Genomic DNA, 43,390 nt, shown 5'->3' with positions numbered 1-43,390 from the left:
GGGGGGACGCCCGGCTCGTGACCGCGACCGCCGCCGCGACAGCGGCCCGGCGGACGGCACCGGGCCGGGCCGCCGCGGCGGACGACCGCCGAGGTGGCTCTCGCGCCCGCCACGTCCGCCGCGGCTTCGTGTCGAACGGTGGGTGAACACGCGTCCGGGTGGTCAGGATGGAGACATGGGATTCCATGTCGACTCCGAGGCCGGGCGGCTGCGCCGCGTCATCCTGCACCGGCCGGATCTTGAGCTCAAAAGGCTCACCCCCAGCAACAAGGACGCCCTCCTCTTCGACGACGTCCTGTGGGTGCGCCGGGCGCGCGCGGAACACGACGGATTCGCGGACGTGCTGCGCGACCGCGGGGTCACCGTCCACCTCTTCGGCGACCTGCTGGCCGAGGCCCTGGCGGTCCCGGCGGCGAGGAACCTCGTACTGGACCGGGTCTTCGACGAGAAGGAGTACGGGCCGCTCGCCACGGACCACCTCCGGGACGCCTTCGAGGCCATGGCGGCGGGGGAGCTGGCCGAGGCCCTGGTCGGCGGGATGACCAAGCGGGAGTTCCTGGACGAACACCCGGAGCCGATGTCCGTGCGCTTCCACGTCATGGACCTCGACGACTTCCTCCTCCGGCCGCTGCCCAATCACCTCTTCACCCGGGACACCTCCGCCTGGATCTACGACGGGGTCTCCATCAACGCCATGCGCTGGCCGGCGCGGCAGCGCGAGACCGTGCATTTCGAGGCCATCTACCGGCACCACCCGCTGTTCCGGGACGAGGACTTCCATGTCTGGTCCGAGGGGCAGGCGGACTACCCCTCCACCATCGAGGGCGGCGACGTCCTCGTCATCGGCAACGGCGCGGTACTGATCGGCATGAGCGAGCGCACCACCCCGCAGGCCGTGGAGATGCTCGCCCACAAGCTGTTCGCCGCCGGTTCGGCGACGACGATCGTGGCGCTCGACATGCCCAAGCGGCGGGCCCTGATGCACCTCGACACGGTGATGACGATGGTCGACGGCGACATCTTCACGCAGTACGCCGGACTCGGCATGCTCCGCTCGTACACCATCGAACCGGGCGTGGGCGACAAGGAACTGAAGGTCACCGACCATCCGCCGGAGCATATGCACAGAGCGATCGCCGCGGCGCTCGGGCTGAGCGAGATCCGTGTGCTGACCGCCACGCAGGACGTGCACGCGGCCGAGCGCGAGCAGTGGGACGACGGCTGCAACGTCCTCGCGGTCGAGCCGGGCGTCGTCGTCGCGTACGAGCGGAACGCGACCACGAACACGCACCTGCGCAAGCAGGGCATCGAAGTGATCGAGATCCCGGGCAGCGAACTGGGGCGGGGCCGGGGCGGGCCGCGCTGTATGAGCTGTCCGGTCCAGCGGGATCCGGTCCGCTGAACTGAGGCTGTATAGAAATGTGGACGATCGTATAGAGTTCCAAGCGTCCCCTGTTTACGCAACCCTGGAGCGCCCCCATGGCGACAGTCGCGAACGCCCTCGCAGGCCGTCACTTCCTGAAGGAGCTGGACTTCACGGAAGGCGAGTTCCGCGGCCTGATCGAGCTCGCCGCCGAGCTGAAGGCGGCGAAGAAGGCCGGGACGGAGACCCCCCGTCTGCGAGGGCGGAACATCGCGCTGATCTTCGAGAAGACCTCGACGCGCACGCGCTGCGCGTTCGAGGTGGCGGCCGCGGACCAGGGCGCGTCGACCACGTATCTCGACCCGAGCGGCTCACAGATAGGCCACAAGGAGTCCGTGAAGGACACCGCGCGTGTGCTCGGCCGGATGTACGACGCGATCCAGTACCGGGGAGACAGTCAGGCGGGCGTCGAGGAACTGGCCGCCCACGCGGGCGTGCCCGTCTACAACGGTCTGACCGACGACTGGCACCCCACACAGATGCTCGCCGACGTGCTCACGATGACCGAGTACACCGCCAAGCCGCTGGGCGGGGTCACCTTCTCCTACCTGGGCGACGCCCGCTTCAACATGGGCAACTCCTACCTGGTCACCGGCGCGCTGCTCGGCATGGACGTACGTGTCGTCGCGCCGAAGGCGTACTGGCCCGCCGAGGAGATCGTGACGCGGGCGCGCGAGCTCGCCGTGCGCAGCGGGGCGCGCGTCACGCTCACCGAAGACGTCGCCGAAGGGGTCGCGGGTGCCGACTTCGTCGCCACCGATGTCTGGGTCTCCATGGGTGAGCCCAAGGAGGTGTGGGACGAGCGCATCGCCGCCCTCGGCCCGTACGCGGTGACGATGGACGTACTGCGCGCCACCGGCAACGCGGACGTCAAGTTCCTGCACTGTCTGCCCGCCTTCCATGACCTGGGCACCAAGGTGGGCCGCGAGATCCATGAGCGGCATGGCCTGGACTCGCTGGAGGTCACGGACGAGGTCTTCGAGTCGGCGCACTCGGTCGTCTTCGACGAGGCGGAGAACCGGCTGCACACGATCAAGGCGGTCCTCGTGGCGACACTCGCCCGCCCCTGACCTCGCCCGATCCCTACGACCCTCGCCCGACCTCTACGATCCTCGCCCGACCCCTACGTCGGTTCCATCGGTCTGCGCTGCTGCGGCACCACCGGCAGTCTGAACCAGACCGCCTTGCCGGACTTCGTGCGGTGATGGCCGCAGGACGAGCTGAGGGCGCGGATCAGCAGCAGGCCGCGCCCGTGCTCCTGCCAGGGGTCCGGGTCGTCCGGGACGGGGCGGGTGAGATTGCCGGGTGGCGTCGGGTCCGGGTCGTGGACCTCGACCTTGCAGCCGCTCGGCAGCAGCTCCACGACGAGCTCTATGGGCGCGTCGCTCCTGGTGTGCTCCACGGCGTTGGCCACCAGCTCGGCGGTGAGCAGCTCCGCCGTGTCGCTGTCGGCGGCATGGCCGATCTCGGCCAGTGCGGTACGGACCAGTGCGCGGGCGACGGGCACGGCCGCGGCGGAGTGCGGCAGGGCGATGCGCCAGGAGGCTGGGGCAGGGGGCTCGTGCAAGGCGGGTCCGTTCATGGAGCAGGTTGTCCTGCTTTCAACAATAGGGATCGTACGGCGCTACCGGGCAGGGTCGTGCACCGGGTGTTTTTTCGGGACTTCGAACTACCGGACTGCGTATGTACCCAGGTGAACGACCCGACCCGACCCCGGCCTCCCACTGTTACGGCTCTATCGCGGACCCGTGACTCCGTGACCGCGGGGTCCGTTCACGGTCACGGATCCGCGCGGCTGTATCGCGCACTCATGACGACAGTCACAGATGAGTGATAACTTCATGGGACAGCGCAGCCCGCCGCCCCCGCCCGAGGAGGCCGCACCTCATGAGTCCCTTCACCGGCTCCACGACCCGCACGCCCGACTGGCAGCATCTGCGCTGCGAAGTCGCCGACGGAGTCGCCACGGTCACCCTGGCCCGCCCCGAGAAACTGAACGCGCTCACCTTCGGCGCCTACGCCGACCTGCGCGACCTGCTCGCCGAGCTGTCCCGCGAGAAGTCCGTACGCGCCCTGGTGCTGGCCGGCGAGGGGCGCGGCTTCTGCTCCGGTGGTGACGTCGACGAGATCATCGGGGCCACGCTGTCGATGGACACGTCCCAGTTGCTCGACTTCAACCGGATGACCGGGCAGGTCGTACGGGCCGTACGCGAATGCCCCTTCCCGGTGGTCGCGGCGGTGCACGGGGTGGCGGCCGGGGCGGGCGCGGTCCTCGCTCTCGCGGCCGACTTCCGGGTGGCCGACCCGAGCGCCCGCTTCTCCTTCCTCTTCACCCGCGTCGGACTCTCCGGCGGCGACATGGGCGCCGCCTATCTGCTGCCCCGCGTCGTCGGGCTCGGCCACGCGACCCGGCTGCTGATGCTCGGCGAGCCGGTGCGGGCACCCGAGGCCGAGCGGATCGGGCTGATCAGCGAGCTCACCGACGAGGGCCGCGTGGACGAGGCCGCCCAGGCGCTGGCCCGCCGCCTGGCCGAGGGTCCGGCACTCGCGTACGCGCAGACGAAAGCCCTGCTCACCGCCGAGCTGGACATGCCGCTCGCCGCCTCGGTGGAGCTGGACGCCTCGACCCAGGCCCTGCTCATGAACGGTGAGGACTACGCGGAGTTCCACGCGGCGTTCACGGAGAAGCGGCCGCCGAAATGGCGGGGGCGGTGACCATGCGAGCGACGCGGGTCGCGGTGATCGGCGGCGGCCCCGGCGGCCTCTACGCCGCCGCCCTCCTCAAGCGCCTCGACCCCGCCCGCGAGATCACGGTCTGGGAGCGCAACGCACCCGACGACACCTTCGGCTTCGGCGTCGTCCTCTCCGACGAGACACTCGGCGGCATCGAGCACGCCGACCCGGTCGTGTACGCGGCGCTGCGCGACGAGTTCGTGCGCTGGGACGACATCGACATCGTGCACCGGGGCGTCCGCCACACCTCCGGCGGCCATGGCTTCGCCGCCCTCGGCCGGCGCAGGCTCCTGGAGATCCTGCACGAGCGGTGCCGCTCGCTCGGCGTCGAGCTGCGCTTCCGCACGCGGGCGCCGGACGTGGACCGCCTTTCGCGGGCGTACGACCTCGTCATCGCGGCGGACGGGGTGCACAGCACCACCCGTGAGGCGTACGCCCAGGTGTTCAAGCCGCAGGTGGCCGGCCACCGGTGCCGCTACATCTGGCTCGCCGCCGACTTCGCCTTCGACGCCTTCCGCTTCGAGATCGCGCGCACCGAGCACGGGGTGATGCAGCTCCACGGATACCCGTACGCGGCCGACTCCTCCACCGTCATCGTCGAGATGCGCGAGGACGTGTGGGAGGCGGCGGGCTTCGCGGAGCTCGATGAGCAGGAGTCCGTCGAGCGGTGCGCCAAGCTCTTCGCCGACGCGCTCGGCGGACGGGCGCTCAGGTCCAACCGGTCCGCGTCCAACAAGTCCGCGTGGACCACCTTCCGCACCGTCGTCAACGAACGCTGGTCGCACGGGAACGTGGTGCTGCTCGGCGACGCCGCGCACACCGCGCACTTCTCCATCGGCTCCGGGACGAAGCTCGCCGTCGAGGACGCCCTGGCGCTCGCCGCCTGCCTTCAGGAGCAGCCGGGTCTCGGCGAAGCCCTCGCCGCGTACGAGGAGGAGCGGCGCCCCGTCGTCGCGTCCACGCAGCGGGCGGCGCGCGCCAGCCTGGAGTGGTTCGAGAACCTGGGCCTCTATCTCGACCAGCCCGCCCGCCAGTTCGCCTTCAACCTGCTCACCCGCAGCCGCCGGGTCACCCACGACAACCTCCGGCTGCGCGACCCGCACTTCACCGAGAGCGTGGAGCGCGAGTTCGGCTGCCCGCCCGGGACGCCTCCGATGTTCACGCCCTTCCGGCTGCGCGACCTGACCCTGCGCAACCGGGTCGTGGTCTCGCCGATGGACATGTACTCGGCCGTGGACGGCGTACCCGGCGACTTCCATCTCGTCCACCTGGGCGCGCGGGCGCTCGGCGGCGCCGGTCTGGTGATGACCGAGATGGTGTGCGTGAGCGCGGCGGGCCGGATCACACCGGGCTGCGCCGGGCTCTACACCGCCGAACAGGCCGATGCCTGGCGGCGCGTCACCGACTTCGTGCACACACGTTCACCCGGCACCGCCCTGGGCGTGCAGCTCGGCCACTCCGGCCGAAAGGGCTCCACCAAGCTGATGTGGGAGGGCATCGACGAGCCGCTGGAGGAGGGCAACTGGCCGCTGGTGGCCGCGTCCCCCGTCCCGTACAGGCCGGAGAACCAGACGCCGCACGAACTCACCCGAACCCAACTGGCCGAGATCCGGGACCAGTTCACGGCAGCCGCCCGGCGGGCCGCCCACTGCGGCTTCGATCTGCTCGAACTGCACTGCGCGCACGGTTACCTGCTCTCCGGCTTCCTCTCACCCCTGACCAACCGCCGTACGGACGCCTACGGCGGGCCCCTGGAGAACCGGCTCCGCTTCCCGCTCGAAGTCTTCGACGCCGTACGCGCCGTATGGCCCGAGAACCGGCCGATGACCGTACGGATCTCCGCCACCGACTGGGCCGAGGGCGGCACCACGGCCGACGACGCCGTCTTCGCCGCCCGGGCCTTCGCCGCGCACGGTGCCGACGCGATCGATGTGTCGACGGGGCAGGTGGTGGCGGACGAGCGGCCGGAGTACGGGCGCTCGTACCAGACGCCGTACGCCGACCGGATCCGCAACGAGACCGGCATCCCGGTGATCGCGGTCGGCGCGATCTCCTCCTGGGACGACGTCAACTCACTCATCCTGGCGGGCCGTACGGACCTGTGCGCCCTCGCCCGCCCTCACCTGTACGACCCCCATTGGACGCTGCACGCGGCGGCCGAGCAGGGGTACACGGGTCCGGGCGTCGACTGGCCCGCGCCCTATCGGGCGGGCAGCCGGCCCCCGCGGACGGGACGCACGGACGCTCCGAAGCCCCGGCTCACACTGGGGAGTTGAGGTCAGCGCAGTGCGTGATCCACACCGGAGAACACCGCTCCGGCGTCCCGCAGGCGCTCGTGCAGCGCCCGGAAGACGGCCGCCGAACGGGCCCCCGGCCAGTCCCGCGGCAGCAGTGCGGGAGGCAGCCCGGGATCGGCGTACGGGAGGTGGCGCCAGGAGTCCAGGGCGAGCAGGTAGTCGCGGTACGCCTCCTCCGGAGGAGTGTCCGTCCGTGCCTCCCAGTCGTGCAGCACGCGCGCGTGGCGGTCCAGGAACGCCTCGTGCTGCTTGGCGATCGCGGCCAGGTCCCACCAGCGGGCGACCGCCTCGGCCGTCGCCGTGAAGCCCAGGTGCTCGCCGCGGAACAGCTCCACATACGCGTCGAGACGCAGCCGTTCCAACGTATGGCGGGTCTCTTCGTAGAGACGGGCCGGGGCGAGCCACACTCCGGGGGCGGCGCTTCCGAAACCGAGGCCCGCCAGACGGGAGCGCAGCACATGCCGCTTCTGCCGTTCGGACTCCGGCACGGAGAACACGGCGAGCACCCAGCTGTCGTCCTCCGGGGGAGCCGTCGAGTAGACCCGGCGGTCGCCGTCGTCGAGCAGCTGCCGCGCGTCCGGCGACAGTACGTAGCCGGCCGCGCCCGTCGCCGTACGCGCCGGCAGGAGCAGCCCGCGGCGTTTGAGCCGGGACACCGACGAGCGCACGGAGGGCGCGTCCACGCCGACCGCGGCCAGCAGCCGGATCAGCTCGGCGACCGGCACGGGGCCGGCCGCGAAGCGGCCGTACGCGCCGTAGAAGGTGACGATGAGGGACCGGGGAGTGTGCTGCTCGGACACGTTGATCATTCTAGTTCGTCGGCATCACGCGGGATCACCTCGGCCGACGCCCGCACGCAGCCTGAAGCGCTGCAGCTTCCCCGTCGCCGTACGCGGCAGCGCGTCCAGGAAGACGACCTCGCGCGGGCACTTGTACGGCGCCAGCTCGGACTTGACGAAGGCACGCAGCGCCTCGGGGTCCCGGTGCGCTCCGGGCCGCAGCACGGCGTACGCCACCACGACCTGGCCACGCGCCTCGTCGGGCAGGCCGACGACCGCCGTCTCGACCACGTCCGGGTGACGCAGGAGCGCGTCCTCGACTTCCGGGCCCGCGACGTTGTACCCGGCGGAAATGATCATGTCGTCCGCGCGTGCGACATAGCGGAAGTAGCCGTCGGCGTCGCGCACATACGTGTCACCGGTGATGTTCCAGCCGCCGCGTACGTACTCCGACTGGCGCGGGTCGGCGAGATAGCGGCAGCCGACCGGGCCGCGCACGGCGAGCAGTCCGGGTTCGCCGTCGGGCACCGGGAGGCCGTTCTCGTCCTGCACGCGCGCGTGCCACCCGGGTACGGGAACTCCCGTCGTCCCCGGGCGGATGTTCTCGTCGGCCGCGGAGATGAAGATGTGCAGCAGTTCGGTGGCACCGATGCCGTTGATGATGCGCAGGCCGGTGCGCTCGTGCCAGGCCTGCCAGGTGGCGGCGGGCAGGTTCTCGCCCGCGGACACGCAACGCCGCAGTGAGGAGGTGTCGTACGTGTCCAGCTCGTCCAGCATCGCGCGGTACGCGGTCGGCGCGGTGAACAGCACCGACACACGGTGATCGGCGATCGCGGGCAGCAGTTGCCTGGGGCCGGCCTGTTCGAGCAGCAGCGCGCTGGCTCCCGCGCGCATCGGGAAGACCACCAGACCGCCGAGTCCGAAGGTGAAGCCCAACGGGGGACTGCCCGCGAAGACGTCGTCGGCGTGGGGCCGCAGGACATGGGCCGAGAAGGTGTCCGCGATCGCCAGCACATCGCGATGGAAGTGCAGACACCCCTTGGGGCGCCCGGTCGTTCCCGACGTGAACGCGATCAGCGCCACCTCGTCGGCCGCGGTGTCCACGGCGGTGTACGGCTCGTCGGGGGCGTCGCGGCGCATCCGGTTCAGCAGGTCGTCGGGGGCGTCCCCGCCGTACGTCGTGATCCGCAGCCCGGGGATCTCCGCCTTCGCGAGGTCGTCCACGGCCCGGATGTCGCACAGCGCGTGCCCGGCCCGCGCGATCTCGCACATAGTGGCCAGCTCGTGGGGGCGCTGCTGGGCGAGGACGGTGACGGCGACCGCGCCCGCCTTCAGGACGGCCAGCCAGCACGCGGCGAGCCATGGCGTCGTGGGCCCGCGCAGCAGGACGCGGTTGCCGGGCACCACACCGAGGCCGGAGGTCAGGACATGCGCGATCCCGTCGACGCGGGCGCGCAGTTCGCCGTACGTCCAGACGTCACCGGAGGCCGTACGGAAGACCGGGCGTTCCGGGGCGGCGTGGTCGAGGAGCTCGACGGCGCAGTTCAGCCGTTCGGGGTAGCGCAGCTCGGGGAGCTCGAAGCGGAGCTCGGGCCACTGGTCGGGAGGTGGGAGGTGGTCGCGCGCGAAGGTGTCCACGTGGGCGCCGGGGGTGCGGGCGGCCTCTGTCGTGTCCCTGGGGTCCGTGTGGTCCATGGCGGGTCGCCCCCTCGTCGTGGTGGGCTCGCGCATCGAGCGTATCGTGTTGGTGACGACAGTCAATGGTTCGCGATAGCCTCGCGGTGTGGCCCGGCCCGACAGGGGAGAGGGGATCGAAAATGCCCGCATTCTCACTGGATCCGGCACACACCGCCTGGTGCACGGAGCTCCGGGCGCTCGCCGCCGACCGTCTGCGCCCCCTGGCCGAGAAGGGCGAGCCGGGCCACGTCAATCGCCCGCTCGTCGCCGAACTGGGCCAACTGGGGCTTCTGAAGCGCCTGTTCACGTCCGGAGCGCTCGAACTGTGCCTGATGCGAGAGTCCCTTGCCTACGCCTGCACGGAGGCGGAAACCGCCCTCGCCCTCCAGGGTCTGGGCGCCCACCCGGTCCACGCCCACGGAACCGCCGCCCAACGCGACCGCTGGCTGCCGCGCGTGACCGAGGGCACGGCAGTGGCGGCCTTCGCCCTGAGCGAGCCGGGCGCGGGCTCGGACGCGGCGGCGCTGGCCCTCCGGGCGGTTACGGATGCCCCCGTGGGCGCCGAGCCGGACGGCACCCACCGCTGGCGGCTCACCGGCGAGAAGTGCTGGATCTCCAACGCCCCCGAAGCCGACTTCTACACCGTCTTCGCCCGCACCACACCCGACGCGGGCGCCCGCGGGGTGACCGCCTTCCTCGTGTCGGCCGACCGCCCGGGGGTCACCGGAACCCCCCTCGACATGCTCTCCCCGCACCCCATCGGCGCCCTGGTCTTCGACGCGGTGCCGGTGAGCGCGGACGACGTGCTGGGTGAACCCGACCGCGGCTTCCGTGTCGCGATGAACACGCTCAACCTCTTCCGGCCGAGCGTGGGCGCCTTCGCCGTCGGCATGGCGCAGGCCGCGCTGGACGCCACCCTCCGGCACACGGCTGGGCGGGAGGCGTTCGGCGGCACGTTGAGCGACCTGCAGACCGTGGCACACCAGGTCGCCGAGATGGCTCTGCGGGCGGAGGCGGCTCGCCTGATGGTCTACGCGGCAGCGGCGGCGTACGACGAGGGCGCCCCGGACGTGCCGAAACGGGCCGCGATGGCGAAGCTGCTCGCCACCGAGACCGCCCAGTACGTCGTCGACATGGCCGTCCAATTGCACGGCGCCCGCGCACTGCGCCGCGGCCACCTGCTCGAACACCTCTACCGCGAGGTGCGCGCACCCCGGATCTACGAGGGCGCGAGCGAGGTCCAACGAGCCGTCATCGCCAAGGAGTTGTACCGCGAGGAGCGGCGCGCCGAAGGCGGCGCGGAAGGGGAGCACGCATGACCGCCGAGCGCGTCAATCCACCCGACCTCTCCCCGCCCACCGGCTTCTCGCACGCCGTCGTCACCACCGGCTCCCGCGTGGCCTACCTCGCGGGCCAGACCGCACTCGACACCGAGGGAAAGATCGTCGGCACCACGCTCCCCGAGCAGTTCGAGCGCGCGCTGACCAACCTCCTCACCGCCCTGCGCGCGGCCGGAGGCAACCCCGGCGACCTCGCCCGCGTCACCGTCTACACCACCGACGTCGACGACTACCGCGCCCACGCCCCCGAACTCGGCCGTATCTGGCGGACGTCGGCGGGACGCGAGTACCCGGCGATGGCGGTGATCGGAGTCGTACGACTGTGGGACACACAGGCCCTGGTAGAGCTTGACGGGGTCGCCGTCCTCCCCTGACGTTCCGCGTGTCTTGGGCCGACGAGGGGCCGAGGGGGTTGGGGGTGCGGCTGGGTGCGGCTTGCGCACCATAGACCTGAGGGAGCTTCGAGCATGCCGGACATCGCACTCACCGCGGGGACCATCGAGTACGAGGACACGGGCGGCCCCGGCCCCGTCGTGGTCCTCCTGCACGGCCTGGTCCACGATGCCACCGTCTGGCGCAAGGTGATCGCGGACCTGCGCGCGGACCACCGGGTCATCGCCCCGACGCTGCCGTACGGCGCTCACCGCCGGCCCATGGACCGTCCGATCTCGCCGGACGTCGTCAACGACATGGTCGTGGAGTTCCTGGACCATTTGGATCTGCGGGACGTCACGCTCGTGGAGAGCGACTGCGGCCGCGCCCAGACCGTGGCCGCGCGCCACCCGGAGCGCCTGGCGCGGCTCGTACTCATCTCCTGCGAGGCCTTCGACAACTACCCGCCGGGCCTGCCCGGAAAGATGATCGCGCTCGCCTGCAAGGTGCCGGGCGGCATCCCGCTCATGATCCGCACCCTGGGACTGAAGCCGTTGCGCCGGCTGCCCGTCGGGATCGGCGCGCTCACCAAGCGGCCCGTGCCGGACGAGATCGTCGACGGCTGGCTGCGACCGCTGCGGACGGACAAGGCGATCCGCCGGGACTTCCGCCGCTACGGCACGACCATCCGCAAGAACGAACTCCTCGAAGCCGCCGAAGGATTGCGGAAGTTCGACAAGCCCGCGCTCGTCGTCTGGGCGACCGAGGATCTGATGATGCCGCGCGAGCACGGTCGGCGCCTGGCCGAACTCCTGCCGCGGGGGCGTCTGCTGGAGATCGAGGACTCACGGACACTGATCGCCGAGGATCAGCCGGAGCAACTCGCCTCCGCGCTGCGGGAGTTCATCGGCGAGAATCGCTGACCGCAGCCAAATCGTCGACCTCAGTCAGGTGGTCGACCGGCCAGGTCAATCCTCAGGCAGCCATGCCCAGTTGCTCGACGGGCACGCGATGCGGGGCGACGACACGGCCGTCGGGCAGCAGCGCGCCGGTGTCGTCGAAGACGATCGCGCCGTCGCACAGCAGGTACCAGCCCTGCTCGGGGTGGGCGGCGACGATGTGCGCGGTGTCGCGGCCGGAGAGGTCGAGGCTGTCGGGCGACGGACAAGAAGGCCGGCGAGAACACATGGCGCACCTCCACGTGCGACGGGTTCGGCGGCGTTGTCACCGCCTCTCATAGGTAGACGATGCTCCTGCCGCGGACTCATCGGAACCGCTGTCCGTGAAGCGTGACAACACGCGGACAACTCCCGGACGTCGCCGAGACGGACGACGCGGACACGCCACCAATCAGGTGACGGTCACGGCCGTGACGACCCCTGCCCGGTTGAGTGGAGCCCCCGCTCAAGGAGGTACTCCGATGTCCCTGCGTCACATCGCCGGCGTGGCCGCCGGGTCCGCGCTGCTGATGCTCCCCGCCCCGTCCGCCGAGGCTCTCGCCGCCCCCGACGAATCGGTGACCGTCGACCGGGTCGGCACCCTCACGCGCCACGGCACCGTCACGCTCACCGGCACCTACCGCTGCACGGACAGTCAGGGCCCCGTCTTCGTGACCACCGCCCTGCGCCAGGGCGAGGACGGTGTACGGCGAGGAATCGGCGGCACCCGCGCGGTCTGCGACGGTGAGGAACACCGCTGGACGAACACCGCCCGCACGGGGCGTGGCCGCTTCCAGCCGGGCTCGGCCCGCGTCGATGCCGCCGTGCTGGAACTGGGCGTCGGGGGCTGGCCCTTCCCGGTGCCGTACGTCCACGCCACCCGAACGCAGATCATCGTGCTCAGCCAGAGCTGAGGGCCGTCAGAGTCGAGGTCACGTCCGGCCGAAGCCACCTCCGGCTGAGGCCACCTCCGGCCGAGGTCACGTCCGGCCGAGGCCGCATACGGGAGCCGCCGCCCCTCACCCATGAGGGGCGGCGGCTCCCAGGCGTTTCGGCACGCGCACGGCTCCCGCACTACCGTGGACCCATGAGGCCATCGCCAGATGTGCTGGTGGTGGGCGCGGGGCCCACGGGCCTCGCTCTCGCCGCGCAACTGCGTGCCCACGGGACCGGGTTCCGGATCGTCGACCGCTCGCTCGACCGCGTGCACGAGTCGCGGGCACTGGCCGTCCAGCCCCGCACGCTGGAGGCGCTGGCCGGGTTCGGGGTGACGGACGAACTGGTCGCCCGGGGGAATCCGGCGATGCGGGTGCGGATGCATCTGCCGGGGCGCGAGGTGCGGCTGCCCCTGTTCGACATCGGCTGCAAGGACACTCCGTACCCGTTCCTGCTGTTCCTCTCGCAGGCCGAGACCGAGCGCGTCCTGGTGGAGCATCTGGCCGCGCACGACGTGCCGGTCGAGCGCGGTACGGAGCTGGTGCGCCTGGAGCGCGAGAACGGGGGCGTCCACTGCCGGCTGCGGGGCCGGGACGGTGCGGAGGAGACCGTGCGCGCCCGCTATGTCGTCGGCTGCGACGGTGCCCACAGCACCGTGCGAGATCAGGCGGGCATCGGCTTCGAGGGATACGCCTATCCGCAGACGTTCCTGCTCGCCGATCTGGAGGTCGACGGACTGGAGCCGGGGTCCGTGCATACGTACATGACGGTGGCCGGGATGCTGCTCTTCTTCCCGCTCGGTACGCCGGCAGGCTGGCGCATGCTCGCGATGCGGCCTCCCGGCACGCCGGATGCCGAGGTGAGGCTGGAGCTCCTGCAGGACATCGTCGACCGGTACACAGCTGGAAACGCTCGCAAGGCGGCCCGTACTGCCCGGTCCGCCCGGACTGCTGGGACCGCCCGGACTGCTGGGACCGCCGGGACTGCCGGAACTGACCGGCTGGTGTTGCGCGATCCCGTCTGGATGACCGACTTCCGGCTGCACAACCGCGGTGCCGCCCACTACCGGGCGGGGCCGTGCTTCGTGGCCGGGGACGCGGCCCACATCCACAGCCCGGCCGGCGGCCAGGGCATGAACACCGGTATCCAGGACGCACTCAACCTGGGCTGGAAGCTCGCCCTCGTCTGCCGGGGCGTCGCGCCCGAGGAACTGCTGGACACGTATGAGGCCGAGCGCGCCCCGGTCGGCCGCAACGTCCGGCGCTTCACCGACCGGGCCTTCACCATCGGCACCAGCGGCAACCCCGTCATCCGCCTGGCCCGCATCCGACTCGCCCCGCGCCTGGCTCCGTTGGCGCTGCGCGCGACCGCTCTGCGCGGGCGCGTGTTCCGTACGGTCTCCGAGCTGGGCATCCACTACCGGCGCAGCCCGGCTTCCCGCGCGGGTTCGCGTTCGCCCGCCAGGGGCCCGAGGGCGGGGGACCGGCTGCCCGACCTGCCGCGCGGGCTCCAGGCCAAGGTCGCCGGGCCGGGCTGGCACCTGCTGCTGGCCGGGCCCGCCGGCTTCTGGCCCGAGCAGCGGCTGGCCCCACTCTTGCGCGGCCGCGACAGCCTGGTCACCGTGCACCGGCTCGGCACACAGAGCCCGTGGCCAGGCGTCGCCCACGGCCTCGTACGCCCTGACGGCTACCTCGGCCTGGTGGCACGCGGAGCCGAACTGGAGGATCTGCGCGCCTATCTCGACCACTGGCTCCCGGTCTGAGACGCCGCCGAGTTCAGCAATGCTCAGGCTCACGGACGGCCGGGCGGTCACCTGCCCACGGTGCTCAGCTCACAGGCGCCGGGCGGGTGTCTGCCCCAGGAACTCCGCGGTGGTTGCCACGAAGCGGTCGGCGTGGTCGAGCCACGGGAAGTGTCCGGCTCCGGACTGCACGACGAGCTCGGCGTTCGGGAACAGCCCGGCGAACTCGGCCACCGCGCGAGGCGGGGCTCCCGGATCGACCTCCCCGGCGAGCAGCAGCACGGGCGGTGCGAACCGGGCGAGCGCCGTGCGCGTGGCGTCCGGATCGAAAGCGCCTTCGGCGCCGAAGGCGGCCACGACCTCGCTGTTCATCTGCTCGTCCTCGGCGGCGTGATGGGCCTGCGCCGCCTCGTCCCAGCGGCCGTAGGAGAACGCCGCGACGGCCTGCCAGGCGTCGTCAGTGGCCCGGCCCGCCACGATCGCCTCCAGGGCCGCGAACGCCGCCGGGAACCACGGCTCGCCCTGGCGGAGCCGCGCGGCCTCCAGCCGGAGCTCTCCGGTGATCGCGATCCCGACGGCCCTGACGCTCGGCGCGATCAGCGCGAGCTTCCCGACGCGTCCGGGATGGCGGCCGACGTAGAGCGCGGCCAGATTCGCGCCGCCGGAATGCGCGAGCACGTCCATCCGGTCCAGGCCCAGGTGCTCGCGCAGCGCCTCCACGTCCTCGACGAGCCGGTCGCAGCGGCAGGAGGCGAGGTCCGCCGGCATCGCGGACCCGCCCGTGCCCCGCAGATCCAGCATGACCAACTGCCGGTGCGCGGACAGGCCGCCGAGGTCACCGAGGTATACGGAGTCCTGCGGTCCTCCGGGCAGACAGACCACCGGAGGGACCCCCGGAGGGCCTTCTCCGAATACGTGGTACGCGATCTTGGTTCCGTCATACGCGGAGAAGGTGGGCATGGCCGAAGAGCCTGTCAGCGGTGTCCGGAGGGAGCAACTGGTTTCACCCCCTCCGCACGAAAGTGGAGCCAACGAAGATGGCGCTACGGTGCTACGGCTTGATCCCCACCCCGGTCCACAGACTGACCTGGGCGTCCGTCGGCTGGTCCGTCACCGTCGCGGTGCCGTCCGGGGTGGTGCCATCCGGGGTGTCGGGGCGCCAGCGGTGGCCGACGGTGATGCCGGGCTCCAGCAGTTGCAGGCCGGCGAAGAAGCGGCCAACGTCGTGCTGGGAGCGGAACTGCACGGGCGTTCCGGCGTTCGTGTATATCTCGGTGACTTTCTCCCAGGTCGACGGGTCGAAGTCGGGCGTGCAGTGGCTCAGGGCGAGGGCGCTTCCCGAGGGGAGGGCGCTCAGCAGCCGGTCGACGATTCCGTACGGGTCCTGGGCGTCGGTGACGAAGTGCATGAGGGCGTTCAGGGACAGCGCCACCGGCTGGCTCAGGTCCAGGACCTCGGCCAGCTCGGGGGCGTCCAGGAGCCCCTCGGGCTGGTTGACGTCCGCCTCGATGTAGGTGGTGCGCCCCTGGGGAGTGCTGCGCATCAGGCGCTCGGCGTACTTGAGGACGAGGGGATCGTTGTCGGCGTAGACCACCTTGGCCTCGGGGACCACGGATTGGGCCACCTGGTGCAGATTCGGCTCGGTGGGGATGCCGGTGCCGATGTCCAGCCACTGCCGGATGCCGTGCTCCTGCGCGAGGACCCGGGTGGCCCGGTGCATGAACGCCCGGTTCTCCCGTGCGCACACGAAGATGCCGGGATACGCCGCCGCGACGGTCTCGGCCGCCTCCTTGTCGACCTCGAAGTGGTCCTTGCCCCCGAGGTAGTAGTCGTACATGCGCGCGGAGTGCGGCCTGCTGGTGTCGATGTCACGAGCGGCGTGGGGGGTGCTCATGGTGTCCCTTTCCTGGTGTGCGTAGGCGTGCCGGGCAGGTCGTGGCCAGGGTCGGCCCGCCTCCCACCCGTTGGTGGCCGGCCTGGTTCAGCCGGCCGTCAGATGATCGGCGAGGCCCTTCTTGATCCCGGCGACGAACGCGGTGATCTCCTCCGGCGTGTAGATCAGCGCAGGGCCTGCGGGATCCTTCGACTGCCGCAGGGCCACGCGGCCGTCGGCGAGCTGCTTCGTCTCCACGCACTGGCCCCCGTTGGGACCGCTCCACGGGCACTCCCAGCCCTGCTCACCGAGGTCCGATGCGGGCATCCCGTTGTAGACACGGCGGTCGGTGATCGTCATGAGTACTCCTTGCGCATGCGGTTCAACAGGGCCTTGCTGTCCGCGGACGAGGTCTGCAAGGACAACCGGCTGTGCGCCTCGAGATGGGCTGCGACGTCGGAGCGCTGGTCGAGGTACATGGAGGCGGAGAGGATCTCGCTGTAGACGATGTCGGGCAGCTCCGGTTCCTCGAACCGGAAGTAGGTGAAGGGAGCGCACGCACCGACGTGGGCACCCGCGGAGAACGGCACGATGTCGACGCTGACGTGGTCCAGCTCCGAGACCTCCAGGAGCCGGTCGATCTGTCCCCGCATCACCTCGGCGCCGCCCACCTCGCGGTGCAGGACGGCCTCCTCCATCACCACCCACAGCGTTGGCGCGTCGGATCTCTCCAACAGGCTCTGGCGCCGCAGCCGCAGATCGACTCGCCGCTCCAGGTCCGCCGCACTGTCGCGGGGGAAGCCCGCACGCAGGAGGGCATGCGCGTATCCGTGCGTCTGCAGCAGCCCCGTGACGTAGTGGGGTTCATAGGTGCGCAGGGTCTTGGCGCCGGTCTCCAGGCTCACGTAGGCGGTGAACCAGCTGGGCAGCACATCGCGGTACGTGTGCCACCAGCCCGGCTTGTTGGCCCGCTCGGCCAGGACGACGAACTCGTCGATCTCCTGCTGACCGGCCCCGTAGGTCTGCAGCAACTTCTCGACGTAGAGAGGCTTCAGGGCGACCTCCGCCTTCTCCAGGCGGCGGATGGTCAGAGGCTTCACCCGCAGGGCCTTCGCGGCGGCGTCCAGAGACACACCCGCGTCCTGCCGCATTTCCTGCAGCCGCTTGCCGAGGATCATGCGGAGAACGGTGGGTGCGCTGGTGCCTGTGCTGCCCGAACGCGCCTCGCTCACGGTGTACCTCCTGACGAGCTGTCACCCATGCTGACTGTGACAGGGACTTGCTGATGGCACCAGACAGATATCGGCTTCCTGAAATTATCAGGAGAGAGGTTGCACCTTGAACGGAACAGCAAGCATAGTGACAGCGTGATCGATCTCACCGACCGCGACGGCAGTCTCCGCCAACACCCGGAGCCACTCCGGGATTTGGCACGTGTCACCGTGGTCGGCAACGGCACCAGCTGCCGCGCCCACCGGCCCCCACGCCGGCCCGGCGAGGCCCCCCCACAGCTCCTCGCACTGCCCGTCCCTCGACGGAAGGCGACCACCGTGCCCTCCCTCACGTCCCCTCCTTCCCCCCAACTCCCGGGAGGGGCTGCCACCGACAGAGTCCACTGGTTCGAACTCCCCGCCCGCCAGGCCGGCGTGCGTGAAGCCCGTTGCGTGATGGGCGAGAAACTGCGCAGATGGCGGCTCCCCGAGGAGGTGTGCCAGGACGCGGTCCTGATCCTGTCGGAACTGGTCACCAACGCGATACGCCACACGTCCAGTTCCCGGATCCACTGCCGCGTCGGGCTCACCGCCGACGGATCGGTCCACCTCGAGGTGCACGATCAGGCCATCACGCCGCGGAGCCTGCCCCCACGCAACCCCGGCCCCGACGACGAATGCGGGCGCGGCCTGTTACTCGTTCAGCACATCGCCGAGAGATGGGGCGCCGAACGTTCCTCGTTCACCGGGGGGAACGCCGTGTGGGCGGCACTCGCGCGCCCTTCCGCGCGTGCCGCCGCCACCGACACCGGCCCCTGAGGCGGGCGGGCCGGCATCCCATGCGGTCGCCGGCCGGTGCCTCCCGGCCGGTGCCGGGTCAGTGGACCAGGTCGCCGGGGTCGGTGTTGGCGCCGCAGAGGACTATGGCGACCCTCTCGCCGGGGCCGGGCAGGTACGCGGCGTCGGGGCCGGTGAGCGCGGCAAGGGCGGTCGCCGCGGCGTGCTCCACCGCCACTCGGCGGTGGTCCCACAGGGCCTGACGGGTGCGGATGATCTCGCTGTCGGTGACGAGGACGGAGTGCACACCGTCCTGCTGAGCGGCGTGCAGCGCCATCGCGGAGGTGTGGGGGGCGCCGAGAGAGTCGGCGGCTATGGAGTCCACCGTGACATCGACCGGGCGGCCGGCCTCAATGGCGGCGTTGAGCGCGCGGCAGTTCTCCGGCTCGACGGCGATGGTGCGGATGCCGTGGTGCCGGGCGGCGGTGGCCACGCCGGTGAACAGTCCGCCGCCGCCCACAGCGACCACGACCGTGTCCAGGCCGGGGATCCGCTCGTGAATCTCTTCCAGTAGCGTGCCCGCCCCGGCGGCGATCAGCGGGTGGTCGTAGGCGTGCGAGGAGAGCGCGCCGGTGGTGGCGGCGAAGTCCTGGCAGGCGGCGAGGGCTTCGGCGTACTCCGTGCCGACCAGGCGGACGTCGGCGCCGTAGGAGCGCAGCTTGGCCACCTTCACCGCGGGAGCGGTGGTGGGGAGGAAGACGGTCGCCGTGATGCCCTGCTGCTGGGCGGCCCAGGCGCAGGCCAGTCCGGCGTTGCCGCCGGAGGCGATGGTCACCCCGGCGTCGGGGAGGGCGCCGGCGTCGCGGTGGGCCTGGATGAAGTTCTGTGCGCCGCGGGCCTTGAAGGAGCCGGTGTGCTGCATGTACTCCAGCGCCAGCCAGGCTTCGCACGGTTCCGGCCCGCCGCCGGCGGTGCGGATCGCACCGGGATCGACGGGGGCGAGTGCGACGGGGCGGACGCGCCCTGCGATCCGTTCGGTGGCGGCCTTGATGTCGCCGTAGGTGAGCTGGTCCATCGCGGAGCTCCTGCCGACCGTGTGCCTACCGTTTCGATACACCGTATCGTACAGTGAACCGCATGCCACGGCACTCCCTTTCCCTGGACCGCGCGACCCCCGGCCGCATCGCCGAGGCCGCCCTGTCGCTGGTCGACGAGGGCGGTCCCGACGCGCTGACCTTCCGCGCCCTGGCCGCGCGCCTGGACATCTCCCTCGCCTCGCTCCAGCGTCGCTGCACCGACCTGGCCGGGCTGCTGGACCTGTGCACCGACCACCTGGCCGCCCGTCTGCCCGACATCGAACCGGGCACCGACTGGGCCACCGCCACCGAGACGCGGTTCACCGCGCTGTACCGGCTGCTGGCTGCCCATCCGGGCTTGGTCGCGCTGCGCGGTACCCGCCCCTGGCTCGGCCCGAACCTGCTGGCCCGTCTGGCCGAGCCGCAGCTCGCCGACAACCTCGCGGCCGGGATGACCCCCGAGGAGGCGATCACCTCCTACCGGCGGATGTATCTGCTCACCCTCGGCAGCGCGAGCTTCGTGGACCACCGCGAGCCCAAGGCCGCCCAGGCAGCCACCCGCACCGCGCTGGCCGCGCTCGATCCCGAGGACTTCCCGGCGCTCACCGGCCACTTGGCCGCGATCGTGCCCGCCGTGGTCGACCACGAGGTCTACTACGGGGCACTGCGCCAGCTCATCCACGCCGCCGACCCGGCACGGGCGGCGACCGACTCGGATCAGGCGACCTGTCTGCGCCGCTCCGTGGGCAGCGGTCCGGTGACAGAACAGTGACAAATGGGGCCACAACCAACCCAGAGGCTCTCTGGTCTCACCATGCGTGTGGGCGAGCGCCGGTTGACCAGCCGGCCATGCCGCCCGAACACGGATTCACGACCACACCAACTGGGGGAACGTTATGAAGTTCGCACGTCACGCAGCCGCCGTCGCCGTCGTCGTCGGTGGAGGTGTCCTCACTGTCGCCGCTGCCGTGCCCGCGTCGGCGGCCGAGTCGGCTGTCCCGGTGGCGAAGTACAACGGCGCCTGCGGCACCGGCCACAAGGTCATCGACTCCGCCGACATCCAGAACCTCGGCACTACCTTCCTCACGTACAACAAGGCGACCGGCGAGAACTGTGTGGTCACCGTCCGCGCCCACCCTGGGGCGCCGGTGTACATGTTCGCCTCGCTCAGCTCGGAGAAGGAAGGCAAGGCCACCGAGGGCGGTCAGTTCACGACGTATGCCGGGCCTGTCTATCTCAAGGCCCCTGGAGAGTGCGTCACGTGGGAAGGCGGCATCACCACCTATTCCACGCTCGGGACCGGTCACTGCGGCTGATCCACTGCCGGGCACCCGGCAGGCGAGTCCCCGGCCACGTCCTGGCCGGGGACTTTCACGTGTCCTGCCGCAGTCCTGCCCTGCTTGTCAGATGTCCCGGAAGATCTCGATCTGCGCCCCGACCGTGTTGAGCCGTTCGGCCAGGTCCTCGTAGCCGCGGTTGATGACGTACACGTTCCGCAGTACCGATGTCCCCTCGGCCGCCATCATCGCCAGCAGGACGACGACGGCCGGCCGCAGGGCGGGCGGGCACATCATCTCGGCGGCGCGCCAGCGGGTCGGGCCCTCGACCAACACCCGGTGCGGATCGAGCAGTTGGAGACGTCCGCCGAGTCGGTTGAGATCGGTCAGGTAGATCGCACGGTTGTCGTAGACCCAGTCGTGGATCAGCGTCTTGCCCTGGGCCGAGGCCGCGATGGCCGCGAAGAACGGGACGTTGTCGATGTTCAGTCCCGGGAACGGCATCGGGTGGATCTTGTCGATCGGCGCCTCCAGTTTGGAGGGCCGGACCGTCAGGTCGACCAGTCGCGTCCGGCCGTTGTCCGCGAAGTACTCCGGCGTACGGTCGTGGTCGAGGCCCATCTCCTCCAGCACCGCGAGCTCGATCTCCAGGAACTCGATGGGTACCCGACGCACTGTCAGCTCGGACTCGGTGACGACGGCGGCGGCCAGCAGACTCATCGCCTCGACCGGGTCCTCCGAGGGCGAGTAGTCCACGTCCACATCGATGGTGGGCATGCCGTGCACGGTGAGTGTCGTGGTGCCGATGCCCTCCACGCGTACGCCCAGCGCCTCCAGGAAGAAGCACAGGTCCTGGACCATGTAGTTGGAGGAGGCGTTGCGGATGATGGTCACGCCGTCGTGGCGGGCGGCGGCGAGCAGCGCGTTCTCGGTCACTGTGTCGCCGCGCTCGGTGAGCACGATCGGACGGCCGGGGGAGACCGACCGGTTCACCTGGGCGTGGTAGAGCCCCTCGGTGGCGGCGATCTCCAGGCCGAACCGGCGCAGCGCGATCATGTGCGGCTCGATGGTCCGCGTTCCGAGGTCGCAGCCGCCCGCGTACGGCAGCTTGAAGTGGTCCAAGCGGTGCAGCAACGGGCCGAGGAACATGATGATCGAGCGCGTACGGCGGGCCGCCTCCGCGTCGATGGTGTCCAGGTCGAGATCCGCCGGGGGCACGATCTCCAGGTCCACCCCGCCGTTGATCCACCGGGTGCGTACGCCGATGGAGCCGAGCACCTCCAGAAGGCGGTACACCTCCTCGATGCGGGCGACGCGGCGAAGCACGGTGCGTCCTTTGTTGAGGAGGGTGGCGCACAGCAGCGCCACGCATGCGTTCTTGCTGGTCTTCACGTCGATGGAGCCGGAGAGCCGACGGCCGCCGACCACGCGCAGATGCATCGGACCCGCGTATCCCAGCGAGACGATTTCGCTGTCCAGGGCTTCACCGATTCGGGCGATCATCTCAAGGCTGATGTTTTGGTTACCGCGCTCGATGCGGTTCACGGCGCTCTGACTGGTGCCGAGCGCCTCGGCCAGCTGCGTCTGTGTCCAGCCACGGTGCTGACGGGCGTCACGGATGAGCTTGCCGATGCGTACGAGGTAGTCGTCTGCCATAGAGGCAGGCTATCTCAGATATGAGATTCCGCCTCTCGGAGGGTCCATTGGGGTGACGGTCCCTCAGGAGTGACCCCTGTGGCGCCTGGTGAGGAGGGTGGTGCCCCGACGGCGCCCGGCGAGGAGGCCGCCGCGGCGGCGCCTGGTGACGGTGTGCGTCTTGCGCCACCCGAAGGGCCCGGGCAGGTCCATCGACGTGGTCCGGCGCCCGGTGCTGCTGTGGGTGCGCCGTGGTCCGTGCCGGCCGCCCGTGGTGATCGACCAGGAGTGCCGGTTGATGTTCAGGCGCACCCCCGGCAGGATCCGGAAGCTTTTGCGGAAGGTGAGGGCCATGAATGGCTCCTTTCGTCCGCGAGCGGGTACCCCGGAAGTGGCGCACCACGCCGTACGGGTGACGGGGGCCACCGACCTCCGGGCATGACCGGGCAGCGGTCATGTACTAGAGTTATCTCGACATCGAGATATCTGCCGAGGCGTACCTCAGCCGCCAGACCGGTAAGGGTTACCTAACTTAGCCTTACCTTAGCTGATCGGCCAACCGACGTGGCGGCAGGATGCGGTGGTACGCGCACATGAATGAAGGAGACTGTCGTGTCGGCGAACAGCTTCGACGCCCGCGCCACGCTGAGCGTGGGCGACGAGTCGTACGAGATCTTCCGGCTGGACAAGGTGGAAGGCTCGGCTCGCCTTCCGTACAGCCTGAAGGTGCTGCTGGAGAACCTGCTCCGTACCGAGGACGGCGCGAACATCACCGCCGACCACATCCGGGCGCTGGGCGGCTGGGACTCGCAGGCCCAGCCGAGCCAGGAGATCCAGTTCACGCCCGCCCGCGTGATCATGCAGGACTTCACCGGCGTGCCCTGTGTCGTGGACCTCGCGACCATGCGTGAGGCCGTCAAGGAGCTCGGCGGCGACCCGGCGAAGATCAACCCGCTGGCCCCGGCCGAGCTGGTCATCGACCACTCCGTCATCGCCGACAAGTTCGGTACGGCGGAGGCCTTCGGCCAGAACGTCGAGCTGGAGTACGGCCGCAACAAGGAGCGCTACCAGTTCCTGCGCTGGGGCCAGACCGCGTTCGACGAGTTCAAGGTCGTCCCGCCCGGCACCGGCATCGTCCACCAGGTGAACATCGAGCACCTGGCCCGAACGGTCATGGTCCGTAACGGCCAGGCCTACCCCGACACCCTCGTCGGCACCGACTCGCACACCACCATGGTCAACGGCCTCGGTGTGCTCGGCTGGGGCGTCGGCGGTATCGAGGCCGAGGCCGCGATGCTCGGCCAGCCCGTCTCGATGCTCATCCCGCGCGTCGTCGGCTTCAAGCTGACCGGTGAGCTCAAGCCCGGCACCACCGCCACCGACCTCGTGCTGACCATCACCGAGATGCTCCGCAAGCACGGCGTCGTCGGCAAGTTCGTCGAGTTCTACGGCGAGGGCGTCGCCGCCACCTCCCTCGCGAACCGCGCCACCATCGGCAACATGTCGCCGGAGTTCGGCTCGACCGCCGCGATCTTCCCGATCGACGCCGAGACCATCAAGTACCTGAAGCTGACCGGCCGTTCGGAGCAGCAGCTGGCGCTCGTCGAGGCGTACGCCAAGGAGCAGGGCCTCTGGCTCGACCCGGCCGCCGAGCCCGACTTCTCCGAGAAGCTGGAGCTGGACCTGTCGACGGTCGTCCCGTCGATCGCCGGCCCGAAGCGTCCGCAGGACCGTATCGTCCTCGCGAACGCCGCCGAGCAGTTCAAGACGGACGTCCGCAACTACGTCGACACCGTGGACGAGGCGGGCCAGGAGTCCTTCCCGGCCTCCGACGCCCCGGCCGTCGCGCCCAACGGCGCCCCGAGCCGCCCCACCACCGTCACCGCCCCCGACGGCTCGACCTACGAGATCGATCACGGCGCCGTGACCGTCGCGGCCATCACCTCCTGCACCAACACCTCGAACCCGTACGTCATGGTCGCCGCCGCGCTGGTGGCCAAGAAGGCGGTCGAGAAGGGCCTGACCCGCAAGCCCTGGGTCAAGACGACGCTGGCGCCCGGCTCCAAGGTCGTCACCGACTACTTCGACAAGGCGGGTCTGACCCCCTACCTCGACAAGGTCGGCTTCAACCTGGTCGGTTACGGCTGCACCACCTGCATCGGCAACTCGGGCCCGCTGCCCGAGGAGGTCTCGAAGGCGGTCAACGAGCACGACCTGGCGGTCACGTCGGTGCTCTCCGGCAACCGTAACTTCGAGGGGCGCATCAACCCCGACGTCAAGATGAACTACCTGGCGTCCCCGCCGCTGGTCGTCGCGTACGCCATCGCGGGCTCGATGAAGGTGGACATCACCAAGGCGGCCCTGGGCACCGACCAGGACGGCAACCCGGTCTACCTGAAGGACATCTGGCCGACCGAGGCCGAGGTCAACGACGTCGTCGCGAACGCCATCGGCGAGGACATGTTCAACAAGTCCTACTCCGACGTCTTCGCGGGTGACGCCCAGTGGCAGGCGTTGCCGATCCCGACCGGCAACACCTTCGAGTGGGACCCGCAGTCCACGTACGTCCGCAAGCCCCCGTACTTCGAGGGCATGGCGCACGAGCCGTCTCCGGTCACCGACATCTCCGGTGCCCGCGTCCTGGCCAAGCTGGGCGACTCGGTCACCACCGACCACATCTCCCCGGCCGGCGCGATCAAGGCCGACACCCCGGCGGGCAAGTACCTCACCGAGCACGGTGTCGAGCGTCGCGACTTCAACAGCTACGGCTCGCGCCGCGGCAACCACGAGGTCATGATCCGCGGTACGTTCGCCAACATCCGCCTGCGCAACCAGATCGCGCCGGGCACCGAGGGCGGCTACACGCGTGACTTCACTGTCGAGGGCGCGCCGGTGTCGTTCATCTACGACGCCTCCCGCAACTACATCGAGCAGGGCATCCCGCTGGTCGTCCTGGCCGGCAAGGAGTACGGCTCCGGCTCGTCCCGCGACTGGGCCGCCAAGGGCACCGCGCTCCTCGGCGTCAAGGCCGTCATCGCCGAGTCGTACGAGCGCATCCACCGCTCGAACCTCATCGGCATGGGCGTCCTCCCGCTCCAGTTCCCGGAGGGCGCCTCCGCCGCGACCCTCGGCCTGACCGGCGAGGAGTCCTTCTCCTTCACCGGCGTGACCGAGCTGAACGAGGGCCGCACCCCGCGCACGGTCAAGGTCACCACGGACACCGGGGTCGAGTTCGACGCGGTCGTCCGCATCGACACCCCGGGTGAGGCGGACTACTACCGCAACGGCGGCATCATGCAGTACGTGCTGCGCAACCTGATCCAGAAGTAAGCGGTCGGGTAAGGCGGCCAGGGCCGCGCTCCTCCCTAGCGAGGGGCGCGGCCCTTCGCCGTGCTCACCGGTGTCCGCTCACACCCAGCCGCGCTGTGCCGCCCGTACCCCCAGCTGGAACCGGCTCGCCGCGCCGAGCCGTTCCTGGAGTTCGCTCACCCGGCGCCGCAGAGTTCTGAGGCTCACTCCCAGATGGCGGGCGACCGCCTCGTCCTTCATGCCGGCCGCCAGCAGCCGGGTCAATGTCCGTTCGCCCTCGGAGAGTTCACCATCGCCGGGCGCCTGGCCGAGGGGAGTCGCCTGCTGCCAGGCCAGCTCGAAGAGCTTCTGCAGGGCCTCGGTCACCGCCGAGTGCCGTACGACCGCGGAGCAGTAGCCGCCCGCCGCGGAGGCGGTCAGCGGGAGCATCGCCCGACGTCCGTCGACCACCAGCAACTTGACCGGTACCGAGGGCAACACCCGTGCCTGCTCGCCGAGTTCGACCATCCTCCAGGCATGGAGGAGGACGTCCGGATCCTCCAGTGCGGTAGCCGCGTAGACGGCGCGATAGACGATCCCGCGGCTGAGCAGATCCGCCTGGAGGTCCAACTGCGGGGTGCGCGGGGCGAGATAGGGGGGAGCGTCGAAGAGGCACACCTCGTGCTCGGCGCGCGCGTACAGCTCCTCCAGGCGTGCCGCGTTGGCACCCTCGCCGGAGACGACCTCGACGAGCCGGGCCGGTTCCTCGCGCAGCAGCCCGGCCTCGTACGCGGTGGCCATCTCCTCGGCGGTGGCGGCGAGCAGTTCGGACTCCGTCTCGCGCCGCCGGATCAGCGCGCGGATCGCCACCCGTGGGTCCACTGCCCGTAACCCGCCCATGGAGTCGGGCGGTTGCAGCAGACCGAGCGCGAGCAGCCGGTTGCAGGACTCGCGGACCCGGGCCGGGCCGGCGCCGGTCAGCAGCGCCCAGCCGGCCGCGCCCGCCTCGGGCTGATGAAGGATCGTCCGGTACACCAGCTCGTCGAAGGCGGAGACCCCCACCGCGGCCCAGGGGCTCGCGGCAGGGGTCTGTCTTGCCGTGTCGTATGCCGTGTTCACCATGGCCCGGCACGTTAGAGGATCTTTGTTAAGGACGTGGCAACGGTCTGGAGCGGGGGTTACTTCAGGCCGAAGGCCCGCAGTACGGTCTGGTCGACGCTGTTGCCGTCCCGGTCGGTGGCCCGCACACGCAGCGACACGGACTCCGCGCCCTTCGCGGGCCTGAACCTCGCCTCGTCGTGCTTGACCTTCACCTCCTTCCAGGACGTGCCGTCGTCGTAGGAGACCCAGGCCTTGAGGCTGCTGGCCCGGACGCTCCCGAGCTGATTCCCGACGGTGAGGTCGACCACCGAATCCCGCCGGCTCTCAGCACGGTTGAGGAGGTCGAGGCCCTTCGGGGCGATACCGACGGTGAGCAGTGGCAGCGCCGTCTTGGTGTCGGTGTGCGCCGAGGCGAACGACCATTCGCTGTGGGTGCTCGTGGAGTACGCCGCCCAGGGTGCCCGGCGCTGTACGTCCAGCTCGAAGCGGTACGAGGCCTTGTCCGGCGACACGTCGAACGTGCCGTAGCCGCCGCGGACGGAGTCGCCGACCAGCTGACCATCCGCGTACAGCTTGCCCTTCGCGGTGTCCTGGGTGCCGTCGATGTATCCGTAGTGGCCCGGTGTGGCGTCGCTCAACTCCGCCACCTGAAGGGTGAGTTTGTCACCGGTCCGCTCGGAGAGGCCGTACTCCTCGCTGGTCCCCGGGCGGACGACCTGCCGCAGCCAGTTCTCCGTGGGTTCCGTGGTCGCCTTGCTGTAGGTCCGCAGGGGACTCCACTGGCCCCTCGACGCCTCCCAGTTCGGATAGACCGTGTCCCAGGTACGGGTGTCGGGGTCGACGTAGTAGTACTCGGTGCGCTCCGTGCCGAGCTGCATGTACTTGCTGTTCTCGATGCCGAAGAGCTGCCAGGGGCGGAACGTGTACAGGGCGTCCGCGCCCATCTCGCCGGCCTTGGCCCCGTAGTAACGGGCCTTCCTCTTCGCCGTGTTGGAGCTGTCCATGCGGTACGTCTGGTTCTGGGCGATGGAGCCGCTCTGGGCGACGAGCAGGTTGTAGACGTACGGACTGACCGGTGTGCCGCCCAGCTTCAGCCTGACCTTCTTGCCGGTCTTCAGCAGGTCGGTGAGCCTGGCGCCCTCCTCACCGGTGGCGATCATCAGCGGGGTGGTCGTCGCACGGTCCACCGCGGCGATCCAGAAGCCGGGCTTCTTGCGGTACGCGATGACGTAACCCGCACCTGCCTTCGTCGCGTTGGCCAGTGCCTCGTCCGCCACCTCCGTGGCGCCGAGCCCGACCACCGCCACCTTGCCCTTGACGTCCAGCCCTTCGAAGTCGGCCGCGGTACCGCCGCCCGCGTCCACCGCCTGCACGGTGCGGTCACCGGTGATCTTCAGCGGGAAGCCGTTGTACGTCTGCGCGTAGTAGAGCGACGACAGAGCGGACTTCTCCGGGCTGGTGACGCTCGCCGTCACCTCCTTCGCGTACAGACGGAACTTGGCGGAAAACTCCAGGGTTCCCTCGGTGACCTTCTGGGTCGGTGCCACATAGATGTGGTCCGTCCAGAAGCCCTGGCTGTAGGTCAGCCCCCACTTGCTGCCCGGCCCCTCACGGTGCCAGTTGGTGCTGAAGCCCTGGAACTCGGAGTCCTGCTTCGTCTTCGGCTTGATCTCCACCGCCTTGCGGGCGTCGAGGACGACCTCGGTGTCCTTGTCGACCTTGATCTCCGGATTGCCGACCACGGAGGTGCCGACGGCCACGCCGCCCGCGTCCCGGTCCGGGATCCAGGTGGCCATGGAGTACGTACCGGCCGGAACCTGCCAGGTCCAGGTATCGCCTATGAACCCGTACTCGTCGGGGTACGCGCCGTTCAGCTCCTGCAGCGTGTAGAGCGCCGCCGCGGTGGACGCCTTGCCGTCCCGGCCCACGAGCGAGACCTTGAGGTCGTACGTCTTCGGCGCCTTCTCGAAGCCGACGCCCGTGGTGACCAGGACGCCGTCCGCGCTCGCCGTGATGTGCCCCGCGTACCGGCCCTGGGCCTGCTTCGACGGGTCCACGCTGACCGGGACCGTGGCGGTGCCCTTCGCGGGCACGGTCACCGTCCCGGCTCCCGGCGCGACCTCGGCGAGGGTTGACGAGACCTTCAACTCCACGGCCTTGTCAGTGGTGTTGGTGTACGTGATGTCCTTGGTGGCCACCTCGGTGTCGTCGTCCTCGTACGTCCCGAAGCTCAGGGCCGGGGTCGCGAACACGCCCTGCCGGACCGCTCGTACGGCGTCGACCCGGCCGTCGCCCTGCTCGAACACGGAGTTGACGGTGTTCGTCTTCGCGGTGGTCGCCAGGGCCTGCTTGATCTGCTGTCCCGTCCAGTCCGGATGGGCCTGCGCGACCAGCGCCGCCGCACCCGCGACATGCGGGGTCGCCATCGAAGTACCGTTCGCCGACGTGTAGTTGGCGTCGACCGGCGTGCCCATGCTGGTCCCGGAGGCACGGGCCGCGGTGATGCCCACGCCCGGTGCGGTGATCTCCGGCTTGACCGCGGAGTCACCGAGGCGCGGGCCGCGGCTGGAGAACGAGGCCAGCTGGTCGGACTTGTCGACCGCGCCCACGGTCAGCGCGGAGTCCGCGATGCCCGGAGTGCCGATGGTCTTCTCCGACGGGCCGGTGTTGCCGGCTGCGATCACGAAGAGGGCGCCCGTGGACGCGGACAGCTCGTCCACGGTCTCGCTCAGCACATCGGAGGGGCCCGACGCGGCACCGCCCAGCGACATCGACACGACCTTCGCGCCGGAGTGCGCCGCCCACTGCATGCCTTCGAGGATCCAGGAGGTCTGACCGCGGCCGTCGTCGGCCAGCACCTTGCCGACCAGCAGCTCCGCACCCGGCGCGACACCCTTGCGCTTACCCTCCGAGGCTGCGCCCGAGCCGACGATGGTGGACGCCACATGGGTGCCGTGACCGTGGCCGTCCCGCACCGTCTGCTCGGGCACGAAGCTCTTCGTCCCGGCGATCCTCCCGGCGAGATCCGGGTGCCCGGTGTCCACGCCGGTGTCCAGGACGGCGACCTCGACACCCTTGCCGTCGTAGCCCGACTCCCACACCTCGGGCGCGCCGATCTGCGGCACGCTCGCGTCGAGGGACACCTTCACCTTGGCGTCGAGCCAGACCTTCTCGATGCCCTCGCCGAGTTGCCGCGCGGCCTTCGTGGTGGGCTCGGTGCCGAGCGCGGGGGCGATGTCCGCCCAGAAGGCGGTCGACTTCCTGGCGCTCAGCGCGGCGCCGTCGATCCCCGGCAGTGCGAGGGTCCGGCGTGCGCCGTCGGGGGTCGCGCTGCCCTTCGTGTACGTCGCGATGAGCGGGGTGGAGCCGGTCTTGGCGTCGGTGTAGCCCTGCTTCACCAGCTGGGTGATGTTGAACAGGGCCGGGTCGAGGCGGCCCGCCCGCAGCAGCGGGACCGCGTCCGCCGGTAAGACGCTGATCTCGCCGTCGCGTTCGCTCGACAGGAAGGTGGCGGCCTCACGGCCCTTTCCGCGGCGGACGTCGACGGCGGACTTGCCGTCCGGGCCCGCGGTGAGCGACACGGTGTCGCCGGTGATGAGGGTGACGGTCTGCGTGCCGGCGCCGCCGGTCTTGACGGCGCTCCGCGGGTTCTTGTCGCCGGTCTGCACGAGCGTGGCGTCCGGACCGGTGGCCGGGGATCCGGGACCGGCCGCCGCGGGCGTGATAGCCCCCGCGAGTAGTCCGGCCGCTCCTGCCACGGCCCAGAGGGCGTGGAGTCTTCGCATGAGTGGGCGTCCTCCCCTGAACGCTGACAAGGCTCCCGGCCTGGTGACCGGAGGCCAGTGATCAGGGTGAGCGCCGTGCGGAAAGCGACTCAAGGGATTCCCGTGGCCGGTGAGTGCCAATGCCCCCTTCGGCCACGGCGGTTGGCGAACTCCCTGCCCTCCGGTGGCGACAGCCACCCAAGGGCCTGACGCCCTGGCGCAGTGGCCTGCAACGATCGGACGGGGTAGCTGACGCAGCATCCGGAGTGGTTCTACAGTGGGTCAGAGGTCGAGGACCAGGCGGTCGCCTTTGGCTCGGGAGACGCAGATCATCATGGTGTCGCCTGCGGCGCGCTCCTGGTCGTCCAGCACCGAGTCGCGGTGGTCGATCTCCCCGGACAACACCTTCGTCTCGCAGGTTCCGCAGATTCCCTCCTCGCACGACGTCATCACCGGCACACCGGCATCTGCGACGGCCTCAAGAATGGACATGTCCTCAGAGACCAGCAGCGTCCTGCCGGACTGGGTCAGCTCGACCTCGAAGCTGTTCTGTGGCCGGGCGGTGGCGTCCTTCTTCGGGGCGAAGCGCTCCAGGTGCAGAGATCCGCTCGGCCACTTCTTGCAGCCGGCCTCGACCGCCGCAAGCAGCGGTTCCGGACCGCAGCTGTAGACAGCTGTCTTCCGTTGCGGCTTGCCGAGCAGCGAAGGCAGGTCCAGCAGCCCGTATTCATCCTGCGGCCGCAGGCTCACCCGCTCTCCGTAGGCCCGCTGCAAAGTCTCACCGAATGCCATCGAAGCTCGGGTGCGGCCCCCGTAGACGAGGCGCCAGTCGGCGCGGGTCGCGTTGACGGCTGCCACCATGGGCAGGATGGGGGTGATCCCGATTCCGCCTGCGATGAACAGGTAGTTTTTGGCCTTCACGAGCGGAAAGTGGTTGCGTGGCCCGCGGATGCATATCGACTCACCTTCCGTGAGCACGTCGTGCACGTAGCTCGACCCGCCTCGGCTTTCCGGTTCACGCAGCACCGCGACCTGAAGGCGGGACCGATCCCCCGGGTCCCCGCACAGTGAATACTGCCGGACCAAGTCGGCTCGCAGTACCAGATCGATGTGGGCTCCCGGCTGCCATTTTGGCAGTGGACGGCCTCCCGGGTCGCGCAACGTCAGCAGCACGACACCTTCGGCCATTGTTTCCTTGCGTTCCAACACGAGGTCGAGTTCGACTTCGGTGCTGAGAGTGCTCATGATCTGCCTTCCATTTCCTACAGTGATGATTCGGTGCTGCGTTCTTTTCTGGCCGATCAGGACGGGAAGCAGCGGCCGAATTCGCGCAGCAGTCGGGGGGAGCCCTGCAGCTTGATTTGGCGACGCACCAGTGCCCACGCCAACATTGACGGCTTGCTGAGGAAACGAAGCCAGGTGCGCGTGTCGGCGGTGATCCTGAGATCCGGCTCACCGTGATGTCCGTCGGCGACATCGAGTTCGCGGTCGCGGATGGTCACGGTGATCTGCCGAGACTCGTCGCCGGTGAAGGTGAAATGGTAGGTGGCGGACATGTCCTTGGCCTGTTCGCGCTGAAAGATCAGCGGCAGGCCTTCCACCAGGCCGTCGATGCTGTTCGCGCGCAAGCTCATCGCTACATGCTTCGTGCGCTTGTTCGGGAATCGGTCGGCCACGTGCTGCTCGGCGTCGGAACCCGGGACGACGTAGACGGACTCTTCCTTGTCCAGCAGTGGGCGCACGACCTGGGTCAGATGTGCCTTGCGATCGTCCAGCCAGGGGCCGATGACGTCCTCGCCGGCCGGGCAGACCGACATGCAGTAGGCGGCCTTGTAGTTGGCGCCGAAGGAGAGGCTTTGCCACATCGACGCGCTCTCGGCGTCGCTCACCCGTGAGCGGTAGTCGTCGGCGTCGCTGCTTTCAGCGACCTGTTCGGCCCAGTCGCCGAAGCCACCCATGAACTCGCGGTAGTTGTGCGTGTAGCAGGCGGAGAAGTTGAAGTGACCGTCGGAGGCGATCGCCCCGGTCGGGCAGGCGGTCACGCACAACTTGCATTCCAGGCAGGGATTGAACTCGATGGGCTGGGAGGGGTCGCTGATCTCGGCGTCGATCAGAATGGTGCCCAGCAGGATGAAGTTGCCGAATTTCGGGTGGATGACGTTGCGGTGAATGCCCATCTTGCCGAGCCCGGCCGCCACGGCGACCGGCTTGTGCGAGACGACCCATGTTTTCCTGGGGAACTTGTCCATCTCCATCGGAAAACCCATTGCGGGGTTGAGGGCGCGCACGCCCATCGCCTCCAGCTCAGCCACCACTTGCCGGCCCACCTCGTCGGTGTGGTCACCGGTGTGATGGAATTCCAGGTTGGCCACCGAGCGTGCCGGAGTGCGGATGCTCTCCCGGTTCATTCGGACCACGAAGCTGATCAACATTCGGACACCCGGCAGCGCGGCGTTCAGGTCCGCTCGCTGGTCGGCGATTTCCGGCCGGTCGATCTCGACGAAGCCAACGTCGTCCGCACCCGCGTCGAGACATAGCTTGCGCAGCCATGCCGCATCCAGCGGCTCGGCGGGCCGGGTGGAGCCGCGGTCGCGCCGTTGGCGGACTTTGACGACGGTGGGATGGTCGTCGAGCTTGTTCCTTCTGGCCATCGGGCATCCTTTCCTGTTTTCTAACGTGATGTCAGGTGTGCAGTGACTGCTCGTGCGACCGTGTCGCGCACCTCGGTATGGGTAGGGGTCGGCAGGCCGCGTTCGGCGGCGAGTTCGGCCAGGGAGGTCATCCGGACGCCGGGCAGGGCACAGGCGGTGAAGGTGGTGTAGACGCTCAGGTCGGGGTCGATGTTGAGGGCGAAGCCGTGGCTGGAAACGCTCCCGCTGATACGCATGCCGATCGAGGCGAGTTTGCGGTGGTCGGGGGTCCACACGCCCACCAGGCTCTCCGACCCCGGCGGCGTCTCACGGCGGACCGCTGGAAAACCGAGGCTGTCCAGTGCGTCGATCAGCGCCTGCTCGACACGGCGGATCAGTCCACGGGCACCGAGCTCGCGCACGTTGAGCACGAGGTAGCCGATGAGCTGGCCGGGACCGTGGTAGGTGGCATGTCCGCCGCGGTCTGTCCGCACCAGGGCGATGGGCGAGGCCGCGTCGGGCAGTTGATCGTTCGGAGTCCGGGCGGTGTAGGAGATCACCGCAGGGTGCGTGAGCAGGAAGAGCCGGTTGGCGGCGAGGCCCTGTTTGCGCTCCTCAACCCAGCGGGCCATGTCCGCCTGCGCCGCAGCGTAGGGTACTTCTCCCAAGTCGACGCGTTCCAACCGCCAGTGTGAAGGTTGTTCGTCCACAGATCCCGGCACCATCACCGCTCGTCTCCTCGCTCATGACCGCAGTTGATTACAGTCGTGCAGCAGCGTGTGCCAGCCGTGGCACCAGCATGTGATCAGTCGGCCACAGCCACTCCGCACGAGCACCTTGCTCACGGCGTTGCTTTGCACCGCGCACTGGGCACTCGCCGTCTCCTCCAACGGGTAGCGGTGGAGTGGAAGACCGGCTTCCTCCCTGGACCGCTCGGCGACTCAGCCAGTCGCCAGCTTCTGGATGCGCGGATGGTTCTCCAGAGCCCACCGCGCGGTCTTCGGCGGGCGCCCGAGCAGCGTCTCCAACTGGTCGGTGACGCCGCGGTACCCGCCGCCGCCGATCAGCCGGGTCAGGGTCTTCAGGTGCTCCGCGGTGTGCGGAAACTCGGCCAGGGCAGCGTCCACGTAGGTCTCGTTCCAGGTTTCGACCTCTTCGGGAACGTAGGTGACCTGGTGTCTCAGCACGGCCCCGAAGTCCTCCGCGAACCCGTGCATGTCCTTCAGCTCTGGACCGTTGAGTTCGTAGGACTTCGAGATGTGCGGCGCCGGGTCGGCCAGGATCTTCGCGCACGCCTCGGCCACGTCATAACCCGCGATGGGTGCGAGCTGGTGGGTGCCGAAGGGCAGGCGCAGTTCACCGTTGCTCAGCGGGCCCAGTGCCAGCCAGGTCATCAGGGGGTTCTCGACGAACATGGCAGCCCGTACGTTGACGGTCGGGAGGCCGGACCACTCCAGCACCCGCTCGGCGACCCAGTGGGCGCGCTGCTGCGGCGACCAGTCCGTGACGAGTCCGCCGAGCCACGAACGCCGTTCCTCCTCTGGTGCGGTCATCTTCTCGAACGTCATGAACGACTGCTCGAACTCGGACATGTTGACGAAGACCTCGATGTCACCTTGGGCCCGCGCCGCCGCGGCCATCAGGCTGACGGCGTCGGTGTAGTACGGCGACAGGCTCATGCTGAAGTAGACGCGTCGGCATCCCTTCAGCGCGGCTGTCACGTCAGCGATGGTGAGCAGGTCACCGACGAAGACCTCGGCCCCGGCCCGGCGGAGCGCCTGCGCGCGGTCGTCGTCCTGCCGCACGAACGCGCGCACCGGGTGCCCTTGTTCCAGAAGCATGTCGACGATCGTTCGGCTCACACCGCCGATATGGCCTGCGGCTCCGGTGATCAGGATGGGATTGCGCTCTGACATCGATGAATCCTCTGGCTGGTCGGGGTGAGTCAGCTGTACGGAAAGCCACAGGATGTGACCGGCGATCGTTTTGGCCGTCTCGGTCGCCTGGGCTGTCTATGCCGTCGCTCGGCGTGGTGGCAGGCCAGGGTCTCGGTCGCATTCGCGGAGGTGACCATGCCCGCCGGAAGCGGTCGATGACGGCGAAGCCGTTGAGCTCGATGGCCGCCTTTACGCGGGCCTTGGGCCCTCCTCCCGCCGAACCGTGCCGGCCAGGCGGATTCTGCGCAGTGTCATCGGGGCGAAGGGCCGTCGATGTGGGCGAGGAAGTCCAGGAGTGCGGCGTTGGTCTCCGCGGGACGCTCCTGCTGCGTCCAATGCCACAGCCCGGAAGCACCACCACGTCATGCAGTTGCGGGACAGCGCTCAGTGGGTTGCCCGCCCCGCCCGCGCCTCGGAGAATCTCGCTCAGCGATCTGCCCCCGTCCGGGCCGCGCAACGAGGTGACCATGTCACGGTCTCCCACCACGTACAGCGCGGGGACGTCGATCCCGTGCCCCCGGAACGCAGCGAGCAGTTCGTTGTTGCGCTCGAGGTTCCGGTACCAGTTGAAGGCTCCGGTGAACGCATGCTCGCCGGCGTAGGTGCGTGCTACTACTTCGCCAGCTGGGCGTACATGGCTTCCAGGTCGGCTGACAGCTGGGACTTGACCCAGCGGGTGGTGTCGTCGGCCAGCACCTCGTGCGCACCTGCCTCGATGCCGTCGAGTGCGGCCACGGCGATGTCGCGGGGGTCGGCCTTGGGTGCGTCGACGCCCGAGGTCATGTCGGTGTCCACGTAGGCCATGTGGAGCCCGGTCACCGCGATGCCGCGCGGCTGCAGCTCCAGGCGCAGAGAGTTGGTCTGCGACCACAGGGCGGCCTTGGAGGCGCCGTAGGGCGTGCCGTCGGCCAGCCAGGACAGGGCGGAATGGGCGTTGAGGATGTGGCCCCCGCCGTTGCGCTCGATGATCGGCACGAGGGCCCGGGTGACCAGCAGCGGCCCGTAGAAGTTGGTCTCCAGATCCCGGCGCACGTCCTCCATCGGGGAGTCGAGGTACGAAGCGCGGACGGAGGCCCCGGCGTTGTTGATCAGGATGGTGACGTCCTGGGCCTGCTCGGCGGCGGCTGCCACGGATGCCGGGTCAGTGGCCTCGAGCGCCAGCGGAACGGCACCGGGGTGGGTCACCGTGCGCGGGTCACGGGCCGTGGCGTAGACCTTGCCGGCACCGCGTGCGTAGAGCTCCTCGACCAGCACCTTGCCGATACCACGGCTGCCTCCGGTGACGAAGACGTTGGCGCCCTTGATCGCTGTCATGACTACCTCCACGAAGATGAAACCGATCGGTTTTCATCACCGTAAACCGATCGGTTTCATCTTGCAAGTCGGGTTGAGCACCGGATGACTGCGGCGCGCGGTGTCGAGGTGGAATCGGGCGGAGCTCAGGCTTTGGGGGCCGGCCTCGTATCCATCGGCGGAGTCCGTACTCGCCCGGCGCAGGCCGGTGAAGCCGCGAGGCCGCCGACAGTGATCGACGTGGCCTGGCTGGACGTCAGCCGGAGTTCAGCGGAGTGACTTGAGGGGCGGTGCGCCGTACCACCACCCCGCGGTCGCGGTCGCCCACGGCGACGATCGTGTGCGTGCTCGATGCGGGGAGGGGCGCTGGCGGTGTGGGCGCCGCCGCAGATCGTGGCCCGCCTGGCTCTCGAGCGCGCGGCCGACGGCGCAGAGGGCGGCGAGCAGGCCTATCAGGTCATGCTGGACGCGTACGCGCGGCTGACCTCGGCGCGCCCCGGAACGCTCCTGACGGGGAAGCCGTGCATCTGTCGCTGGGTGCCGACGTCCACGAGACCACATGCTTCTTTGCCTGCGGCATGCTCGGCAACACCCTTACGGCCATCGGGCTTTCCTTCGACGGTCGGGAAGCAGGGGCGTGAAGCCGTGGGCGCTGCTCCGGCTGCCGGAGACGGGCATCAACCCGGAAGAGCGCTCCGGTCGCCGGGCCTGCTCGAAGACGTGGCGCGTCAGCGCATGTCTGCCGCGTCGAGCAGGGCGGCCACAGTGGGTGCGATGAGCCCGGTCAAGTCGTCGGCCTGGATTCCCGCGCGGGCGCTGGCGCCGTCGAAGATCAGGATGAGCTGCCGGGCCAGCAGGTCGGGATCGCTCGCGCCACCCTGTTCGGCCTCGGAACGGAAAAAGGCCGTCAGGTTCGCTTTGATCTGGTGGGCCACCCGGCTCGCAGGGTGGGTCTGATCCTTCAGCTCGATCTGCACAGCCAGGTACCGGCAGCCTCGGAACTCGGGCGCACCCGCCTGCGACTGCACCTGCTCGAAGACGTGCAGGATCCGCTCGCGGGCTGAGCGGCCATCGTCCGCCGGGGGCAGGAGGCTCGCCACGAAGGCAGCGGAACGCTCCTTCAGGCTCGCCGCCAGCAGTTCGTCCTTGCTCTCGAACAGCTGGTACATGGAGCGCTTCGACACCCCCGCCGCCTTGCACAGCGCCTCGACGCCGATGCCGACACCGTCTCGGTAGGTGAGCGTGGCCGCAGCCTCCAGCAGCCGCTCCCGGGGGCTTTGCTTCACTTCGGTGATCATACGGCGAGGTTAACTCGAATCGGACGAAATAGAAACCGATCGGTTTCCAGGGGGTGTCGGGGGAGATGTCCGGCGCCGTGCGGACGCCTGAAGGCCACTCAGAGGCTCGGCGACGGCCTTGGGGGAGAGGCCGTCGCCGAGCCGTCACGCTGTACGCAACTCCCCTCCCCGTGGGGCGACACGCGTGGGCCCCACTTCGGGTAATGGCCCCGTCCTGAGTGAGCCGCGTTCCGCTACGCCGGGGCAGCGGTCTTCTTGGGCTTCGTCTCGGCGGGAATGCGGTGCAGCCCCTTGCGGTCGTACCAGCCCGTCACGCCGAAGCCGAAGAGTGCGGCCAGTGCGAGGCCGACGGCCATCATGGCCCAGCCCCGGGTCAGGCCCGCGTCGGCCTGGGCGTCGTAGTAGAGGATCGAGCGGAGACCGCCGGTGAGCTGCCGCAGCGGCTCGAACTCCGCCAGGAAGCGGTAGAAGCCGGGCAGCGCCTCGATGGGAGTGGTGGCGCCGGCCGTCGGCACCGCCATGCCGATGAAGACCAGCGTGACCACCAGCATGCCGGGCGTGCCGAAGACAGCGAGGAGGCTGAGCGCACCGATCCCGCAGACCGCGATGGCACACACCGAGAACAGCCACAGCAGTGGCAGATGGGCGGCGGCCATGCCCATGATGCCGACCGCACCCACCATGACCAGGGTTCCCATCAGCAGGGACAAGCCGATCATGAGAGTGCTGCTGATGGCGAGCGTCTGCACCCGGGTCGCCCGGACCAGCGGGCGATGGCGGCGCAGCGGACCCATGTCGCTGTGGGTGTAACCGAGGGCGTGATCCACCTGCCCGCTGATGACATTGGCGGAAAGCATGCCGCAGACCACGAGGACGAGCGCGTAGTAGAACGCCGTCAGTCCCAGACCGCTGTGCGAGGCGAGCCGATGGCCGTCCTTGACTGTGACGGTGGCCGGATCGGCCAGCAGGACGCGCGCCGCGACGGGCGGCTTCGCCTGCCCTGTCCCGCTCTGAGCCGTGAGCTCCTTGCCCACCTGGAGCGAGGCGCTTTCGGCCGCCTGTGTCGTCGCCGTCCGGGCCAGGCTGGAGCCCACGCTGCCGGCGGACTGATTGGTCAGTACCGTCAGCGTCGGGCGGGCCGGGGTCTCGGTGGTCGCGGTGCCGGTCAGGGCGACGGTGGCGGAGGTGAAGTCGGCGGGGACAACGAGCGCGCCGTACAGCTTGCCCTCGCCGAGCTCCTCCTTCACCCCCTTCTCGTCCATCACCTTCCAGTCGATCTTGTCCCCGCTCGCGGTGGACTTCCTGATCGACTCGGCGATCTGTGTCCCCAGGTTGACCTGCTCGCCGCCGACAACGGCTCCCTCGTCGGCGTTGACCAGGCCGACGGGCAGTTTCTCCATGTGATCGACCGGATCGATGTTGGCACCGACGTAGAACACGGTGAACAGCAGCGCGAGCACGCCCGTGATGACGCCGTTGCCGACCCACAGAGGTTTGGCACGCAGGACACGGAACGGGTGATTGCCACTCATGACTTACTCCGGTCTCGGACAACACAGTCATATCGAGAGGAGACCGGACAGCTTCATTGCAGGCCGGCGGCCCTCGAAACGTTCAACCTCGGCACGCACGGCCGCCCGACGCGGAATCAGAGGTGGGTGCAACGACCTGCCGGGGCTCCGGCCAATGAAACCGGTCGGTTTCAAGCATCGTAAACCGTTCGGTTTCCAGATTCCAAGTTCGAAGCGCTGCTCCATGCCCCCGGCAGCGTCAGGAAGCCTCCTGCCGGCGCCATCCCTGCCGTCGGGCCCCTTCTTGCATTCGGCGAGAATCGATGCCGGCACTTCACCGGTGGCGTCCTTCGGGGCTCGATGTCTCAGACGATCGAGGCCAGCCCGAACGACCGATGGGTCACGTGTCATCCAGCGGCGCGACAGTGGTGGAGGGGCTCCTCGGCCTCTCTGCGACTCGGGCGCCCGTGGGGTCAGCCTCGGCTCCGGGAGTCAGTCCCGGAGCCGAGGCTGACCGCGGCGCGGAGGTCGTCATCTTCCGTTTCCGTGCGTGCCGGCGGGAGAGGGGACGCACTGGCGGGGTTGAGCGAGTCGAAGAGCAGGGCCATGAAGCGTGCGCGCATGGACAGTGTGGATGCCCGCACCGCCGGTCTCTTGGTTACGCGTCGCTGAACTTCGCCGTCCCACCGGTCAGGTACTTGATGGCGCCGAGACCCTGCGCCCGTGCACAGTCCTCGGTCAGCTTCTGGACGGTGACGGCGTCGAGAACCGAGTGGAACTGGCCCTCGTCGGTGAAGCTGACGTTGGCTCCGTACACGATGTACAGCACGACCGTGGGCTCTGTGGTCGTCACCGGTACTGCGAAGGTGTGGACCGAGGAGGCCGAGGAATCCGGGCCTGCGCAATCAGGGCTGATCGCTGATGGCTCGGTAGGCCGCGATGAACAGGGTGTAGCACAGGTCGATCAGTTCTTCGACGGTGGCGTTCTGGTGGCCGAGCGTCCAGTCCACGAGGAGTTCGTTGACTCCGCCGACCAGGCTCATCGCGGTCATGGTGAGCCGGCTGGAGGAGGCTTCCGGGCCAGGGAGCGGTCCGACGACGGCGGCGACCATCGCGGCGAATTCGTGCAGGACCTCACGGCGGCGCACTTCGAGGCGGGGGCTGGCGCCCACGACCTCGATGAGCACCAGGCGGGCGATGCGGGCGTCGCCGGCCAGTGTGCGGATGAAGACTTCGAGGCCGGCGCGCAGCTGGGCGTCGACATCGGGTGCGGCAGCGGCTGCGGCCTGCGCGGTTTCGGCGCTGATCGTAGTGATCAGCTCGTTGTAGACCCCGGCGAGAAGGTCTTCGCGGTCGCGGAATGACTCGTAGAAGTAGCGCTCGGTCAGTCCGGCATGCGAGCACACCTGCTTGACGGAGGTTGAGGCGTATCCGACCGTGCCGAACAGGTCGAGGCCCGCCTGGATAAGGCGGGTGCGGCGCTCCTGCTGTCGTTGCGCCGCATCGCGTCCGCCGTAGCGCCGCCCGGCGGTCTGTGTGCCGGTCATTTCTCCCCTTCGCAGAGGTGTTGACACCGGTGTGCTCCGAACTGACACTCTAGCTTGTCAGTTCATCTGACATGGCATCGTGTCAGAAATGCGTGGGGGCCGCTTGCCGTTCAGCGTTCCGCTCATGCTCAGGGCAGGGAAGGAGCTCGACCGTGGCAGCACCGCCCAGGTACCCGTACACGCTCAGCCGAAGAGACCGAGACAGGCTCCCCCGCACACAACGGCTGACCGGCCGAGTGATCGCGGTCACCGGGGCCGGCCGCGGAATCGGGCGTGCCGTCGCAGCCCGGCTCGCCGCAGCCGGAGCCGCCGTGGCGATCGGCGATCTCGACGCGGAGCTTGCCATGGAGACGGCTGGTGCCATCGGCGCGCATCCCGGTGGCCGACTGGTCGGGCTGTCTCTCGACGTCACCGACACACATTCCTTCGAAGACTTTCTGCGCACCGTCGAGACCCAACTGGGGCCGATCGACGTACTGATCAACAACGCCGGAATCATGTGGGTGGGCCCCTTCGAGGGGGAATCGGAGGAAGCCGCCCTGCGCCAGTTCGACGTCAACGTCCACGGCGTACTGCGCGGGATGAAACTCGTGATCCCGCGGATGCGGAAACGCGGTCGCGGCCACGTGGTGAACATCGCCTCCGCCGCGAGCAAGGTCGCCCCGGCCGGCGAGGCGACCTATGCGGCGACGAAGCACGCCGTCCACGGCTACAGCACTGCCGTCCGCGCCGAACTGCGGGGCACCGGCGTGCACGTGTCCTTGGTGATGCCCGGCGTCGTGGACACCGAGCTGGCCGTGGGCACCGCGACCGGCCCCACCCGAAGCCTGACGACAGATCAGGTGGCCGACGCGGTGCTCGACGTCATGCTGCGCCCGCGGTTCGAGGTCTTCATTCCACGCCAGGTAGGCGCCCTGACCCGGTTGGCTGCGCTGCTGCCAGGCCGTGCCCGCGACGCCCTACATCACCTCCTTGTCCCCGACCAGCTCGCCGCCCTGTCCGACCGGTCGGTGCGCGCGGCCTACGAGCAGCGCACCCGGACCGCCCGCCATCCCGAAGGATGAGCCCGTGACCACCACGCCCAAGCCGGCGCCCAGCGCGACGGAGGCCCAGGACGCCGCCGCTCCGCGTCCCATCCCCGAATTCGAAGGTGTCCACGACGTATGGCCCCGCGGTGACCGGCTGCGCGCGGTGCGCCGCGCCGCGGCCACCTACCGTGAGCGGTTCGTCCAGCAGGGCCGCATCCACGCCGTCCGCAGTTTCGACATCGCCGCCGCCCCGTACCCGACCCGGTTCGGCTTCCACGGCGCCGCGCTCGCCGTCAACCCGTTCGTGAGCATCGTCAACCGGATGCTCGTCGTGCAGTTCGACGGCTTCGATGGTGAGCCGAAAATACTGGTGTGGGAGCCGACCGTCGCCGCCGGAACGGCTCAAGCGCCGTTCTACGCCCAGCTCAAGCGTCTGGCGGGGGACTTTCTCACCGAGCACGTCTTCGCCCGCTACTACCAGGACCCGGACACCGTCCTGCCTTCCTGCGGTCTGCGACCCGAGGACGTGGACTTCGTCAGCTTCGACCACCTGCACGTCCAGGACGTGCGCATGATCATGGGAAGTACCAGCATCATTCCCGGCGAACGGGCGCCCCGCGAAGGGCTGTTCCCGCGCGCCCGGTTGCTGGTGCACCGCAGGGAGCTGGGCACCTTCGAATCGACGCATCCGATGCAGTGGGCCTGGTACGTCGACGGCGGCATGGACGGGGTACCGGGCGAGCGCATCACCGCCTTCGACGGCGATGTCGAACTCGGTGTCGGCGTCAGCCTGTTGTGGACCCCCGGCCATACGGACGGCAACCACTCCCTGGTGCTGAACACCCCCGACGGGGTGTGGGTCTCCTCCGAGAACGGCATCTCGGCCGACAACTGGCAGCCCGAGCTGTCCCGCATTCCCGGCGTGCGCCGCCACGCCGCGTTCTACGGCCATGAGGTGGTGCCCAACGCCAACACCCTGGAGGACTCCCTCGACCAGTACGACTCCATGGTCAAGGAGAAGACCCTCGCCGACCCCAGCCGACGTGATCCACGCTGGCTGCAGATCCTGCCCTCCTCGGAGCTGGCCCCCTTCAAGCGGCAGTGGCCGGTGCTGCCCAGCTTCGTCCACGGCGGTCTGAACTACGGCGAACTGCCCTCTTCCGGTGGTGGCCGATGACCGGCCCGGCCGCCCGCCGGATCTCCGCGGACGGCGTGGAGTTGGCCGCCTACCAATGGGGAGCGTCCACGAATCCTCCGGTGGTGCTGGTCCACGGCTATCCGGACACCAGCGCCGTGTGGCGCCCGGTCGCCGAGCGCCTGGCCGACCGCTTCCACGTCACCGCCTTCGACGTGCGGGGAGCCGGTGCCTCCCACCGGCCCAGGGGTCTGCGCGCCTACCGGATGTCCCGCCTGGAAGCCGACCTGGAGGCGGTTCTCGACGCCGTGAGCCCCGACCGCCCGGTGCACCTGGTCGGACACGACTGGGGATCGATCCACTCCTGGGAATCGGTCACCGGCACCCGCCTGGCCGGGCGGATCGCCTCGTTCACCTCCATCTCCGGACCCTGCCTGGACCACGTCGGCCACCTGATCCGTGCCCGCCTACGGCCGCGGCATCCAGATCTGCCGAAGATGCTGCGGCAGGCCGCACGGTCCTGGTACATCGCCTACTTCCACCTTCCGCTCCTGCCCGCCCTGACCTGGAGAGCACTGGGACACCGCTGGCGCGCCTTCCTCACCGGATCCCAAGGTGTACCCGGGCACACCCCCTACCCCGCGCCGACGCTGGCCCGCGACGCCGTGTCCGGCACCGCGCTGTACCGCGCCAACATGCTGCCCCGCCTGCTGCGTCCCCGGGACCGGCCGACCACCGTCCCGATTCAGCTCGTCATCCCCACCCGCGACTTC

37 protein-coding genes and 1 pseudogene (1 of these 38 running past the window's edge) are annotated in these 43,390 nt (G+C 69.6%); 16 read left to right on the top strand and 22 right to left on the bottom strand.

Annotated features, from left to right (window positions below; genetic code table 11):
- The first annotated feature begins 175 nt into the window (after nt 1-175).
- Nucleotides 176-1,402 (top strand): arginine deiminase, encoded by a 1,227-nt coding sequence (locus FE633_RS28135; RefSeq protein WP_171060150.1) that lies wholly within the window; start codon nt 176-178, stop codon nt 1,400-1,402.
- A gap of 77 nt (nt 1,403-1,479) precedes the next feature.
- A complete protein-coding gene (argF, locus tag FE633_RS28130) occupies nt 1,480-2,493 on the top strand; it encodes an ornithine carbamoyltransferase (protein WP_138047980.1) in 1,014 nt (337 codons plus the stop codon).
- A 53-nt stretch (nt 2,494-2,546) separates the two neighbouring features.
- Here argF and FE633_RS28125 read toward each other — a convergent pair whose 3' ends face one another.
- On the bottom strand, nt 2,547-3,005 hold the full coding sequence (locus FE633_RS28125) for an ATP-binding protein (protein WP_138047979.1): 459 nt from the start codon (nt 3,003-3,005) through the stop codon (nt 2,547-2,549).
- A 305-nt stretch (nt 3,006-3,310) separates the two neighbouring features.
- On the opposite strand from FE633_RS28125, the gene FE633_RS28120 reads away from it, so the two are divergent.
- Both FE633_RS28120 and FE633_RS28115 read left to right on the top strand, forming a co-directional pair.
- The gene (locus tag FE633_RS28120) at nt 3,311-4,138 is read left to right on the top strand and encodes an enoyl-CoA hydratase family protein (RefSeq protein ID WP_138047978.1); all 828 of its coding nucleotides are present in this window, start codon (nt 3,311-3,313) and stop codon (nt 4,136-4,138) included.
- 2 nt (nt 4,139-4,140) lie between these two features.
- Nucleotides 4,141-6,432 carry a bifunctional salicylyl-CoA 5-hydroxylase/oxidoreductase gene (locus FE633_RS28115; RefSeq protein WP_246113860.1) on the top strand — a complete coding sequence of 764 codons (2,292 nt, stop codon included), beginning with the start codon at nt 4,141-4,143 and terminating at the stop codon, nt 6,430-6,432.
- A gap of 2 nt (nt 6,433-6,434) precedes the next feature.
- Here the strand turns inward: FE633_RS28115 and FE633_RS28110 are convergent, their stop codons facing one another.
- Together FE633_RS28110 and FE633_RS28105 are read right to left on the bottom strand one after the other, a co-directional pair.
- Complete coding sequence (locus FE633_RS28110; protein WP_138047976.1) at nt 6,435-7,262, bottom strand: PaaX family transcriptional regulator; 828 nt, start codon at nt 7,260-7,262, stop codon at nt 6,435-6,437.
- Nucleotides 7,263-7,277: 15 nt separating this feature from the next.
- Nucleotides 7,278-8,927: an AMP-binding protein gene (locus tag FE633_RS28105; RefSeq protein ID WP_138047990.1), complete on the bottom strand. Its 1,650-nt coding sequence runs from the start codon at nt 8,925-8,927 to the stop codon at nt 7,278-7,280.
- 122 nt (nt 8,928-9,049) lie between these two features.
- Between FE633_RS28105 and FE633_RS28100 the strand changes: the two genes are divergently transcribed.
- The 3 genes from FE633_RS28100 to FE633_RS28090 all read left to right on the top strand — a co-directional run bounded on the left by FE633_RS28100 (nt 9,050) and on the right by FE633_RS28090 (nt 11,544).
- A complete protein-coding gene (locus FE633_RS28100) occupies nt 9,050-10,228 on the top strand; it encodes an acyl-CoA dehydrogenase family protein (protein ID WP_138047975.1) in 1,179 nt (392 codons plus the stop codon).
- Complete coding sequence (locus tag FE633_RS28095) at nt 10,225-10,623, top strand: RidA family protein (protein ID WP_138047974.1); 399 nt, start codon at nt 10,225-10,227, stop codon at nt 10,621-10,623. Before FE633_RS28100 ends, FE633_RS28095 begins: the two co-directional genes overlap by 4 nt.
- A 93-nt stretch (nt 10,624-10,716) precedes the next feature.
- Nucleotides 10,717-11,544: an alpha/beta fold hydrolase gene (locus FE633_RS28090; RefSeq protein WP_138047973.1), complete on the top strand. Its 828-nt coding sequence runs from the start codon at nt 10,717-10,719 to the stop codon at nt 11,542-11,544.
- A 52-nt stretch (nt 11,545-11,596) separates the two neighbouring features.
- On the opposite strand, the gene FE633_RS28085 is transcribed toward FE633_RS28090, so the two are convergent.
- Nucleotides 11,597-11,809 (bottom strand): DUF5999 family protein, encoded by a 213-nt coding sequence (locus tag FE633_RS28085; RefSeq protein ID WP_138047972.1) that lies wholly within the window; start codon nt 11,807-11,809, stop codon nt 11,597-11,599.
- Nucleotides 11,810-12,041: 232 nt separating this feature from the next.
- Here FE633_RS28085 and FE633_RS28080 point away from each other — a divergent pair, with 232 nt between their 5' ends.
- Together FE633_RS28080 and FE633_RS28075 are read left to right on the top strand one after the other, a co-directional pair.
- Nucleotides 12,042-12,473, top strand: a complete 432-nt coding sequence (locus FE633_RS28080) for a DUF6299 family protein (protein ID WP_138047971.1) — start codon at nt 12,042-12,044, stop codon at nt 12,471-12,473.
- A gap of 173 nt (nt 12,474-12,646) precedes the next feature.
- Nucleotides 12,647-14,257, top strand: coding sequence for an FAD-dependent monooxygenase (locus FE633_RS28075; RefSeq protein ID WP_138047970.1), 1,611 nt, complete (start codon nt 12,647-12,649; stop codon nt 14,255-14,257).
- 69 nt (nt 14,258-14,326) lie between these two features.
- Here FE633_RS28075 and FE633_RS28070 read toward each other — a convergent pair whose 3' ends face one another.
- From FE633_RS28070 to FE633_RS28055, 4 genes are all read right to left on the bottom strand, one after another.
- Complete coding sequence (locus FE633_RS28070; protein WP_138047969.1) at nt 14,327-15,196, bottom strand: alpha/beta fold hydrolase; 870 nt, start codon at nt 15,194-15,196, stop codon at nt 14,327-14,329.
- Between the two features lie 91 nt (nt 15,197-15,287).
- Nucleotides 15,288-16,130 (bottom strand): SAM-dependent methyltransferase, encoded by an 843-nt coding sequence (locus FE633_RS28065; protein WP_138047968.1) that lies wholly within the window; start codon nt 16,128-16,130, stop codon nt 15,288-15,290.
- Between the two features lie 87 nt (nt 16,131-16,217).
- Nucleotides 16,218-16,469 carry a DUF397 domain-containing protein gene (locus tag FE633_RS28060; RefSeq protein ID WP_119098963.1) on the bottom strand — a complete coding sequence of 84 codons (252 nt, stop codon included), beginning with the start codon at nt 16,467-16,469 and terminating at the stop codon, nt 16,218-16,220.
- Complete coding sequence (locus FE633_RS28055; protein ID WP_138047967.1) at nt 16,466-17,341, bottom strand: helix-turn-helix domain-containing protein; 876 nt, start codon at nt 17,339-17,341, stop codon at nt 16,466-16,468. Before FE633_RS28055 ends, FE633_RS28060 begins: the two co-directional genes overlap by 4 nt.
- Before the next feature lie 135 nt (nt 17,342-17,476).
- Between FE633_RS28055 and FE633_RS28050 the strand changes: the two genes are divergently transcribed.
- A complete protein-coding gene (locus tag FE633_RS28050; protein ID WP_342791218.1) occupies nt 17,477-18,139 on the top strand; it encodes an ATP-binding protein in 663 nt (220 codons plus the stop codon).
- 58 nt (nt 18,140-18,197) lie between these two features.
- Here the strand turns inward: FE633_RS28050 and FE633_RS28045 are convergent, their stop codons facing one another.
- Nucleotides 18,198-19,172: a threonine/serine dehydratase gene (locus tag FE633_RS28045; RefSeq protein WP_138047966.1), complete on the bottom strand. Its 975-nt coding sequence runs from the start codon at nt 19,170-19,172 to the stop codon at nt 18,198-18,200.
- A gap of 62 nt (nt 19,173-19,234) precedes the next feature.
- Here FE633_RS28045 and FE633_RS28040 point away from each other — a divergent pair, with 62 nt between their 5' ends.
- Both FE633_RS28040 and FE633_RS28035 read left to right on the top strand, forming a co-directional pair.
- Nucleotides 19,235-19,945: a TetR/AcrR family transcriptional regulator gene (locus FE633_RS28040; protein WP_138047965.1), complete on the top strand. Its 711-nt coding sequence runs from the start codon at nt 19,235-19,237 to the stop codon at nt 19,943-19,945.
- A gap of 124 nt (nt 19,946-20,069) precedes the next feature.
- Nucleotides 20,070-20,489: a spore-associated protein A gene (locus FE633_RS28035; RefSeq protein ID WP_138047964.1), complete on the top strand. Its 420-nt coding sequence runs from the start codon at nt 20,070-20,072 to the stop codon at nt 20,487-20,489.
- A gap of 87 nt (nt 20,490-20,576) precedes the next feature.
- On the opposite strand, the gene FE633_RS28030 is transcribed toward FE633_RS28035, so the two are convergent.
- Nucleotides 20,577-22,106: a helix-turn-helix domain-containing protein gene (locus FE633_RS28030; protein ID WP_138047963.1), complete on the bottom strand. Its 1,530-nt coding sequence runs from the start codon at nt 22,104-22,106 to the stop codon at nt 20,577-20,579.
- Between the two features lie 138 nt (nt 22,107-22,244).
- Nucleotides 22,245-22,439, bottom strand: a pseudogene (locus FE633_RS28025) (DUF4236 domain-containing protein); the annotation flags it as partial.
- A 258-nt stretch (nt 22,440-22,697) separates the two neighbouring features.
- On the opposite strand from FE633_RS28025, the gene acnA reads away from it, so the two are divergent.
- Nucleotides 22,698-25,415: an aconitate hydratase AcnA gene (gene acnA / locus FE633_RS28020; RefSeq protein ID WP_138047962.1), complete on the top strand. Its 2,718-nt coding sequence runs from the start codon at nt 22,698-22,700 to the stop codon at nt 25,413-25,415.
- A 78-nt stretch (nt 25,416-25,493) separates the two neighbouring features.
- Here the strand turns inward: acnA and FE633_RS28015 are convergent, their stop codons facing one another.
- The 11 genes from FE633_RS28015 to FE633_RS27955 form a co-directional block, all read right to left on the bottom strand.
- Nucleotides 25,494-26,495: a helix-turn-helix transcriptional regulator gene (locus tag FE633_RS28015; protein ID WP_138047961.1), complete on the bottom strand. Its 1,002-nt coding sequence runs from the start codon at nt 26,493-26,495 to the stop codon at nt 25,494-25,496.
- Nucleotides 26,496-26,551: 56 nt separating this feature from the next.
- Nucleotides 26,552-30,259 carry a S8 family serine peptidase gene (locus FE633_RS28010; protein WP_138047960.1) on the bottom strand — a complete coding sequence of 1,236 codons (3,708 nt, stop codon included), beginning with the start codon at nt 30,257-30,259 and terminating at the stop codon, nt 26,552-26,554.
- Nucleotides 30,260-30,520: 261 nt separating this feature from the next.
- Nucleotides 30,521-31,483 carry a PDR/VanB family oxidoreductase gene (locus FE633_RS28005; RefSeq protein WP_138047959.1) on the bottom strand — a complete coding sequence of 321 codons (963 nt, stop codon included), beginning with the start codon at nt 31,481-31,483 and terminating at the stop codon, nt 30,521-30,523.
- A 56-nt stretch (nt 31,484-31,539) separates the two neighbouring features.
- Entirely contained in the window at nt 31,540-32,889 is a 1,350-nt protein-coding gene (locus FE633_RS28000; protein WP_119098994.1) for an SCP2 sterol-binding domain-containing protein, read from the bottom strand.
- Nucleotides 32,890-32,909: 20 nt separating this feature from the next.
- On the bottom strand, nt 32,910-33,593 hold the full coding sequence (gene lipB / locus FE633_RS27995; RefSeq protein WP_119098995.1) for a lipoyl(octanoyl) transferase LipB: 684 nt from the start codon (nt 33,591-33,593) through the stop codon (nt 32,910-32,912).
- A gap of 216 nt (nt 33,594-33,809) precedes the next feature.
- Nucleotides 33,810-34,784, bottom strand: coding sequence for an NmrA family NAD(P)-binding protein (locus FE633_RS27985; RefSeq protein ID WP_171060148.1), 975 nt, complete (start codon nt 34,782-34,784; stop codon nt 33,810-33,812).
- A gap of 633 nt (nt 34,785-35,417) precedes the next feature.
- Nucleotides 35,418-36,119 (bottom strand): SDR family oxidoreductase, encoded by a 702-nt coding sequence (locus tag FE633_RS27975; protein ID WP_119098996.1) that lies wholly within the window; start codon nt 36,117-36,119, stop codon nt 35,418-35,420.
- Nucleotides 36,120-36,826: 707 nt separating this feature from the next.
- Nucleotides 36,827-37,396 (bottom strand): TetR/AcrR family transcriptional regulator, encoded by a 570-nt coding sequence (locus tag FE633_RS27970; protein WP_138047958.1) that lies wholly within the window; start codon nt 37,394-37,396, stop codon nt 36,827-36,829.
- 233 nt (nt 37,397-37,629) lie between these two features.
- On the bottom strand, nt 37,630-38,928 hold the full coding sequence (locus FE633_RS27965) for an SNG1 family protein (protein ID WP_138047957.1): 1,299 nt from the start codon (nt 38,926-38,928) through the stop codon (nt 37,630-37,632).
- A gap of 637 nt (nt 38,929-39,565) precedes the next feature.
- Nucleotides 39,566-39,760: a cupin domain-containing protein gene (locus tag FE633_RS27960; protein ID WP_138047956.1), complete on the bottom strand. Its 195-nt coding sequence runs from the start codon at nt 39,758-39,760 to the stop codon at nt 39,566-39,568.
- 52 nt (nt 39,761-39,812) lie between these two features.
- A complete protein-coding gene (locus tag FE633_RS27955) occupies nt 39,813-40,454 on the bottom strand; it encodes a TetR/AcrR family transcriptional regulator (RefSeq protein WP_138047955.1) in 642 nt (213 codons plus the stop codon).
- Nucleotides 40,455-40,606: 152 nt separating this feature from the next.
- Here FE633_RS27955 and FE633_RS27950 point away from each other — a divergent pair, with 152 nt between their 5' ends.
- The 3 genes in view from FE633_RS27950 to FE633_RS27940 are tightly spaced (at most 4 nt apart) and all read left to right on the top strand, a layout consistent with a single transcriptional unit that may run on beyond the window.
- Nucleotides 40,607-41,518, top strand: a complete 912-nt coding sequence (locus FE633_RS27950) for an SDR family oxidoreductase (RefSeq protein ID WP_205571091.1) — start codon at nt 40,607-40,609, stop codon at nt 41,516-41,518.
- Nucleotides 41,519-41,522: 4 nt separating this feature from the next.
- Complete coding sequence (locus FE633_RS27945; protein WP_119099001.1) at nt 41,523-42,659, top strand: MBL fold metallo-hydrolase; 1,137 nt, start codon at nt 41,523-41,525, stop codon at nt 42,657-42,659.
- Nucleotides 42,656-43,390: the 5' portion of an alpha/beta fold hydrolase gene (locus FE633_RS27940; RefSeq protein WP_119099002.1), read on the top strand. 189 nt of this gene lie beyond the right edge of the window; the window shows 735 of its 924 coding nt (coding positions 1-735); the start codon lies at nt 42,656-42,658; the stop codon falls past the right edge of the window. Before FE633_RS27945 ends, FE633_RS27940 begins: the two co-directional genes overlap by 4 nt.

This window comes from Streptomyces montanus, from assembly GCF_005786655.1.
Lineage (GTDB): Bacteria > Actinomycetota > Actinomycetes > Streptomycetales > Streptomycetaceae > Streptomyces > Streptomyces sporangiiformans.
This window is presented reverse-complemented; position numbering and strand designations above follow the sequence as displayed.

Excerpts from the sequence above, each read along its gene's own strand:
- FE633_RS28075 (WP_138047970.1), top strand. The coding sequence starts at position 12,647 with ATGAGGCCATCGCCAGATGTGCTGGTGGTGGGCGCGGGGCCCACGGGC.
- FE633_RS28135 (WP_171060150.1), top strand. The coding sequence starts at position 176 with ATGGGATTCCATGTCGACTCCGAGGCCGGGCGGCTGCGCCGCGTCATC.
- FE633_RS27985 (WP_171060148.1), bottom strand. The coding sequence starts at position 34,784 with ATGTCAGAGCGCAATCCCATCCTGATCACCGGAGCCGCAGGCCATATC.
- FE633_RS28015 (WP_138047961.1), bottom strand. The coding sequence starts at position 26,495 with ATGGTGAACACGGCATACGACACGGCAAGACAGACCCCTGCCGCGAGC.
- argF (WP_138047980.1), top strand. The coding sequence starts at position 1,480 with ATGGCGACAGTCGCGAACGCCCTCGCAGGCCGTCACTTCCTGAAGGAG.
- FE633_RS28040 (WP_138047965.1), top strand. The coding sequence starts at position 19,235 with ATGCCACGGCACTCCCTTTCCCTGGACCGCGCGACCCCCGGCCGCATC.
- FE633_RS27975 (WP_119098996.1), bottom strand. The coding sequence starts at position 36,119 with ATGACAGCGATCAAGGGCGCCAACGTCTTCGTCACCGGAGGCAGCCGT.
- FE633_RS28120 (WP_138047978.1), top strand. The coding sequence starts at position 3,311 with ATGAGTCCCTTCACCGGCTCCACGACCCGCACGCCCGACTGGCAGCAT.
- FE633_RS28005 (WP_138047959.1), bottom strand. The coding sequence starts at position 31,483 with ATGAGCACTCTCAGCACCGAAGTCGAACTCGACCTCGTGTTGGAACGC.
- FE633_RS28060 (WP_119098963.1), bottom strand. The coding sequence starts at position 16,469 with ATGACGATCACCGACCGCCGTGTCTACAACGGGATGCCCGCATCGGAC.
- FE633_RS28080 (WP_138047971.1), top strand. The coding sequence starts at position 12,042 with ATGTCCCTGCGTCACATCGCCGGCGTGGCCGCCGGGTCCGCGCTGCTG.
- FE633_RS28000 (WP_119098994.1), bottom strand. The coding sequence starts at position 32,889 with ATGGCCAGAAGGAACAAGCTCGACGACCATCCCACCGTCGTCAAAGTC.
- FE633_RS28125 (WP_138047979.1), bottom strand. The coding sequence starts at position 3,005 with ATGAACGGACCCGCCTTGCACGAGCCCCCTGCCCCAGCCTCCTGGCGC.
- FE633_RS27965 (WP_138047957.1), bottom strand. The coding sequence starts at position 38,928 with ATGAGTGGCAATCACCCGTTCCGTGTCCTGCGTGCCAAACCTCTGTGG.
- FE633_RS28090 (WP_138047973.1), top strand. The coding sequence starts at position 10,717 with ATGCCGGACATCGCACTCACCGCGGGGACCATCGAGTACGAGGACACG.
- FE633_RS28100 (WP_138047975.1), top strand. The coding sequence starts at position 9,050 with ATGCCCGCATTCTCACTGGATCCGGCACACACCGCCTGGTGCACGGAG.
- lipB (WP_119098995.1), bottom strand. The coding sequence starts at position 33,593 with ATGGTGCCGGGATCTGTGGACGAACAACCTTCACACTGGCGGTTGGAA.
- FE633_RS28035 (WP_138047964.1), top strand. The coding sequence starts at position 20,070 with ATGAAGTTCGCACGTCACGCAGCCGCCGTCGCCGTCGTCGTCGGTGGA.
- FE633_RS28070 (WP_138047969.1), bottom strand. The coding sequence starts at position 15,196 with ATGCCCACCTTCTCCGCGTATGACGGAACCAAGATCGCGTACCACGTA.
- FE633_RS28095 (WP_138047974.1), top strand. The coding sequence starts at position 10,225 with ATGACCGCCGAGCGCGTCAATCCACCCGACCTCTCCCCGCCCACCGGC.
- FE633_RS28115 (WP_246113860.1), top strand. The coding sequence starts at position 4,141 with ATGCGAGCGACGCGGGTCGCGGTGATCGGCGGCGGCCCCGGCGGCCTC.
- FE633_RS28065 (WP_138047968.1), bottom strand. The coding sequence starts at position 16,130 with ATGAGCACCCCCCACGCCGCTCGTGACATCGACACCAGCAGGCCGCAC.
- FE633_RS28030 (WP_138047963.1), bottom strand. The coding sequence starts at position 22,106 with ATGGCAGACGACTACCTCGTACGCATCGGCAAGCTCATCCGTGACGCC.
- FE633_RS28045 (WP_138047966.1), bottom strand. The coding sequence starts at position 19,172 with ATGGACCAGCTCACCTACGGCGACATCAAGGCCGCCACCGAACGGATC.
- FE633_RS28010 (WP_138047960.1), bottom strand. The coding sequence starts at position 30,259 with ATGCGAAGACTCCACGCCCTCTGGGCCGTGGCAGGAGCGGCCGGACTA.
- FE633_RS28105 (WP_138047990.1), bottom strand. The coding sequence starts at position 8,927 with ATGGACCACACGGACCCCAGGGACACGACAGAGGCCGCCCGCACCCCC.
- FE633_RS27955 (WP_138047955.1), bottom strand. The coding sequence starts at position 40,454 with ATGACCGGCACACAGACCGCCGGGCGGCGCTACGGCGGACGCGATGCG.
- FE633_RS28110 (WP_138047976.1), bottom strand. The coding sequence starts at position 7,262 with ATGATCAACGTGTCCGAGCAGCACACTCCCCGGTCCCTCATCGTCACC.
- FE633_RS28085 (WP_138047972.1), bottom strand. The coding sequence starts at position 11,809 with ATGTGTTCTCGCCGGCCTTCTTGTCCGTCGCCCGACAGCCTCGACCTC.
- FE633_RS27970 (WP_138047958.1), bottom strand. The coding sequence starts at position 37,396 with ATGATCACCGAAGTGAAGCAAAGCCCCCGGGAGCGGCTGCTGGAGGCT.